Annotated in this window: 53 protein-coding genes; 5 read left to right on the top strand and 48 right to left on the bottom strand. The window is 49.1% G+C overall.

Annotated features, from left to right (window positions below; genetic code table 11):
* Nucleotides 1-12 precede the first annotated feature (12 nt).
* Nucleotides 13-1146, bottom strand: coding sequence for a stage II sporulation protein D (gene spoIID / locus ABDZ72_RS05805; RefSeq protein WP_343751737.1), 1134 nt, complete (start codon nt 1144-1146; stop codon nt 13-15).
* Between the two features lie 142 nt (nt 1147-1288).
* Between spoIID and ABDZ72_RS05800 the strand changes: the two genes are divergently transcribed.
* Nucleotides 1289-1819, top strand: coding sequence for a hypothetical protein (locus tag ABDZ72_RS05800; protein ID WP_343751736.1), 531 nt, complete (start codon nt 1289-1291; stop codon nt 1817-1819).
* A 47-nt stretch (nt 1820-1866) separates the two neighbouring features.
* On the opposite strand, the gene ABDZ72_RS05795 is transcribed toward ABDZ72_RS05800, so the two are convergent.
* Both ABDZ72_RS05795 and ABDZ72_RS05790 read right to left on the bottom strand, forming a co-directional pair.
* Nucleotides 1867-2970, bottom strand: coding sequence for a mandelate racemase/muconate lactonizing enzyme family protein (locus tag ABDZ72_RS05795; protein ID WP_343751775.1), 1104 nt, complete (start codon nt 2968-2970; stop codon nt 1867-1869).
* Between the two features lie 51 nt (nt 2971-3021).
* Nucleotides 3022-3936, bottom strand: coding sequence for a S66 peptidase family protein (locus ABDZ72_RS05790; RefSeq protein WP_343751735.1), 915 nt, complete (start codon nt 3934-3936; stop codon nt 3022-3024).
* A 285-nt stretch (nt 3937-4221) separates the two neighbouring features.
* Here ABDZ72_RS05790 and ABDZ72_RS05785 point away from each other — a divergent pair, with 285 nt between their 5' ends.
* A complete protein-coding gene (locus ABDZ72_RS05785; RefSeq protein WP_343751734.1) occupies nt 4222-4401 on the top strand; it encodes a DUF3951 domain-containing protein in 180 nt (59 codons plus the stop codon).
* A 62-nt stretch (nt 4402-4463) separates the two neighbouring features.
* On the opposite strand, the gene ABDZ72_RS05780 is transcribed toward ABDZ72_RS05785, so the two are convergent.
* From ABDZ72_RS05780 to prfA, 25 genes are all read right to left on the bottom strand, one after another.
* On the bottom strand, nt 4464-5891 hold the full coding sequence (locus tag ABDZ72_RS05780; protein WP_343751733.1) for a hypothetical protein: 1428 nt from the start codon (nt 5889-5891) through the stop codon (nt 4464-4466).
* Between the two features lie 405 nt (nt 5892-6296).
* The gene (gene murA, locus ABDZ72_RS05775) at nt 6297-7631 is read right to left on the bottom strand and encodes a UDP-N-acetylglucosamine 1-carboxyvinyltransferase (protein ID WP_343751732.1); all 1335 of its coding nucleotides are present in this window, start codon (nt 7629-7631) and stop codon (nt 6297-6299) included.
* A gap of 35 nt (nt 7632-7666) precedes the next feature.
* A complete protein-coding gene (locus ABDZ72_RS05770) occupies nt 7667-8386 on the bottom strand; it encodes a YwmB family TATA-box binding protein (protein ID WP_343751731.1) in 720 nt (239 codons plus the stop codon).
* A gap of 98 nt (nt 8387-8484) precedes the next feature.
* Entirely contained in the window at nt 8485-8721 is a 237-nt protein-coding gene (locus ABDZ72_RS05765; RefSeq protein ID WP_343751730.1) for a DUF1146 family protein, read from the bottom strand.
* 941 nt (nt 8722-9662) lie between these two features.
* Complete coding sequence (locus tag ABDZ72_RS05760; RefSeq protein ID WP_343751729.1) at nt 9663-10058, bottom strand: F0F1 ATP synthase subunit epsilon; 396 nt, start codon at nt 10056-10058, stop codon at nt 9663-9665.
* Nucleotides 10059-10166: 108 nt separating this feature from the next.
* Nucleotides 10167-11567 carry a F0F1 ATP synthase subunit beta gene (atpD, locus tag ABDZ72_RS05755; RefSeq protein ID WP_343751728.1) on the bottom strand — a complete coding sequence of 467 codons (1401 nt, stop codon included), beginning with the start codon at nt 11565-11567 and terminating at the stop codon, nt 10167-10169.
* A 102-nt stretch (nt 11568-11669) separates the two neighbouring features.
* On the bottom strand, nt 11670-12536 hold the full coding sequence (gene atpG / locus ABDZ72_RS05750; RefSeq protein WP_343751727.1) for an ATP synthase F1 subunit gamma: 867 nt from the start codon (nt 12534-12536) through the stop codon (nt 11670-11672).
* Nucleotides 12537-12637: 101 nt separating this feature from the next.
* Nucleotides 12638-14149: a F0F1 ATP synthase subunit alpha gene (gene atpA, locus ABDZ72_RS05745; RefSeq protein WP_343751726.1), complete on the bottom strand. Its 1512-nt coding sequence runs from the start codon at nt 14147-14149 to the stop codon at nt 12638-12640.
* A gap of 21 nt (nt 14150-14170) precedes the next feature.
* A complete protein-coding gene (locus tag ABDZ72_RS05740; protein WP_343751725.1) occupies nt 14171-14710 on the bottom strand; it encodes a F0F1 ATP synthase subunit delta in 540 nt (179 codons plus the stop codon).
* A complete protein-coding gene (locus tag ABDZ72_RS05735) occupies nt 14707-15234 on the bottom strand; it encodes a F0F1 ATP synthase subunit B (RefSeq protein WP_343751724.1) in 528 nt (175 codons plus the stop codon). Before ABDZ72_RS05735 ends, ABDZ72_RS05740 begins: the two co-directional genes overlap by 4 nt.
* A 121-nt stretch (nt 15235-15355) precedes the next feature.
* Complete coding sequence (gene atpE / locus ABDZ72_RS05730; protein ID WP_343751723.1) at nt 15356-15565, bottom strand: F0F1 ATP synthase subunit C; 210 nt, start codon at nt 15563-15565, stop codon at nt 15356-15358.
* 93 nt (nt 15566-15658) lie between these two features.
* Nucleotides 15659-16381 (bottom strand): F0F1 ATP synthase subunit A, encoded by a 723-nt coding sequence (gene atpB, locus ABDZ72_RS05725; RefSeq protein WP_343751722.1) that lies wholly within the window; start codon nt 16379-16381, stop codon nt 15659-15661.
* Between the two features lie 23 nt (nt 16382-16404).
* Nucleotides 16405-16773, bottom strand: coding sequence for an ATP synthase subunit I (locus ABDZ72_RS05720; protein ID WP_343751721.1), 369 nt, complete (start codon nt 16771-16773; stop codon nt 16405-16407).
* A gap of 421 nt (nt 16774-17194) precedes the next feature.
* A complete protein-coding gene (locus tag ABDZ72_RS05715; RefSeq protein ID WP_343751720.1) occupies nt 17195-19408 on the bottom strand; it encodes a S8 family serine peptidase in 2214 nt (737 codons plus the stop codon).
* A gap of 344 nt (nt 19409-19752) precedes the next feature.
* Nucleotides 19753-20868, bottom strand: coding sequence for a non-hydrolyzing UDP-N-acetylglucosamine 2-epimerase (gene wecB, locus ABDZ72_RS05710; protein ID WP_343751719.1), 1116 nt, complete (start codon nt 20866-20868; stop codon nt 19753-19755).
* A gap of 42 nt (nt 20869-20910) precedes the next feature.
* A complete protein-coding gene (gene upp, locus ABDZ72_RS05705) occupies nt 20911-21540 on the bottom strand; it encodes a uracil phosphoribosyltransferase (protein ID WP_343751718.1) in 630 nt (209 codons plus the stop codon).
* A gap of 752 nt (nt 21541-22292) precedes the next feature.
* Nucleotides 22293-23525, bottom strand: a complete 1233-nt coding sequence (locus ABDZ72_RS05700) for a serine hydroxymethyltransferase (protein WP_343751717.1) — start codon at nt 23523-23525, stop codon at nt 22293-22295.
* A 244-nt stretch (nt 23526-23769) separates the two neighbouring features.
* The gene (locus tag ABDZ72_RS05695; RefSeq protein ID WP_425542354.1) at nt 23770-24327 is read right to left on the bottom strand and encodes a TIGR01440 family protein; all 558 of its coding nucleotides are present in this window, start codon (nt 24325-24327) and stop codon (nt 23770-23772) included.
* Nucleotides 24328-24459: 132 nt separating this feature from the next.
* A complete protein-coding gene (locus tag ABDZ72_RS05690) occupies nt 24460-25011 on the bottom strand; it encodes a low molecular weight protein arginine phosphatase (RefSeq protein WP_343751716.1) in 552 nt (183 codons plus the stop codon).
* A gap of 137 nt (nt 25012-25148) precedes the next feature.
* Nucleotides 25149-25703 (bottom strand): manganese efflux pump MntP, encoded by a 555-nt coding sequence (locus tag ABDZ72_RS05685; RefSeq protein ID WP_343751715.1) that lies wholly within the window; start codon nt 25701-25703, stop codon nt 25149-25151.
* 140 nt (nt 25704-25843) lie between these two features.
* A complete protein-coding gene (locus ABDZ72_RS05680; protein WP_343751714.1) occupies nt 25844-26866 on the bottom strand; it encodes an L-threonylcarbamoyladenylate synthase in 1023 nt (340 codons plus the stop codon).
* Between the two features lie 292 nt (nt 26867-27158).
* A complete protein-coding gene (locus ABDZ72_RS05675; RefSeq protein ID WP_343751713.1) occupies nt 27159-27560 on the bottom strand; it encodes a GNAT family N-acetyltransferase in 402 nt (133 codons plus the stop codon).
* 66 nt (nt 27561-27626) lie between these two features.
* Nucleotides 27627-28265 (bottom strand): stage II sporulation protein R, encoded by a 639-nt coding sequence (gene spoIIR / locus ABDZ72_RS05670; RefSeq protein WP_343751712.1) that lies wholly within the window; start codon nt 28263-28265, stop codon nt 27627-27629.
* An 84-nt stretch (nt 28266-28349) separates the two neighbouring features.
* Nucleotides 28350-29204 (bottom strand): peptide chain release factor N(5)-glutamine methyltransferase, encoded by an 855-nt coding sequence (gene prmC / locus ABDZ72_RS05665; protein ID WP_343751711.1) that lies wholly within the window; start codon nt 29202-29204, stop codon nt 28350-28352.
* A 3-nt stretch (nt 29205-29207) separates the two neighbouring features.
* Entirely contained in the window at nt 29208-30278 is a 1071-nt protein-coding gene (gene prfA / locus ABDZ72_RS05660) for a peptide chain release factor 1 (RefSeq protein WP_343751710.1), read from the bottom strand.
* Nucleotides 30279-30369: 91 nt separating this feature from the next.
* On the opposite strand from prfA, the gene ABDZ72_RS05655 reads away from it, so the two are divergent.
* Nucleotides 30370-30564, top strand: coding sequence for a hypothetical protein (locus ABDZ72_RS05655; protein WP_343751709.1), 195 nt, complete (start codon nt 30370-30372; stop codon nt 30562-30564).
* Between the two features lie 42 nt (nt 30565-30606).
* Here the strand turns inward: ABDZ72_RS05655 and ABDZ72_RS05650 are convergent, their stop codons facing one another.
* From ABDZ72_RS05650 to ABDZ72_RS05575, 16 genes are all read right to left on the bottom strand, one after another.
* The gene (locus ABDZ72_RS05650; RefSeq protein WP_343751708.1) at nt 30607-31218 is read right to left on the bottom strand and encodes a thymidine kinase; all 612 of its coding nucleotides are present in this window, start codon (nt 31216-31218) and stop codon (nt 30607-30609) included.
* 479 nt (nt 31219-31697) lie between these two features.
* A complete protein-coding gene (locus ABDZ72_RS05645; protein WP_343751707.1) occupies nt 31698-31943 on the bottom strand; it encodes a type B 50S ribosomal protein L31 in 246 nt (81 codons plus the stop codon).
* A gap of 142 nt (nt 31944-32085) precedes the next feature.
* Entirely contained in the window at nt 32086-33366 is a 1281-nt protein-coding gene (gene rho / locus ABDZ72_RS05640; RefSeq protein WP_343751706.1) for a transcription termination factor Rho, read from the bottom strand.
* Nucleotides 33367-33877: 511 nt separating this feature from the next.
* Nucleotides 33878-34846 (bottom strand): class II fructose-bisphosphatase, encoded by a 969-nt coding sequence (glpX, locus tag ABDZ72_RS05635; RefSeq protein WP_343751705.1) that lies wholly within the window; start codon nt 34844-34846, stop codon nt 33878-33880.
* A 150-nt stretch (nt 34847-34996) separates the two neighbouring features.
* Nucleotides 34997-36283 (bottom strand): UDP-N-acetylglucosamine 1-carboxyvinyltransferase, encoded by a 1287-nt coding sequence (locus ABDZ72_RS05630; RefSeq protein ID WP_343751704.1) that lies wholly within the window; start codon nt 36281-36283, stop codon nt 34997-34999.
* 137 nt (nt 36284-36420) lie between these two features.
* Nucleotides 36421-37062, bottom strand: coding sequence for a fructose-6-phosphate aldolase (gene fsa / locus ABDZ72_RS05625; RefSeq protein WP_343751703.1), 642 nt, complete (start codon nt 37060-37062; stop codon nt 36421-36423).
* A 168-nt stretch (nt 37063-37230) separates the two neighbouring features.
* Nucleotides 37231-37602, bottom strand: coding sequence for a response regulator (locus ABDZ72_RS05620; RefSeq protein ID WP_343751702.1), 372 nt, complete (start codon nt 37600-37602; stop codon nt 37231-37233).
* A gap of 188 nt (nt 37603-37790) precedes the next feature.
* A complete protein-coding gene (gene pyrG, locus ABDZ72_RS05615; protein ID WP_343751701.1) occupies nt 37791-39395 on the bottom strand; it encodes a CTP synthase in 1605 nt (534 codons plus the stop codon).
* Between the two features lie 190 nt (nt 39396-39585).
* Nucleotides 39586-40119 carry a DNA-directed RNA polymerase subunit delta gene (gene rpoE / locus ABDZ72_RS05610; RefSeq protein WP_343751700.1) on the bottom strand — a complete coding sequence of 178 codons (534 nt, stop codon included), beginning with the start codon at nt 40117-40119 and terminating at the stop codon, nt 39586-39588.
* Nucleotides 40120-40541: 422 nt separating this feature from the next.
* Nucleotides 40542-41651, bottom strand: coding sequence for an acyl-CoA dehydrogenase family protein (locus tag ABDZ72_RS05605; protein WP_343751698.1), 1110 nt, complete (start codon nt 41649-41651; stop codon nt 40542-40544).
* Between the two features lie 27 nt (nt 41652-41678).
* On the bottom strand, nt 41679-42782 hold the full coding sequence (locus ABDZ72_RS05600) for an acyl-CoA dehydrogenase family protein (protein WP_343751697.1): 1104 nt from the start codon (nt 42780-42782) through the stop codon (nt 41679-41681).
* Between the two features lie 42 nt (nt 42783-42824).
* Nucleotides 42825-43676, bottom strand: coding sequence for a 3-hydroxybutyryl-CoA dehydrogenase (locus tag ABDZ72_RS05595; RefSeq protein WP_343751696.1), 852 nt, complete (start codon nt 43674-43676; stop codon nt 42825-42827).
* Nucleotides 43677-43793: 117 nt separating this feature from the next.
* Nucleotides 43794-44981, bottom strand: a complete 1188-nt coding sequence (locus ABDZ72_RS05590) for an acetyl-CoA C-acetyltransferase (protein ID WP_343751695.1) — start codon at nt 44979-44981, stop codon at nt 43794-43796.
* A gap of 256 nt (nt 44982-45237) precedes the next feature.
* On the bottom strand, nt 45238-47349 hold the full coding sequence (locus ABDZ72_RS05585) for a (Fe-S)-binding protein (RefSeq protein ID WP_343751694.1): 2112 nt from the start codon (nt 47347-47349) through the stop codon (nt 45238-45240).
* 490 nt (nt 47350-47839) lie between these two features.
* The gene (argS, locus tag ABDZ72_RS05580) at nt 47840-49513 is read right to left on the bottom strand and encodes an arginine--tRNA ligase (protein ID WP_343751693.1); all 1674 of its coding nucleotides are present in this window, start codon (nt 49511-49513) and stop codon (nt 47840-47842) included.
* On the bottom strand, nt 49510-49953 hold the full coding sequence (locus ABDZ72_RS05575; protein WP_343751692.1) for a YwiB family protein: 444 nt from the start codon (nt 49951-49953) through the stop codon (nt 49510-49512). Before ABDZ72_RS05575 ends, argS begins: the two co-directional genes overlap by 4 nt.
* A 434-nt stretch (nt 49954-50387) precedes the next feature.
* Between ABDZ72_RS05575 and ABDZ72_RS05570 the strand changes: the two genes are divergently transcribed.
* Nucleotides 50388-52439, top strand: coding sequence for a transglycosylase domain-containing protein (locus ABDZ72_RS05570; RefSeq protein WP_343751691.1), 2052 nt, complete (start codon nt 50388-50390; stop codon nt 52437-52439).
* 186 nt (nt 52440-52625) lie between these two features.
* On the opposite strand, the gene ABDZ72_RS05565 is transcribed toward ABDZ72_RS05570, so the two are convergent.
* From ABDZ72_RS05565 to ABDZ72_RS05555, 3 genes are all read right to left on the bottom strand, one after another.
* Entirely contained in the window at nt 52626-53150 is a 525-nt protein-coding gene (locus tag ABDZ72_RS05565) for a YwhD family protein (protein ID WP_343751689.1), read from the bottom strand.
* Between the two features lie 72 nt (nt 53151-53222).
* Nucleotides 53223-53723, bottom strand: a complete 501-nt coding sequence (locus tag ABDZ72_RS05560; protein WP_343751688.1) for a YwgA family protein — start codon at nt 53721-53723, stop codon at nt 53223-53225.
* Nucleotides 53713-55044, bottom strand: a complete 1332-nt coding sequence (locus ABDZ72_RS05555) for an HD domain-containing protein (RefSeq protein ID WP_343751687.1) — start codon at nt 55042-55044, stop codon at nt 53713-53715. The genes ABDZ72_RS05560 and ABDZ72_RS05555 overlap by 11 nt, the downstream gene beginning before the upstream one ends.
* Nucleotides 55045-55131: 87 nt before the next feature.
* On the opposite strand from ABDZ72_RS05555, the gene ABDZ72_RS05550 reads away from it, so the two are divergent.
* Entirely contained in the window at nt 55132-55983 is an 852-nt protein-coding gene (locus tag ABDZ72_RS05550; protein WP_343751686.1) for a lipoate--protein ligase family protein, read from the top strand.
* Nucleotides 55984-56267: 284 nt separating this feature from the next.
* Here the strand turns inward: ABDZ72_RS05550 and ABDZ72_RS05545 are convergent, their stop codons facing one another.
* Nucleotides 56268-56861, bottom strand: a complete 594-nt coding sequence (locus ABDZ72_RS05545) for a histidine phosphatase family protein (RefSeq protein ID WP_343751685.1) — start codon at nt 56859-56861, stop codon at nt 56268-56270.
* Nucleotides 56862-56903: the final 42 nt, after the last annotated feature.

The following is a 56903-nucleotide window of genomic DNA, read 5'->3' as shown; positions in this document are numbered from 1 at the left end:
CGTGTTTCGATCCTATTTGGCGACAAGGGCGGGAACGGCGTCGTTGACCGTGCTGATATTAACGTCTTGATAGTAATGATTAAGAATGTCTTTGTACGTTTTGCCTTCTTTGGCCATGCCGTTTGCGCCGAATTGGCTCATACCGATGCCGTGTCCGAATCCTTTCGTCGTAAAAATCAAGTGACCATTTTTCTTCTCAATGGAAAAATCACTGGACCGGAGTCCGAGCTTCTTACGAACGTCCCGCCCGGTGTAGGAGTTCTTCCCAATGGTCAATTGTTTGACACGCTTGCTCTCAGTTCTCGAGATTTTCATAGAAAGGTTCCCGATAGCTGGCAGTTCCGTTCCCAGCCGTTTTTCTATTTCCGTCATAGAGAAAATTTTCTGATCCAAAAATTTCGGTGAGTTTTTATCCCATGGGCTTTTCACACTGCGCAAGTAAGGAACTTTATTTTTCCAATAGTCTTCCGAGTTTTCCGTATACCCATTGCTCGTGGAAAAATAGGCCGGTGTAATCGGTTTGTTTTCATAGGTTAAAATTTCGTCTTTGGTTGCTTTGACGGCCTTTTTGATTTTTTTCATTTCTTTGTTATAGTTCTTTCCCATCGTTTTCCGCAGTTCTTGTTCATTATGATAAACCTGGTCATTGGTTGTGTCGCTGACATCCGGTGCATCCGGGTTTTCTTGATGCATCATGCGGTTGACGATGTATGTTCTTGCTGCGAGCGCTTGGGCCTTTAGTGCCTCCATTTCAAATTCGGCCGGAGCTTCGGAAGCAACCACACGGGAAACGTACGTCTCGAGCGGTACATTTTCCACATTATCCGCACTGGCCCGGGCCACTTCCACTGAAAACGGCGAATCCCCCATCGCGATCTCCAAGCTGGCAGCAGACTTTTCCACCACCTTATCCGGACTGCTGTCATCAGACATAAACGGAATTACTACAGCGGTCGGAACGATTAAAATGACCGTCAAGATCGTTGCGAAAAACAGGACAAGCGGATGTTTCCATAGGGCCGTTTTTCTGGTGAGCAACTGAGGCTTTTTTTGTTTAAGAAGTTGCTTCAGTTTGTCACTATTGGTCTGGAATTTTCGTGGTTTTTTTTTCTTCCAGGCTTTTGGAACGGTCGGTTTTTTCTTCATGAACAGCCTCCTTCATTGCGAAATAATGGTGTCTGATCTGGTAGCATGATATGTGGCATTCCTGCTATTAAATTTATACAGTAGAGGAGGCTAATAGAACCATAAAATAAAATGATGCGGTTGGAACGTACCGGATGGGGCAGTGTCAAACGGAGCGAGGCGGATTTCAACCGGATTCCGAATTTATCGACCGGTTCGTGGCACTTATCAACCGGATTCCGAATTTATCGACCGGTTCGTGGCACTTATCAACCAGATTCCGAATTTATCAACCGGATCGAGGCAGATATCAACCGGATTCCGGGTTTATCAACCGGAGCGAGGCACATTTCAACCGGATTCCGAATTTATCGACCGGAGCGAGGCATATATCAACCAGATTCTGAATTTATCAACCAGGTCGCGGCACATTTCAACCAGATTCCGAGTTTATCGACCGGATCGAGGCACTTATCAACCAGATTCCGAATTTATCAACCGGATCGAGGCAGATATCAACCGGATTCCGGGTTTATCAACCGGAGCGAGGCACATTTCAACCGGATTCCGAATTTATCGACCGGAGCGAGGCACTTATCAACCGGATTCCGGGTTTATCAACCGGAGCGAGGCACTTATCAACCAGATTCCGGGTTTATCAACCAGATCGAGGCACATATCAACCGCGTTCTGAATTTATCAACCGGATCGGGAGTGATTTCAACCGGGACAAGCCATGCATCAATCCTGGTGCCATTGAATGACCCGCTCGTTCAATCCGGTGATCCCCAGGCCGGGCCTATTCCCAAACGTGATATGGCTGGCGTTGTATTCGATGCCGCCGTCGATCGTGTCACCGTCCAGCATGAGCGGTGCATCCAAATCATACCACGTGACGTTCGGCTGGCTGGCGGCGACGTGCGCTGCGGCGGTGATGCCCATGCCGGTTTCCATCATACTGCCGACCATGCATGCCACTCCGTAGATGTCGGCCAATGTTGCCACCTTCAACGCTTCATGAATGCCGCCGGTCTTCATCAGCTTAATATTGATCATGTCAACGGCCCGCGCCTCCAGCACCCGTTTGGCATCGTAAGCAGAAAAAACACTTTCGTCCGCCACAATCAATGGGCTCGTATGGGCTGTTACATAGCGCAAGCCATCCAAGTCATGGCGGACGACCGGCTGCTCAACGCATTGAATATCCAGACCGAGCGTTTCCATTTTTTGAATCGTCCGGACGGCTTCTTTGGCCTGCCAGCCCTGGTTGGCATCCAGACGAATCAACGGGTCCGGTCCCACTTGCTCGCGGATGGCTTCGATACGTTTGATATCGGTTTGACTGTCATCGCGGCCGACTTTCACCTTCAACGTGGTAAACCCATCATTAATACAAGCTTGTGCGTCGTCCGCCATTTCCCCGGGATGATTGACGCTAACGGTATCATCGGTTTCAATGACCGAACGATAGCCGCCAAGAAATTGAAACAGCGGCATGCCGGCGTACTGAGCAAGACAGTCGTGCAAAGCCATATCGACCGCTGCTTTAGCGCTTGTGTTGCCGACAGCACTGCTCGACAATGCCGCGAACACGTGCTCCCGCTGTAACAACGATTGGCCGCATAACAATGGCTTGATCATCGTGTTGATCGCCTCAACAATGCTTGCCACGCTGTCACCGGTGATCACTTCGGTCGGGGGTGCTTCTCCCCAGCCGATCACACCGTTATCACACGTCACCTTCACAACGATGGTTTCAACTGTGGTCACAGTACGCAACGCTGTTTTAAACGGTGTATGCAGCGGAATGGACGCATACCCTGTTTCAATCGTCTGTATGTTCATGGAAACATTCGCTCCTTTTGTAAACCGGCTGCCCGATTCCATCAAACACCGTTATTGCACACCCGGCTCGATCGTTAATCGTTTCCTGGTCGTTGACAAAAACGCACGGGCCCCCAGCGGCACGGAAAAATGCGGGAAACAATGGCCGATCTTGAATCCGGCCATGACCGGACACGGAAGATCCGATAAATGATCGGCCAACACCTGCTCCAGAGAAAGCGATGGCTCGTGTGTCGGCTTGGCATCGGCAAAATCACCGACAATAATGCCTGCTGCCGCATCCAATTTACCGGCGAGACGCAATTGATTGAGCATCGAATCAATCCGGTACGGCGCCTCACCGATATCTTCCAGCAGCAGGAGCTTACCGTTTGTATCAATGTCATAATCCGTACCGAGCGTGCTGGCCAACACGGACACATTCCCTCCGACCAACGCTCCGTCCGCTTCCCCGGGCGCCAGCACCGTCAGCGGCGATACGTCTTCTGTGTAGTGCAGCGTCTCCGGAGCAAATAATTGCCGGAACATACGCGCCGACAATGGATCAAACGCCTCATCCGCCACGTCAGATGCCGGCATCGGCCCATGAAATGTTGTCAGTCCTGTCCATTGACGGATGGCTGTGTGCATATAGGTGATGTCACTGTACCCCCAGATGATTTTTGGATGCCGGCTGATCAACTCATAATCGATTTTGTCAGCCAACCGGGCGCTCCCGTAGCCGCCGCGTGCAAACATAATCGCCCGCACCGATGTGTCGCTTATCATATGATGAATATCCGCCACCCGTTGGTCATCCGTTCCCTCTAAATAGCCATGCCACTCATCAATCGTTGCCCCATATGTGACGTGCAGCCCCATCGCCTCGAAAAACGGGGTTGCCCGCGCCAGACGATCGCTGTCCACCGGGCCTGCCGGTGCGACGATTCCGATGGTGTCCCCTCGCTTCAATCGATATGGTTTCATATGAATGTCTCCTTCTTTCCGAGTCTCACCCCATCACGCACTAAGGGCCTTTACGACTAGTGTATTTATGTCATGGTCGGATAATCACTCATCCGCTATCATTGTGTTTGAAATTTGTGTTAAAATGGATGCAAACATGAAAACGTCATGGCAGGACGATCTGCAACGCATCATTCAGCCTGGGCCGAATTTGAACCGCCTTTATTAAGGCTAATCGGGAGGTGGATTCGCCATGTCCTTACTGAATCTACTATGGGCGCATGAAGGACGGTGGTTAAATTAGGTATGGTTATTTCGATGGGTTTTTCGGTACTTGTGTTCGTGGTTATCGTTGTGGTTATTTATAGGATGGTTTCCGGTAAAGGAACGCCCGACAACAGTTATACGCCATTCGATCATATTACCGGTCAAGCCGATACAGACTTTCATGAGGAAACAACGGACGTCGAACAAGACGACGATTAACGTATTCAACGACACCGGCCCGTATACGCACCACATGCCGTGCATGTCAGTAGTCGTGGTGTCTACCAGAATAGAAGTGCCGCAATCATTGTCATAAACAGACCGATGACAACCGGGATAACGCTTTTTCGAACCAGATCAATGACAGATATTTTGGCAAAACCTGCGATAGCGATGATGGGTGACCATGCAACAAGGGTACCACCGCCCATCCAGATGGCGCCGATTTGGCCGATGGATGCAAGGGTTGTTGGATCCATTCCTGTTGATGCGGCCAAAGCGTCTGAAAGCGACCCGATTAATGGCAACGCAGAAAACCCAGATCCATCAAGACCGGAGACCATCCCCAACACCAACACACCTAATGCCGTGAAGAAGGCGTTATCAGGAATATAAGCCCGGCCCTCCTGAACTAAGTCAAACAGGAAAGAAGGCGTCGCATCGGGCTCTGTACCGAAAATCTGCCCCGCCAGATCCCCGCTTCCGATAAAGAAAAATGCGGCCACTGGAATAACCAGCCCCATGACTTTAAAAGCAAACACGAAACCGCTCACGATATGATCGCTAACATCCTGTAACGTTTGTTTGTAATTGCGAAACAGCGACATGACAATGATTAATAGAATCGCTGTCCCGCCAACGAGCGACGAACCCGCACCGTCGTCAATTGATGGTATGACTGTCGAGAATGTAGCTGTAATCACGTATGCAACAATGATCAAAAATATAAAAGGAACAACAAAAGCAAATACGGAACTATATTTTCCTTTATTCACGTGACTGTTATCGACTCGGACGTTTAAGTCATCGTCACCGCTGTTTTCCCATTCTGTAAGGTTTTGTTGTGCAGGTTTTTTCATGGATGTGCGAACCATGACATAAGCAATGCTCAGCGAAATCGCTCCGGCAATCAACGATAATATAAACGTCTGCTCCCCAATGGCACTGGTTTCCAGAGCGCCACTGCCGGACGCGGTTAACTCTGGTGCCACCTTCAAAATAAAATCCGACGACAACGCCATCCCGTGACCAGCTAAGGAAATCGAAATAGCGGCTCCGATGGGCGATAGACCGGCTTTGATAGCCACCGGAATTAATAGGGCCCCAATGAGCGGAACAGCTGGTGCCGGCCAGAAAAATAACGATAAAAAGTACGTGACGACAGCAAGCACCCAATAAGCGGTTGTGCCGTTTTTCATGATCTTTTGAAGTGGCTGAATCATCTTCTCGTCAGCGCCAATCGACTGAATCGAACGTAAGAGTGCCGTCATAATCGCTATGATTAAAAAAATGTTAAAGAGCTCGGACGCTGCTGTTAAGTTGGAATTGAAAATAGCTTGAATGCCACCCAAAAACGACCCAGAAAACGACCATGAAACGAAAAAACTCATTATTAACGCTGGCACAACAACATTTTGCCGACATAATAACGTTAAAATAATAAGCAATGTCCCAGCCAGATACAACCAATGCGCCCATAGTAGTTCCATGACATTTCCCCTTTATTGAAAACTCCAATAATGCATGGTTATTGTATGTAGCGATTGGGCGAATGTGACAAACGGGGCGGATCGTGCGCTAATGGCGATCTCATCAGATAGGAGACTTTGAGCAGACAGTTTGGGGAATCAGTATGAAACAGGCTGTTACTGGGGATGATGATTCTGGACAATAAAAAAACAGATGCAATCGTGTCATCAAAACAACCATTGGAACGTTTCCATCTGTATGGGAATAGTGTGTTTCCGCCCATAATAATAAAACGGCCCCCTTAAGCAAACAGACGAGTGTTTCTTCTGTCTGCTTGAAGGAGGCAGCATACCCTGTTACATCTGATATTTTCTGTCTAAAACGCGGTGATATGGTGCAGAAACGATAGTGGTTCATGTCTCGAGTCACGTACTGGACAGATATTCGACAAAGTTTAATGGGCGATCGTTAACTGGAGACGATGCCTGCTCTGCATCCCTGTCTGCCTCAATGCGTTCAACCGACGCGCCGAGGCCAGCCAGTTTTTCGGCGAAATCAACATAGCCGCGGTCCAGATGTTTTAAATCGGTCACACGCGTGATCCCTTCTGAGCGCAGACCGGCCAATATAAGTGCTGCGGCTGCACGCAGATCGGTTGCAGCCACTTCAGCACCCTGCAAATCGCTGGGGCCTTCAATAATGACACTACGTCCTTCGACTTTCATCCTGGCATTCATACGCCGGAACTCTTCAACGTGCATAAACCGATTTTCAAACACAGTCTCGGTAATCACACTCGTTCCATAAGCGTTCAACATTAACGCCATCATCTGGGATTGCATATCGGTCGGGAATCCTGGATGTGGCAATGTTTTAATATCGGTTGCCAGCAGTTTATCCGGCCCCAACACACGAATACCTTCGCCTTCACTCAGAATCGTTGTCCCCATTTCTTCAAGTTTGGCAATAACGGAACGCAAATGCGCGCTTTCCGCATTTTCAATTAAAACGTTCCCACCGGTAATGGATGCGGCGACCATAAAGGTTCCTGCTTCGACCCGATCTGGAATAATGGAGTGATCGACGCCGTGCAGGCTTTCCGCTCCTTCAATGCGAATCGTTTCTGTACCGGCTCCAACCACTTTGGTCCCCATTTTGTTCAGGAAATTGGCCAAGTCGACGATTTCCGGTTCTTTGGCACAGTTTTCAATCGTGGTCGTGCCGTCAGCAAGTGATGCAGCCATCATGATGTTTTCTGTAGCTCCCACACTTGGCATATCAAGATAAACCTTAGCACCGTGCAGTCGCCCTTTTGCCTGGAGTTCAACAAACCCATTGCCCACGTGGACATCTGCTCCCATAGCCTCAAACCCTTTTAAATGGAGGTCAATCGGTCTGGACCCGATGGCACAGCCTCCGGGCATAGCGACTTTCGCATGACCGTAACGGGCTAACAGCGGACCAAGCACCAACACGGATGCCCGCATTTTACGCACATATTCCGGTGGCGCTTCGGTCATGAGTGGTTCAGATGCATCCACATGAACGGTATTGTCAGCAAATGATATATGAGCATTCATATTGCGCAGTACTTCATTAATTGTATAGACGTCGGCAAGGACAGGGACATCAGTGATGACACTTTCGCCTTCACTTGCAAGCATACTTGCTGCTATCACAGGCAATACAGCGTTTTTGGCACCTTCAACGCGCACAGTGCCCTGCAGCCTTTCCCCACCTCGTACGATGATTTCTTCCATATTCTCTTAACCCCTTATCATCCGATTTCACTATATTAGTATTCAGTAATCAGTATAGGTGTGCCTATCGTAAGTGCTGATTTACCAGTTGTTTTATTTTTCAACACCATTTGCACATTCATTGGTTTGTTCATAATCAGATCCTTATTCCATAAAGTCGAATGCCCATATACAATTTTTTTGACATTTGACGTTTTCACGTTGTCCGTCTGGGTTTGTATCATACTCAGATTCATCGTTTTTTTAAGCTTGTTAAAAAAATAAACACCATCTATATTACCATCAATGGATGCGGTAAGACAAACGAATGTTGTCGAATTCCCACTAAAATACGTATTTTTTACGTTTTTTAGTCGGGAATGATAGACTTGTTTGACTTGACTGTTCCACTGTTTCCCCTTGATCACTGCGATAAATTCCGCCTGATGAGCACGGTTTTTTGGAATCACCACTTTATACAATCCGAAAACAGGCTCTTCTTTTTGTCCGTATTCAAATGTGTATTTTACACTATTATCGCTTTCAGTACTTGAGGCATTGTAATCAGTTTTTTCCTGAAGCTGTTGGACATAACCTTTTAACGTTTTCCGATCGATCTGTTCCTTTACCGTGACCTGCCATCTATCCGCTTCAAGACCGGCTTGAGAAACCGCTGCTTCTAGTTTTTCCATTTTATTATTCGTTGACCCTGAAGCAACGCTAGTATGTAATAGAGATACGAGAATAATAGATACGATTAATGCGATTTGTTTCATAAAAAACGCCCCCTTGTTGACTATATTTATAGTATAAACAAGCGAGCATTTTTTAAACGGTCAGTTTTAATGATAAACGAATGACGTTATCCAACGATTCATTGAAATAAATACATTAAATCCTGCGACCATTGGATAAAATCGAGAAAGAAACGACTGACACCGGTGCCAATAAAAATGGCGATAAATACAATAAGGACTTTAGCTTCCGCTTCACGGCCTTTTCGGATAAGCGGATCAATATTAATGGTCGTAACCGCACGCCATGTAATATAGATGAAAATTAAATGGGAGATCATTCCGATAATCGCTGTCATACCAATAGATGAAAACATAATTCCACACCTTGCTTTAAGTATAATCACGTGACATTCGTTTAATGCATCTGTATGTTACTTTGCCATCGATAAGGCCAATTGTCAATTATTTTATCCCGTATAACTGATGGTTAGCCATAGTCACAAACATGAGGGGTCATGAAGGGCAGGAATCATCATTTCCCGGGAAATATCGACACCAACGCTTGGTGGTGATCAGGTTGATAAGCCGCTTTCGGGTTGGTCGATATCACTCACGGGATGGTCGATATATTCTTGAATGCGGTTGATATCGCGCGCGAACCGGTCGATATATCCTGAATCCGGTTGATATCCTGCGCGAACCGGTTGATATATCCTGAATGTGGTCGATATCCTGCGCGAGGCGGTCGATATATCCCTGAATCCGGTCGATATCGCTCGCGGTCCGGTTGATATATCCTGAATCCGGTTGATATCCTGCGCGAACCGGTTGATATATTCCTGAATCTGGTTGATATCCTGCGCGAACCGGTCGATATATTCCTGAATCTGGTTGATATCCTGCGCGAACCGGTTGATATATCCTGAATCCGGTTGATATCCTGCGCGAACCGGTCGATATATCCTGAATCCGGTTGATATCCTGCGCGAACCGGTTGATATATCCTGAATGTGGTCGATATCCTGCGCGAGGCGGTCGATATATCCCTGAATCCGGTCGATATCGCTCGCGGTCCGGTCGATATATCCTGAATCCGGTTGATATCCTGCGCGGTCCGGTCGATATATTCCGAATCTGGTTGATATCCTTCGCGGTCCGGTTGATATATTCTGAATCTGGTTGATATCTTCTCACCCTGGTCGATATATTCCAACCCCAGTCAAGTCTGCCTCCACAGGGCCCCTTATCAGACGGTCATTCGCTGCATACAAAAAAGAAAATCCCTTATAACGGATCGTTACAAGAGATTTTTTATTTACTGAGCGATGTCCAATCGATTCATTGCGCGTTTGAGTGCTAGTTCTGCCCGTTGATGGTCAACGTTTTCCTGCTGTTGCTCCAACCGTTGTTCAGCACGTTTTTTGGCTTCCTGTGCACGCTGAACGTCTATTTTGCCGGGTTCTTCGGCGGATTGGGCCAAAATGGTTACTTTATCCGGCCGTACTTCGAGGAACCCGCCGTTGACAGCCAGTTGCACGGAATTATCATCTTGCTTCAAACGTACGGAACTAATGGATAAAGGGGCAACCATTGGAATATGCCCTGGCAAAACGCCGAGCTCGCCATTTTCGGCTTTACAGCTGACCATGTCGAATTGATCATCGAGAACCGGGCCATCAGGAGTAACAACACTCACATCTACTGTTTTCAATGCAACGCCTCCTCAGACACTGGCATGGCCGGATGCGACAGTTGATAGATGTGCTTTCCGGTTGTTCCGGCGGCCATTATCTCTGTTCATCCAGCAATGCCTGATTGATTATTCCATTTCTTTTGCTTTTTCGTCGACATTTTCAATCCGGCCGACGAGGCGAAAAGCGTCTTCCGGCACGTCATCGTATTCGCCGTTAAGAATTCTACGGAAACCTTTGATCGTTTCTGAAATCGGTACATACGATCCCGGTTGGCCGGTGAACTGCTCGGCTACGTGGAAGTTCTGGGACAGGAAGAACTGAATACGGCGCGCGCGGGAAACCGTCAGTTTGTCCTCATCCGACAACTCATCCATGCCAAGAATCGCGATAATATCCTGCAGTTCTTTATACTTTTGTATCGTTTTCTGCACTTCATCAGCTACATTGCTGTGCTCTTCACCGACAACTTCAGGGTCAAGGGCACGGGATGTAGAAGCCAATGGATCCACCGCGGGGTAAATGCCTTGTTCCGTCAGGGAACGATCCAGGTTCGTTGTGGCATCCAAGTGAGCAAATGTCGTTGCCGGTGCCGGGTCGGTGTAGTCGTCAGCCGGGACATAAACGGCTTGAATGGACGTAACCGAACCTTTGTCCGTCGTTGTGATCCGTTCCTGCAGTTGGCCCATTTCAGTCGCCAATGTCGGCTGATAACCAACCGCTGATGGCATACGGCCCAACAATGCAGACACTTCCATGCCCGCCTGAGTAAAGCGGAAGATATTATCAATAAATAACAAAACGTCCTGGTTTTCTTCGTCACGGAAGTACTCTGCCATTGTCAGACCGGTCAATGCTACGCGCATCCGGGCTCCGGGCGGCTCATTCATCTGACCAAAAACCATGGCCGTTTTCGAGATAACCCCTGATTCCTTCATTTCATAGTAAAGGTCGTTGCCTTCGCGTGTGCGTTCACCTACACCGGCAAACACGGAAATACCGCCATGCTCCTGAGCAACGTTGTTGATCAATTCCTGAATCAAAACGGTTTTTCCTACGCCGGCACCACCGAACAGGCCAATCTTACCACCTCTTGTGTATGGTGCCAATAAGTCAATAACCTTAATGCCTGTTTCCAAAATTTCTGTATCTGTCGTTAATTCATCAAATTCCGGCGGTTGGCGATGAATCGGATCACGCCGAACATCATCCGGAACCGGTTCTTCCAAATCAATATTTTCACCAAGTACGTTAAATACACGGCTCAATGTCTGTTCCCCGACCGGGACAGAGATAGATGCGCCGGTGTTAGCGACTGGCGCATTACGTTGAAGCCCATCGGTAGAGGACATGGCAATGGTACGCACCGCACCGTCTCCAAGATGAAGCGCAACCTCCAATGTCAGGTTGTTTGCATTGTCATCGTCGGAGCCGACAATCAGTGCGTTATTAATATCCGGGATGTCTCCTTCGTCAAATGCCACGTCGACAACAGGGCCCATAACCTGTGTAATGTGTCCCTTGCTCATTGGTTTCCCTCCTATCATAACTCTCGGCAGCTCAACGTCCGTGCTGCATATGGTCACGTTTCCATGGTCACTTTTTCTATGTGGACGTCCTGAATGATTCCACTACTCCAATGCAGCCACGCCGCCGATGATTTCGTTGATTTCCTGAGTGATCGCCGCTTGACGTGCACGGTTGTACGATAATGTCAAGTCATCAATAATGTCATTGGCATTATCCGTTGCATTGCGCATAGCGTTCATACGTGCAGCATGTTCACTTGCTTTACTGTCAAGCAATGCACCGTAAATCAGACTTTCAGCATATTGCGGCAGGAGTACTTTTAAAATCTCGTCTTGATTTGGCTCGTACTCGTATTGCCCCATGCCGGACGTCGTTGCTTCTTGAGCAATATCTGTGAGCGGCAATAATTTTTTAGACGTCACCTCTTGGGATATGGCGCTTTTGAAATGATTGTAGACCACTTTCAGCTCATCGATATCCTCATCAATAAACAATTGCACCGCTTCAGAAGCCAGTTGCCGAACGTCTTCAAAATTGGGCTGATCCGCCATGCCAATGACCTCTTTGGTTACCGGCATGTTTCGTTTTTTGAAAAAGTCATAACCGACACGACCAATCACAATGACGGTGTACTCATCGGTCGATTGATGGTTTTTCTGAATGGTTTCATACGTTTTTTTCAGAACGTTGCTGTTAAAGGCACCAGCCAAACCACGGTCCGATGTAATGACGAAATAAGCCGTTTTTTTGACCTCACGTTTCTCAAGCATCGGGTGTGTCGCATCCATCGTTCCACCGGCGATATTGGCGACCACTTCCTGAATTTTCTCGCTGTACGGTTTAAATTGTTTGGCGTTCATTTCCGCCTTGTTTAACTTGGAAGCGGAAACCATCTCCATGGCTTTGGTGATCTTTTTTGTTTTTGATGTTGAATTTATCCGTTTTTGTAAATCTCTGAGGGATGCCAAGCTTTGTTCACCACCCTTCCTTAACAGAGGCCGGGCGTCGGGAAAGGTGAGGCCGGACCACAGCAGCCGGGCCTCTCACCTATTCCATTACCGGACCATTATTACGTTTCCGTCGGAGCAAACACTTTCTTGAATGCTTCAACGGCTTCACTCATCTCATCACCCTCGGTCAGTTTACCGGTTTCGCGGAGGGTGTTAAGCAATTCTTTCCGATTTTCATCAAGCCAGATATGGAATTCTTTTTCAAAGCGTGTCACATCATTGACCGGAATATCGTCAAGGAAGCCTTTCGTCAATGCGTAAATGATCATCACTTGTTTTTCGACATCAATCGGTTCATGCAATCCTTGTTTCAATACTTCAACCGTACGGGCACCACGATCAAGTTTGGCCTGGGTTGATTTATCAAGGTCCGATCCGAACTGGGCAAATGCTTCGAGTTCACGGAAGGACGCAAGATCCAAACGCAGGGTTCCGGCGACTTTCTTCATCGCTTTTAATTGAGCGGAACCGCCGACACGGGAAACAGACAGACCTGCGTTGATTGCCGGGCGAACGCCGGAGAAGAACAAGTCGGACTGCAAAAAGATTTGTCCGTCGGTGATGGAAATAACGTTCGTCGGAATATAGGCACCGATATCGCCAGCCTGTGTCTCAACAAACGGCAGGGCAGTGAGCGATCCGCCACCTTTATCGTCGTTCAGTTTCGCAGCACGTTCCAACAAACGTGAATGTAAGTAGAATACGTCTCCCGGAAATGCTTCACGGCCTGGCGGGCGGCGCAGCAACAGGGACAGTTCACGATAGGCCGCTGCCTGCTTGGTCAAGTCATCATAGACGACAACGACATGTTTTCCGTTATACATGAAGTCCTCACCCATGGATACACCTGCATATGGTGCGAGATACAACAATGGTGCAGGTTCCGATGCACCGGCGGAAACAACAATCGTCTTATCAAGCACACCATAACGGCGGAATGTCTCTACGGTTGACCGGACGGTGGAATCTTTCTGACCGATGGCTACGTAAATGCAGAGCATGTCCTCATTCTTCTGGTTCAGAATGGTATCCACAGCAACCGTCGTTTTTCCTGTTTGCCGGTCGCCGATGATCAGTTCACGTTGTCCGCGACCGATCGGAACCAATGCGTCAATCGCTTTAATACCCGTTTGCAGCGGTTCTTCAACTGATTGACGATCCATAATGGATGGTGCCGGAGATTCAATTTCGCGGTTTTTCGATGTTTCCACCGGACCTTTGCCGTCGATTGGCTGTCCCAGTGGATTGACAACGCGTCCGAGCAGCTCTTCTCCAACGGGTACTTGCATAACCCGGCCGGTGCGACGGACTTCATCGCCTTCTTTAATATCTGCAAATGGGCCTAAAATGACGATACCAACATTGTTTTCTTCCAAGTTTTGCGCCATGCCCATGACGCCATTCGAAAATTCAAGGAGCTCACCAGCCATGGCATTGTCAAGGCCATGAGCACGTGCAATACCGTCACCGACTTCAATAACTGTGCCAACATCGTTTACTTCGATATCGCCGTCAAAATCTTCAATTTGCTGTTTAATCAGTGAGCTAATTTCGTCAGCTTTAATGCTCATACCATTTCACCCCTATCTCCATTAGTTTACCGCTCCAATATTCCGTTGGATCCGATTCAATTTGCCTTGGATGGATCCATCATAAATCGTATTACCTATCCGCAGTTTAATGCCGCCGATAACTGATGGATCGACGACAGAGGTGAGCTTGATCGCCTGTTTACCAAAACGTTTGGCAAACGTCTGTTCAAGCCGCTCTTTTTCTCCCTGTGACAGTGCCCGAACGGAATATACGGTTCCCTCTTCTATTCCTTTCGCATCATTCACCAACCGGATAAAATGGTCAATAACCAACGGCACAATGTCCAAACGGTGACGCGTCGCCAAGAGGTGCAGCGTCGTGACGATGTCCTCCGAGAACGACCGGAACACGTCATTGATAAATTGTTCCTTTTGTTCTAAAGAAATGCGTGGATGCTTCAGGAATGGCATCAACGTGTCATTGTCGTCAATGATGGTTTTCAGGACAAGCAATTCATCGGCCCATTGATCCATTGTTCCTTTTTCATTGCTCAGCTGGAAAAGCGCGTCTGCGTAACGTTTTGAAACGGCTTCACTCATCGTTTTTCGCCTGCTTCCTTGATATACTCATCAATGAGTTTGTCCTGATCCTGTTCGCTAATTTCTTTTTCAATCACTTTGCTGGCAATTTGTACAGATAAGGAACCTACTTGATCCTGAAGGGCCTGGATCGCTTTTTCTTTTTCGTTTTCAATTTCATTCTGCGCTGCTTGTTTGATTTGCTCGGCTTCCCGGCGGGCATTATCAATAATTTCCTGCTCCTGCTTCGAGCCGGCATTTCGTGCATCCTCAATAATCTTTTGCGCTTCCTGTTTCGTCTGCTTCAACTGTTCTGCCGCTTCGTTCTGAGCTTTTTCCGCTTCCGCCCGGCTCTGTTCAGCCGATTCGATTTCACTGGCCACATGTTCTTCCCGCTGTTGCATGACATTCATCAAAGGGCCCCAGGCAAATTTACGGAGCAGTATGATTAACACAAGGAAGAAAAACAGCTGAGTCAGCATCGTTCCGACTTGGAGACCGGCAAGGGAGGCATAAATCGTCGTAAATCCAGTGAGTGCCTGCACAGAATTCACTCCTTTCGCATAACCAATTGTCGTTTGCCATTCGTGTTCAGGTGTTGGCGTATTGGCGAAAGATCCATCAGGAACGGATCTTTCGCCATAATCGTATTTATTTCGTCTTGTATTACATAACCATTAGTGCGATAACAACCGCGATGATCGGTACAGCCTCAACAAGACCGACACCAATGAACATCGTTGTCTGCAATTGACCGCGCAACTCCGGCTGACGGGCAATCCCTTCGACCGTACGACTGACAATCAATCCGTTACCTACACCGGCACCTAATGCCGCCAAACCTACTGCAATTGCTGCTGCTAATGCTCCAGACATAATATGAATCCTCCTCAAAATTTTTTATGTGTTCACCATCCTGCCTCAGCGTGGTTATCGCTAAAACAGGGATATTCCTAATTTAAACAATACTTAGTGATCACTGGACACTTTATGTGACATGTATACCAGCGTCAGTATTGTGAAAATAAACGCTTGGATCGTGCCTATGAATAAACTAAATCCTTGCCATGCAAGCATAGGAATGGCACCGCCAAGGAATCCCCAAACAGTTGTTGACGTGAGTCCGGCTAAAAGTCCCAACAGAACTTCACCGGCATAAATGTTTCCAAATAAACGAAGACCAAGTGTCAGCGTATTGGAAAACTCCTCAATAATGTTGATCGGGAAGAATACCCAATGCGGACGGAAGAAATCTTTCCCGTATTCTTTGCCTCCGCGTACTTTAATGCCATAGTAATGGGTAAGCACGATGACCATTGTCGACAATGTCAATGTCAATCCAGGGTCGGCTGTCGGTGATTTCCACCATAGTTCGTTGCCGAATGTGATCAGGGTTATGACACCAAGTATGTTACTTACTAAAATATACGTAATCAGTGTCAGTCCCAACGGCAGAAAAACCCGCCCTGTTTTCCAGTCCATGGTGTCACTGATCATTCCTTTGACAAAATCAACGACCCATTCCATGAAATTTTGCGCGCCGGATGGCTTCATTTGCAGTTTTCTGGTGGCCAGAACACACAAAACGAATACAATAAGTGTGGAAATAGCTGTCATAACTACGACAGACAGGTTAAAATCAAGCCAAGGTATATCCAGCACATCATGCGCTATTGGCGCTTCATGATCCATCTTTTTCACCCCTTTTCCAAGCATTACTTTTTAGATTTGGACATAAAAAAATCTATCACAATGACCAGATAGGATGTCATTAATCCAACTAACACGGAAATCACATCAATGGACGCATCAAACCGAAGTGCGATCAGGACAGCCAATGCAGCCGCCGCAATGCGTGACATGCTGCCGAGTGAGCCTGCAGACGTCTGACTCGCCACGGATGCCGCAAACGTATTAATTTTACGCTGAAGCAGCCACAGGTTGTACAAACTGACGGAACCGCCCAAGATAAGCCCAAGGAAAATGTGTGAATAAGGTGTGAAACCTGCTCCCAGCACGAATAGTGCTAGAAGATAAATCATCCACTTGCGCTGCCTGCCGGCCATGTAGCCATAATATGACATGATTTGACTCTTCTCCCGGGGAATTGATGTGACAGGATGCTGCCGCTCAAGGCAGGCAATCGTATTGCCAGTAAAACGGTGCACCGACGATAGAATTATGTAAGGTTCAAGCATGCAAATGCAAAAATTCCTTACTATTCCACACTATGCTAGTTTACATTAGCGACTACCTATTGTCAATCGATGACGACGTTAAAAAAACGGGTGTGCGCCTTGATGGGATCACCATGCACAACCCCTGCCCTGCCGACTATGACATGTCTTTTAAGGCCTGATCCGTCCACCTTATTATAACGAATAAACGGCTTCATTTATATGAACATTATGTGACAACTTTTTTGACATATCGAAAATGTTGAATACAGATTGTTATACGCAACGGAGGGTCGTCGCCAAGCCCCGGCTGATTCATTCATCCCGGTCACTGAGACGGATACGGAATATGCAGTCGTGTCTGAAAACTGGATGTTTCACCGCTTTTAAACGTCACCGTAACGACAGCCCGGTAGTCGCCTGGTTTTCCGAGCTCATCCGCTGGCAAGGTGCCTTTATTCAAACCGTCCTGAACGTTGTCTGATTCCAAAAGCATCCGATCATGCACTAGCGTATCCAGGCTGTACAGGTTCACTTCCATATGCTTTGCCGGCTTGGTTAAGTAGAGTTGAAAGGCATAAGTATCCTTGGAAAACGGCTTCAACGACAAGGTGAAGCCCATCGCTTTCGGATAATCAGCGGTCTTATTGACAAAGACATATGGCATGTCATATTGGTTGTCCCCTTGGTTGAGCATCAGCCACCCTTGATGGATACCGTTTTTAGCCATGTTGCTATTGAGGCTTAATTCGAGTGTCAATGGTTTTGACTCCCCAGGTTTTAATGTGAACGATTCCGGCAGATGCCAGTTCACACCTTTTTTCGTTGCCGGCACGGACAGCGAATAGGTGTGTTTGGATGATGAAGTGTTGGTAACCGTGATTGTCTGCTTTTGAGCCGCACGAAATCCCGTGACCTTGCCAAATGACAATAAGGGCTGATTGATGATGGTTTCAGTACGGATGGCTTGTTTCGGCTGGATTTCACCGGCCCCCTGGATAACCGGGGCAAAAGGATTTCCATCGGTATCGGTTAGGCGTTTGGCCGTTGTTTTTACGGCGCCAGTCAACTTGCCGATGTCCCAGTCCGGATGGGCTTCCATCATAAGCGCCATAACACCGGTGACATGCGGTGCCGCCATGCTTGTCCCCTGCAAATGACGGTATCCCCCCGGGACGGTACTTAAAATGTTCGTTCCCGGTGCACTGACGCCCGGTTTCAGGTCCCAGTTGACGGTGACAGGACCCCGTGAGCTGAAAGGTGCCATCGTTTTCGGTGTCTGTTGATACCTGGTTTCCACATATAAGCTGTCGTTGGTCGTTTTTTCCACGAGCCATTGGCCATCACTTTGGCTGATGGAGGCGACCGGGATGGTGACCGGGTCATCGGACGGATGCACTTTTCCGCGAAACGAACCGGCTTCATGATTGTATATCAGCACAGCTTTAGCGCCTGCTTCCTCCGCCTTTTTAGCTTTTTTATAAAACGGATCATCACCACGCTTGACCAGAGCTATTTTGCCGCGGACATCACCGGCTTCAGGTGATTCAATGGCATAATCTTTTGTTAATCGCCACGCGGGGGATCCATCCATATGTTGGAGGCTGATGGTTTTATTGAAACGTTTTCCCTCCAGAAAAGGTTTGGTTTTCGGATAAGCCGCCGCTCCGACAGACAGTCCGTCAGCAGCCGTTGCCGGTGAGCCAATGGTCCATCGACCCGGTCCAGAATTGCCGCCTGCAACCACCACCGGCACTCCACGATCAGCAGCGCGATTGACCGCTATACTCGTCGGAAAGTCAGGTCCATTGATCGCATTGCCGAGAGAAAGATTGATCACGTCCGCGCCGTCTTCCACCGCCTGTTCCAATGCGGCAATGACTTGAACGGACGTGCCGCTTCCGCCCGATCCGAGCGCACGATAGGCATGCAGCTCCGCATCCGGGGCAACACCTTGAAGCGCTCCATCAGCAGCGATGATTCCGGCGACGTGGGACCCGTGCATGGTTGGCATGCCTTGCTTTACCGTCGTTTCCATCGGGTCGTTATCAAGATCGACCAGATCATAGCCACCGGCAAAATTATCCGCCAAGTCCGGATGGGTGTAGTCAATGCCGGTATCCACCACGGCTACCTGCACCCCCTGGCCGGTATAGTCGGTATTATTCAGGGCGGCAGGTTTCACACTGTCGTTGGTTGCATTTTTCGGGCTCTTCAACGCTTGTTGGGTCGATTCAGCCTGGGCTTCGTATGTCGTTACCTGGTGGACAGCCGTTATGAAGTCGACGTTATCCAATTTTTTCAGCTGTCTTGGTTTTGCTTTTAACGCGAGTCCGTTAAATAGTTTGTCATAGACGGCAACGATATCGATAAATGGACGGTGCGTTTGCAAATACGACTGTCGCTCTTTCGGACTACCCTTCACTTCAACGATGACGGATGTTTCGTTGTCGACGCTACGGCTGGATGGGTCGTCTCGAGCAGCAGCAGACATGGGTAGCGTGATGATAATGGCTATGAACAAAAGCAGAACATACCGCATACAGGAATCCCCTTTTACAGCGTGATGTCCATTAGCATTTGAAAATCAAGGGGCATTCATGCATACGAATGGGTATGGGATTGCGATGGAGAAAGTAATGTACAAAAAAGGGGCTGGGACAAAAGACGTTTAGGCAAATAAAAATCCGAACTATGATTCGCAAAAAATTTGAATCAGTTCGGATTTTTCGTTTAGCGTAGGAAAAACACGGAGACTCCTGCGGGATGAAAAGCCTAGATGAGACCCCGCAGTGCGATAAGCACGAGGAGGCTCATCAGCGCCCGCGGAAAGCGTAGTGTTTTTCCGGAGCGGTGACTACTTCTTTAATATATTGTTCGTATTTATTAAATGCTAAAATAAGCCGCGATGGCGTCGGCAATCCGGACTGATGCGTCGCCGTCTCCATACGGATTGGCTGCTTTGGCCATGTGTTCATAGACGTCTCCGTCACGCAGCAGCTCATCCGCCATTTGAAAAATTGCGTCCTCATCGGTGCCGGCCAATTTTAACGTGCCGGCTTCCAGACCTTCCGGGCGTTCGGTCGTGTTGCGCAGGACAAGAACCGGCACACCAAGAGATGGCGCCTCTTCCTGCACGCCGCCCGAATCGGTCATAATCACGTGCGATTTCGCCGCGAAGTTATGGAAGTCGACCACATCGAGCGGCTCCATCAGCTTAATCCGGTCGTCATCACCGAGAATGCTGGCCGCTGTTTCCTGAACAACCGGATTCAAATGCACAGGGTAAACGACATGAATGTCAGCGTGCGTATCCACGAGTCGTTTGATCGCCCGGAACATCTGCTCCATATGGCGGCCGAGGTTTTCCCGGCGGTGGGCGGTCACGAGAACAAGCCGCCTGCCGTCCGTTTCGTCCATGACAGGGCTGGTATAATCAGGATCAACCGTTGTTTTCAAAGCGTCAATCGCCGTGTTTCCGGTAACGACGATGCTATCGGCCGGTTTGTTTTCATCGAGCAGATTCTGTTTGGACGTATCGGTCGGCGAAAAATGCAAATCAGCCATGACGCCGGTCAGCTGCCGGTTCATCTCTTCCGGATACGGGGAATATTTATCCCACGTACGCAAGCCGGCCTCGACGTGACCGAGGGCAATCTGATTATAATAGGCGGCCAGTGACGCAGCAAATGTCGTTGTCGTATCCCCATGCACCAGCACCATATCCGGCTCGGTCTCCTTCATAACAGTGTCAAGGCCTTCCAGCGCACGCGTTGTCATCTGCGCAAGCGTTTGGTTCGCTGACATAATATTCAAGTCAACGTCCGGTGTGATGCCGAATATATCGAGCACTTGATCGAGCATTTCGCGGTGTTGCGCCGTTACAGCCACGATAGGATCAAATACATCGTCCCGTTTTTTCAGTTCGAGAACAAGCGGGGCCATTTTGATCGCTTCCGGCCTCGTCCCAAAAATGGTCATCACTTTTATCCGTCTCGTCATTATGTTTCCCCTCCATCCTTATGACGTCCGCGAGTGCATGCGCTATTTCGTTCCATATAACCGGTCGCCCGCATCACCAAGTCCGGGAACGATGAACCCATCATCGTTCAGTCGTTCATCCAGTGCTGCAAGGAAAATATCGACGTCCGGATGCTCGTTCTGAATGACCTCCACGCCTTCAGGGGCGCCGACGAGACACATGAGACGAATTTGTCTGGCTCCGCGCTTTTTAAGCGAGTAGATCGCGTCATTGGCTGATCCGCCGGTTGCAAGCATCGGATCGAGCACAATCAGCTCGCGTTCTTCTATATCAGACGGCAATTTTACGTAATATTCGTGTGGCGTCAATGTTTCCGGATCACGGTACATTCCGACATGACCGACACGTGCGGCGGGAATGAGATTCAGCATCCCGTCGACCATGCCAAGCCCGGCACGGAGAATCGGAATCAGACCGACTTTTTTACCGGCAAGGACATTCGTTGTTGCTTCCATCATCGGTGTCTCCGTTGTTTTTTCCTGCAGCGGAAAATTCCGTGTGATTTCAAACGCCATCAGCGCGGCGACCTCGTCCACCAGCTCACGGAATTCTTTCGTCCCCGTATGTTTGTCACGTATGTACGTCAATTTATGCTGAATCAGCGGATGATCCAGTACATGTACGTTTCCCATTGTTGCCGACACTCCTTCTTATAAATGGCATCTTTCAAATTGTACTGAAAAACGGACTAGGATGCAAGGAACCTTCGAGCAACGATCAGGCGTTAGCGAGACTGGGCAGTCGATGATCATATGGAGGGGCGGATATCAACCGGATTCAGAATTTATCGACCGGAGCGTGCGGGATATCAACCAGATTCGGAATTTATCAACCGGAGCGCGCAGGATATCAACCAGATTCGGAATTTATCAACCGGATCACGCGGGATATCAACCAGATTCTGAATTTATCGACCGGAGCGTGCGGGATATCAACCAGATTCGGAATTTATCAACCGGAGCGCGCGAGATATCAACCGGATTCTGAATTTATCGACCGGAGCGCGCAGGATATCAACCAGATTCTGGATTTATCGACCGGAGCGCGCGGGATTTCAACCAGATTCGGAATTAATCGACCGGAGCGCGGAGGATATCAACCAGATTCAGAATTTATCGACCGGAGCGCGCGGGATTTCAACCAGATTCTGAATTTATCAACCGGAGCGCGCAGGATATCAACCAGATTCTGAATTTATCAACCGGAGCGCGCAAGATATCAACCGGATTCTTGATTTATCGACCGGATCACGCGGGATATCAACCAGATTCAGAATTTATCGACCAGGGCGCGCACATATCAACCGGATCGCCTCGCAACATGGAATCTCTTTCTATGATTCCATACAAAAAGGATGCTCCCCTTTAAGGAACATCCTCATACGTTATTTGTAGATTGGAAATTGATTGGTGAGGCTTTGCACGCGGTCTTTGGCCTCCCGCAATACTTGCTCATCCTCATGATGTTTCAGAACAGTGGCGATGATTGATGCCACTTCTTTCATTTCCGCTTCTTTAAAGCCGCGTGTCGTCACGGCTGCGCTTCCCACGCGAAGACCGCTTGTGACAGATGGCTTTTCCTGATCGAAGGGAATAGTATTTTTGTTGGCCGTGATACCGATCTCGTCAAGCGCTTTTTCAGCGATGTCGCCCGTCAGCTCCAATGGGGTCACATCAATCAACACAATGTGATTATCGGTTCCGTCTGAGACGATGCGTGCTCCTTCTTGTTTCAAAGCATCGCTTAACGTCTGCGCGTTGCGAATAATTTGTTCCGAATATGTTTTGAAGTCATCGGACAATGCTTCTTTTAACGATACAGCTTTGGAGGCGATGATATGCATAAGCGGTCCGCCCTGCATGCGGGGGAAAACAGCTTTATCAATCGCTTTGGCGTACTTCTCTTTACACAAAATCATACCGCCACGGGGGCCGCGCAATGTTTTATGTGTGGTCGTTGTGACAAAATCGGCATACGGCACCGGATTGGAATGGAGCCCAGCTGCAATAAGCCCGGCAGGATGGGCTATGTCAGCCATCAAGTACGCACCGACCTCGTCAGCAATCTCCCGGAATTTGGCAAAATCAATCTCGCGCGGATAGGCACTGGCACCGGCTATAATCAATTTCGGCTGCACCTCTTTGGCACGTTCGAGCACCGCGTCATAGTCCAGCTTCTCCGTTTCGGGATCCACGCCATAGTCAACTACATGATACAGTTTTCCGCTGAAATTAACGGGGCTGCCGTGTGTCAGATGGCCGCCATGATTCAAATTCATGCCCAGTATCGTATCACCCGGGTCGAGCACGGAAAAATAAACAGCCATATTAGCTTGGGCACCCGAGTGCGGCTGGACGTTGGCATGATCGGCTCCGAACAATTCTTTTGCCCGATCGCGCGCCAAATTTTCCGCGACGTCGACATGTTCACACCCGCCGTAGTAGCGTTTACCTGGATAGCCTTCCGCGTATTTGTTCGTCAGCACCGATCCCATGGCTTCCATAACCGCTCCGGATACAAAATTTTCTGATGCAATCAATTCAATTTTATCGTGTTGACGATCCTTTTCTGCCTGTACAGCTTCAAACAGTTCCTTATCTTCTTTCAAATGGTCCATCGGTGGTTCCTCCTTTGGAATGTGGTCTGCTTTCATGGATGCTTCATCGCCCGTGAAGGGGCTGGGACAAAACGAACAAATCACTTCTGAATACGAACGATGTATTTAAAACGTTTCCTCCCGCTGGAATACCTGCCCCCGCGCTCATGTCATTAAGCAAATAATCCGAAACCATTCACAGACTAATGATACATTATCGTTCGTATCTTATTTAACGAAACGTCTTTTATCCCAGTCCCACTGGTTATTGAGATGGTGGATATGCCGCCCGTTTGCCCCCGACCAGCTTAGGTCGTGTGCGTGCTGCATTAACTCTGGCATGCCCGGCCGAACGATGATTGAACCGGAGCGGAATGGCCACTGGGCGCAGGTGCATGCCGATCATAGTTTCCCCGATATCGAGGCCGTGATCCGCGGTAATCGACTCGGCCAGAACGGCTTTGTCCATTTGCTGAAATGCAAGCGATGCTAACGAACCACCTGCTTCAGGGACCGGAATGGCCGTCACTTGTCGCAGTTGCCGCTCGTTCAATGTTTCTTTATCGACGACCAATGCGCGATTCAAATGTTCACAGCATTGAAAAGCGAGGGTGATGCCGGTTTTTTCCTTCAGTGATGTCAGTGCTTGAAAAATAATCGACGCCAGTTCTCCGCTTCCGGATGTGCCGATACGCTCACCGGCTACCTCGCTCGTGGAACAGCCGATGACAACCAGATCACCCTGCTGGAGATGGCCACTTGCTATCCATTCGTTGACGATTTGATCCATGTCCTGTTTGAGCTGTTGTTGGTCTTGTTCCATATCCGTCATCTAGCAACCCTCCAGAAAATATGTGATGTCTATCGATACTGCAGCTGCTTGCCTGTCATGCCTGCACGCACGTCAGGCAAGCACGCGTCTTTGTCATAAACGTTCCCGAGACCGGCCGGCTCCTCACTGCTGGTCCCTAATATTTTTCACCAATTCATCCACGTATGTTTCCAATTCATTCAGCGTTTCTTGATAAACGGCCAAGTCTCCGCCGAACGGATCGGAAATATCGTAATGAATAAGCCGTTTTTCCAAGCGTTCCATTTCTGCCCGCTCGTCCTGTGTCCCGGCTTTGCTGTTCAATTCATAGTCGGTATACCGTTGCTTCAGCTCATCCCATACGGCTTGATCCGACTGGGCGACGTATTCCTTCAACGTGTAGTATTTTTCCTGATAATCGGGATAGTCCAAAATCAATGATTGCTTATGCCGGGTCGTCATCGTGAGCACCACGTCCGCCCAGTTGAGCAAGTCGTCCGTCACCGGCTGGGATGTCGTATTTATGGTCAGACCCTTTTGCTTCAGCGCCTCAAGGGCCATATCATTCGGACTCTGGTTGTCAGGGGCAAATATACCTGCTGACTGCACCGTCGCATGAGGCAGACGATGTTTGGCCAGTGCTTCCGCCATCGGGCTGCGGCACGTATTACCGGTACATACAAACAATAGTTTCATGGATGAGCCTCCGATTGGTGTACTTTCTATCTAAATTATACCATAAAAATGGTCGTATTGTCAGAAAAAAGAGCAACCGATCAACGGCGAAATGTGGAAATTAAAAAGACTCTCCGCCATTACCGGCAGAAAGCCTGTCACCCGAACAAAATATACAGTCCAAATCCGCATAATATGCTTCCACCGAGAATTTCACTGTACACGCCGAGCAGCCCGTGCACTTTCCTGCCCAAAATCAGACCGATCCATGTGAGTACCATGCTGGTCGTTCCGAACGCCAGAAGTGTGACCACGGTGCGCACGTTGGACAAACCGAGACTGAGACCGACGGAAAAGCTGTCCAGACTGACACTGAGTGCAAAAAATAAAAGGCCAATACCCACTGGCTGGGCTAATTGTGGTGTTTCATGATTAAACGCGGAAAAAACCATTTGGGCCCCGATGCCGAACAGCAGCAATCCCCCGGCAAGTACCGTGTAGTCGCCAATTTGGCTCGAAATGGCTTGTCCCAGTAAAATACCGATAAATGGCATAAGGACATGAAAAAACCCAATAATGATTCCAATCAAAGCAATGCGCTTCAGCCTGAGTTTTTGCATTCCCAAACCAAGGCTGACGGAAAATGCATCCATCCCAAGCGCCATCGCCATAAGCATGAGGGATACCAACTCCCCCGCATAATAGGCTGTCATTTCCAATCCTCTCCCCGGACAAGCTAATTCAGCCTATGCAGGAGAGGACGCATATATGCCTAATACCGAGAAAATGGGCGCTTTTATGGAGAAGTCATTGCCAGAACGGTTGGTGACACCATTCGCTTCCAGACTTGCCGTTAAGGGGAGATATAATCGGATGCTGCTTTTTGCAAGCGATTCATAACGGCCTGTCCAATGTTTGTTTTCGGAAACGTCTCACATAAAATAACATCGATATCCTCGTATTTGAACAGGCGCAGGGCGTCATAAATGCTGGCAGCCACTTCGGACAGGTCCGACCCGAGTGGAATGACGTTATCCGCCTTCAGTCTCGCCGCCATTTGTGTCTGCGCCATGACGCCGACGCGTTTGTTGTGCCGGTGCTGGCGGTCAATCACCGCTTGTATGGCGGCAGCTGACCCGTCCACCAGCCACATCGGAACGTCCGGTGCATAGTGGGTGTACTTCATGCCGGGTGCTTTCGGTTTCTCGCCGGTGGTTGCGAGTGCTGGGTCGACCATAACGGTGCCACATACTGTTTCCAGTTGCTCTTTTGTGATGCCGCCCGGGCGCAAAATAACCGGTATGTCCTGGGTACAGTCGATCACCGTTGATTCCACACCAACCCCGGTCGGTCCCGCATCCACAAGGCCGGCTATTTTTCCGTGCAGATCCGCCCACACGTGTTCGGCTATTGTCGGACTTGGTTTGCCGGATAGATTGGCACTTGGCGCGGCAATCGGGGTATCGCATGCTTCTAGCAATGCCTGGGCCACCGGGTGATCCGGAATGCGCACACCGATTGTGGATAACCCGGCTGTCACGTTACGGGCGCACGTGCCATTTTCCGGAAGCACTAACGTTATCGGTCCAGGCATGAACGCGTTGATCAGCTGCTCAGCCACTGGGGAAGGTTCATCCGTCAATCGACGCAGCTGCTGTTTGGTGGCGACATGTGCAATGAGCGGGTTATCTTCCGGCCGTTCTTTGGCCCGGAAGATACCTGAGACGGCTGCTTCATTCGTTGCATCGGCCCCCAGTCCATATACCGTTTCAGTCGGAAATGCAACCGTCCATCCGTTCCGCAACAGCCCGGAGGCGTCGTTGATCGCTTGTTGATCCATGTCATCGTGATGAATGGTCCATCGTTTCGTTTCCATCGTCACTGTCCTCCATTTCCAACCTACATTGTAGACGATGGCGGAATGATACGCAAAGACTGTTTTTCCTCCATCATGCCATGACTGGAATCACATTCTAGAAGCCTATCATTTGTCATCCACAAGTGCATCCACAACTGATTTCCAGAACCCATCTGTTTGGTCATTCTAGTTCCGGACATGCAACGAAAACAGTATGCGTTTATCAACACCATGTGTATAAAATTTTCAACTTATACACAAATACCCACATGTTATCAACAGAAATCAGTGGATAAGTGGTGAGTTTTCCTCAAGAAACGTTGTACATCCACCAATTTCCGGTTTCAATTGGTTGATCCTGCACCCATTTGTTTTCTTTTTGTGGATAAAACTGCAATGCCTCGAGCAACACATCGACCATTGGCTGGTGACTGTGGACAAATATGTGTTTTGCTTGTTTTTCCTTGGCTAACGTCAGAATGGTTTCCAAAAGGACTGGTAACGATTCAGCGGCGTTTTTCGTGACATAGAGTTGCTTCAGCCAGTAGATTCCCTCTTCCACAGTGTCCAAAACAAAACAGCCTTCAATCGCTCCCTCTATTTCAACAACATAGCCTTTATTCAGCAGTAGATTCCCTTGGACGTCGTCATTGTTTTCCAGAAAGGTTTCCAGTTTGTCAGTTGGTGCGCGATTCGCTGCGATCAATTCCATTTTCTTCACCTCGGCGATTAATAGTTATGTTTCTATCATGATATGCCGAAACTAGATAACCTATGACTAGTCGAACCATTTAAAGAGAAAAAACTCCACGTTGGCCTCGTCTTTCGCCTGTTTGTCGTCATCGGATTCGTCGGTTTCGTCGTCACCCTTGCTCTCAGCCTGCGCCGCGCTCGTTCCATTGGAAAAATCCAAAAAACACAATGGAGGAAACAACACACACCACCAATTCGACCCGTTTCCTTCACCAAGCGTGATCAGCACGGCTTCGTATTCACCGGCAGGATACAACAATGATCCGTACAACTTAGCGGGGAACGTGATATTTTCCCCATATTCTACCTCCGCTGCCGTTTCAACGTTCTCTTCCTCCAATACATCGTCAACGATTTGTCGGATATCAGGCATACGGTTTTCAATCATTGACCGCGCCTTGTTAATGCTGGTTATGTCTTCAACCCAGTCCGTAATGGCAGCATTTACCGCATCACGGACTTTCCGCTTCACTTCTTGGTCGTCCGGTTTGTCGCTGTTAGCTAAAATACGCAGCCGAATGGCCTCATCCGGTATGACCTTTATATCGGATTCGTCATTGGATTGGTCATTGGAATCTATTTCATCACTTGCACTCGTAAAAGGCATCGAAAATAATAGAATAAAAAATATAAAGACCGCAAATAGAATCTTAATCTGCCTCATTTGAAAAATCCCCTCTCCAACCTGTTTAGCAACAGTCTGGACAAGGGAAGCCAAAAACATACGGGTCATTGAGCAGTTATTTACTCATTGAGCAGCGTGGATGATGCGGTTGTGTTGATTGATGTCCTGTATGGTATGAATCGCACTATCCGGCATGGCCTGTTGGAGCAGGGTTGAGACAGACTCGCTCTGTTCATAGCCGATTTCCAAAAATACGTGTCCCGGCTTACGCAGGATTTTGGGCACGTCAGCTATGATGGCTTTATACGCGTCCAAGCCGTCATCTCCTGCAAACAACGCCAATGCCGGGTCAAAATCTTTAACTGTGTCGGCAAGATCGGGTTTGGCGTGTTCAGCTACATAAGGCGGATTGGACACGATGATGTCCGGCCGGATGGTGTTGCTGATCAGGGGCGCGAGGTAATCACCGTGCAGAAACCGCACATCCGCACCGAGCATGATGGCATTAGTCCCGGCCATGTCAAGCGCCTCTTGTGACACGTCCGTTGCATAGACCGTGGCTCGCGGCAATTCCAGGGCCAGTGTTACGGCAATTACACCGCTCCCGGTACCGATATCAGCAATCGTCAACGGCCCCCGCGGAACGGTGCGGATCACCTTTTCAACCAGTTCTTCCGTTTCCGGTCGTGGAATGAGGGTGTGCCGATTCACGTGAAATTCCCGCCCGTAAAAGGATGCCTTTCCCGTGAGATGCTCCAGCGGCACACCAGATGTTACATGCTGGTGGATACCGTTCCAAAATCGCTCGGCAACTGCCTCAGGGACCGATTCGCGCAACATCGTGAGCATCTCGGTTCGTGAGACGCCCAGACAGTCCAGCAGCAGCCATTCAGCTAAGGCAGGCTCCCGTCCATTTTCTTGTAAAAAAAGAGACGCCCGGCGTAGGACGTCATGCAGCTTCTCCACATTGGTTGCCATTATTTATTCACCAATTTCCTCCAGTTTTTTCGTTTGCTCTTCCAAAAGCAAGGCATCGATAAACTCATCCAACTTGCCCTCCATGACTTGGTCGAGCTTTTGCAAGGTAAGCCCGATGCGATGATCGGTGACGCGTGTCTGCGGAAAGTTGTACGTACGGATGCGCTCCGATCGGTCACCGGTACCCACTGCGGATTTGCGGTTTTCATCAATCTCCGCCTGGGCTTCCTGTTGGTACTTGTCATAAATGCGCGCACGCAGTACTTTCATCGCTTTTTCCCTGTTTTTAATCTGGGATTTTTCATCCTGACAGGAAACGACGATACCGGTCGGATCATGGGTCAAGCGCACCGCTGACATCGTCGTGTTGACGCTTTGCCCGCCGGGTCCACTGGATGCGAACGTGTCCACGCGGATGTCTTTATCATTGAGTTCCACTTCCACATCTTCCGCTTCCGGCAAAACAGCTACCGTGGCCGTTGACGTATGAATGCGACCGCCGGATTCAGTGTCAGGGACACGCTGTACGCGGTGGGCGCCGTTTTCGTATTTCAGCTTGGAATAGGCTCCGGTCCCATTCACCATAAAGATAATCTCCTTATAACCGCCCACTCCGGTCGTCGTCGCCTCAACAACGTCGATTTTCCAGCCATGATGTTCGGCGTATTTGACATACATCCGGTACAAATCACCGGCAAACAAAGCGGCTTCGTCACCGCCTGCTGCCGCGCGCACCTCCATAAAGACGTTCTTATCATCGTTGGGGTCTTTCGGCAAAAGCAGAAGCCGCAACCGTTCTTCCAGCTGCTCCTTGTCAGTGGTGAGTTGTTCGATTTCCGACTTGGCCATATCCTTCATGTCGTCATCCGACTCTTCAGCTAACATGTCTTTCGCCTCGTCCAGCTGCTGCGTCACGTCTTGATATTTCCGATAGGCCTGGACCACTTCTTCAAGGTCGGATTGTTCCTTGGAATATTCGCGCAATTTACTGGTATCATTGATGATTTCCGGATCACTGAGCAGTTCATTTAACGTGTCATACCGTTCTTCAAGCGATTGCAATCGTTCTAACACAACGGTCACCTCTTTTCGATTAACAGTATAATTATAATATACGGGGGCAGGGAGGTCAAAATGAAACGGCGATGTGGGTCCACAGACTTGGTTGGTTCTGGCAATACGGCTGGTCGAATCAGGTACAACGAGAGCGGATGGTACGACGAGGTCGGCCGTTATTGCGGGTGATTCGGTTGGTTTACAGGACATTTCAGCCGCACGGGGCGATGATTCGGTCAGTTTTGGGCTCAGATTCGGTCGGTTTCCGCATGAATTCGGTCAAATGACACGGGAATTCAGTTAGTTATCCCACAAAAAAAGAGCGCCGGAGCACTCTTTCTTTTACTTAATTAACTGCCGCTGCTGTCACGGTTCTAGGTTTGTCCGGGACATCATGATGGTGACGGCACCTTGGTTCATACGACTCCGATGCGCCGACCATAATGACCGGATCATGATACGAGGCGGGATGGCCATTAATTAGTCGCTGGGTGCGGCTTGCGGGAGATCCACAAATCGGACAAATGGCATTCAGTTTGGAGACCGATTCGCTTCGTGCCATCAATGTCGGCATTGGACCAAACGATTCACCGCGGAAGTCCGTATCCAAGCCGGCTGCCAACACACAAGTCCCTCTATTCGCTAATGTCTCGACAGCAGCAACAATACCGTCGTCAAAAAACTGCACCTCGTCCACACCGACAACATCTAAATGGCGGTTGCGGACACTATCCAGCAAATCCGCCGCATCGCGTACCGGGTGTGCCATAATCGAGGTTCCATTATGTGACACGACGGAATCCTCGGCAAACCGATCATCGATAGACGGTTTAAACATTTGTACAGTTAAATGACCATAGGCAGCACGACGCACTCGTCGGATGAGTTCTTCCGATTTTCCGGAGAACATGCTGCCGCAAATGACTTCCACCCACCCGTTTTGGTTCATAACGTGCATGACAGGATCTCCCTTCCAGAAACACCTTTACTATGTAGTCTGTGGATAATGACTTTGACATATCCCGGCCGTAAAAGTGAAAAACAGGCAAAATGGATGCTTTGCCTGTTTTTCAACCAGCATTCAAGCCAGTTTTACCGGGAATAACCGGTTTCCATTTTTTGTCTCAGCTAAGATGAACCGACTAACAGCTATGTCGCCGTTGACCGAGCCCGTTCATCTTTCTGCCTAATCCAGTTCCGTGTGCTAGCGGCTCGTGTCGTAAGTAATAAACCCTCCGAACGGGAAAATCGCCGTTCTGCGGTTTTCTTACTTACGCATGTCGCCGCTGACCGAGCACACTCCACTTTTTAACCAATCCAGATTCGACTCCTAGAAGCTGCCGTCATAAGCAATGGCCTTCCAAACGCCAAAAACCAGGCGTTTTACAGCCCCTTGCTTATGAGTCCGCTTCTGATCAGTCGTCTCAGCTTTTTGTCTTACTTCATGTTATATTTGCGTTTGAATCGGTCGACGCGTCCGCCGGCTTTGTCTGCTTTTTGCTGACCGGTATAGAACGGGTGTGACGCTGAGCTGATTTCAACGCGGATTAACGGATACGTGTTGCCGTCTTCCCATTCGATGGTTTCATCGGATGAGGCTGTGGATCCGCTCATGAATTTAACTTCCGAGCTTGTGTCCAAAAACACGACGTTTCTGTATTCCGGATGGATATCCTGTTTCATAATTTTTCCACTCCTTTTTGCCCTGTAACCTATGGAAACAGAGTAATTGCAACATCCAGACAGGTACTGACGATACCCTAAAACTCACATAAAAAGATTATAACAGCGCACCGTTATGATTGCAATAGCCGTCAGTCATCCGTCACGTTTTTGTCTTCTTCCGCTTCATTTCCTCATCCATTTTCTGTAAGAATTCCTCGTTATTTTTCGTGGCGCGCATGCGTTTTAAAAACCGGTCCAGGAATTGCTGGGAATCCTGCATCGTTTTACGGATCGTCCAGTTTTTATCAAGATGATCTTTGGAAACGAGCAATTCTTCTTTCCGCGTGCCTGATTTCAGAATATCGATGGAAGGGAAAATCCTGCGTTCGGCCAGGCTGCGATCCAAGTGGAGCTCCATGTTACCTGTTCCTTTAAATTCTTCATAGATGACATCATCCATCCGTGACCCTGTATCGATGAGTGTCGTTGCCAGCGCTGTGAAACTTCCGCCTTCTTCAATATTTCGCGCTGCTCCGAAAAATCGCTTCGGTCGGTGAAATGCCGCCGGATCAATACCACCGGAAAGTGTTCGGCCGCTCGGTGGAATGACCAGGTTATAAGCACGGGTAAGTCGTGTAATGCTGTCCATTAAAACAACGACGTCGTGCTTTTGTTCCACCAGACGCATGGCACGCTCGAGCACCAGTTCCGAGACTTTAATATGGCTTTCGGGAACCTCATCAAATGTCGAGCTGACAACATCCACATCGGAATGGACCGATCGTTCAATATCCGTCACTTCTTCCGGACGTTCATCCACCAGTAAAATAATCAGTTTCGCACTCGGATGGTTGGTCGAAATGCTGTTGGCTATTTCTTTCAACAGCATGGTCTTTCCGGCTTTTGGCGGTGCGACGATCAGGCCGCGTTGTCCAAATCCAACCGGTGTCATTAAATCAATAATGCGGGTGGATAGATTTTTTGACTGCCGTTCCAACGGCATGAATCTATCGGGATATAATGCCGTCAGTGCTGGAAAGTGGACGCGTTCCTTAGCGGTCTCCGGGTCTTCCTCGTTGACCGCATCAACGTGCAAAATCCCGTAATAGCGTTCATTCTCTTTTGGCGGGCGAACTTTCCCTGATACTTTATCACCGTTGCGTAAATCAAACCGACGAATTTGTGACGCGGAAATGTAAATGTCTTCTGTACTCGGGGAATAGTTGATGGGTCGGAGAAAGCCGAATCCTTCTGATGGAATAATTTCCAAGATTCCGTCCATAAACAAAAAGCCGTCTTTTTCCGCCTGTGCTTTTAATATGGCAAAAATCAGTTCCCGCTTTGTCATTTTTGCATAATACGATACTTTATATTCCCTGGCCAGAGCATAGATGTCTTTTAAAGTCAATGTCTCCAGATGGGAAATGCTTAATGATGCCATTCAATCACCACACTTATTCATTTTGCATACGATTAATGAAACCAATCGTTGACGGCTGTATGAAGCACGTCACCGCTGTTCAATGTTTCTTTTTGTATTACTGATTGGCAGGTTTCAGGCGTGTACACGCTGCTGAGTGGCAGGCTTGTCCAGAATGACACGTGGACGGCTTATCCTATTCCGTTTGCCTGAACATATCAAAGAAATGGAAGAGTAACCGGAAGCTAGAATAGAAGTTCGTCTATCATTATAGTTTGACCGTTCACCTCAATAAATAAACATATACCATGATAACCTGTTACGCGTCAATAATCAACTCTATTGTTTTATTTTTTTGGATAGTAATGAGGAATTTTATTGCTGGTGACAAGGAATAAACACCCACGTTTGGATCCTTCCTTGCCTGTCGTGGTTATCGTGAATCCGATTGGGAAATGGTTAAAATGAAGAAGAAAGCCGGACATGCAGCTTTCTTCCTAAGATCATTCGATATCTCGATGTCGGCCATGGGTTACGGCTGAATAACGAGATTCGGTTTTTTATCCAGGCTGTGTTCACCGTCAATGAAGCGGATGGTCCCGCTTTTGGCACGCATAACAACCGTTTGGGTCGTTGCCTTCGCTCCTTTGAACTGAACGCCCTGTAATAGTTCGCCATCGGTTACACCGGTTGCGGCAAAAATCGCATCATCACCGCCGCAAAAGTCATTCATATAATATACTTTTTCCAAGTCCGCGATGCCCATTCGGTTGCAACGGGCAACGTCGTCATCGTTGGCCGGCATCAGTTTCCCCTGTATTTCACCGCCGAGGCATTTCAGCGCAACCGCACTCAGGACGCCCTCGGGAGCACCGCCAATGCCCATTAAAATATCGACGCCCGTGTCATCGAATGCCGTATTCATGGCCGCAGCCACATCGCCATCTGGAATCAATTTAATGCGCGCGCCGGCCGATCGGATGTCCTCAATCAATTCCGCATGACGCGGCCGGTCAAGAACGATGGCAACCAAGTCTTCCATGGCTTTATTCCGTGCTTTGGCAACAGCTTCGAGATTGTCTTTCACCGATGCGTTAATGTCAATTTTGCCAACGGATTCTGACCCGACAGCAATTTTTTTCATATGCATGTCCGGAGCATGCAGCAGATTTTTTGCATCAGCAATTGCTATGACCGACAAGGCGTTCCATGTCCCTTGAGCAACGATGTTTGTCCCTTCCAACGGGTCGACCGCAACATCCACTTTTGGCCCCGAGCCTGTGCCGAGATTTTCCCCAATATAAAGCATGGGCGCTTCATCTTTTTCCCCTTCACCGATGACGACGGTTCCCTGCATGGGAATGGTGTCAAATACATCGCGCATGGCTGACGTTGCCGCGTCATCCGCCTCATTTTTTTTGCCGCGCCCCATCCAGCGTGCTGATGATTGTGCGGCCGCTTCTGTCACGCGAACCAGTTCCATGGTTAAGCTTCGTTCCATTTTTCCCTCTCCTTTTTCATGAAAATATCCTCATCCCAAAAGGACGTCTATACGGAGGGTTCTCATGTTTTTATCGTGTGATGTATAGCAATGTTCCAGTCTTCAGCGGCTGGCTCCGTACCTCACTATGCGGTCGCTCTCGAGCTTTTGTCAGGAATTTTGAAATTGTTCGATTTCCTGTTCATTCATTTCTTCTCGCCATACGTTGGCACCGAGGCTGTTCAGTTTCTCAGTCAATTGTTCATAACCCCGGTCAATGTGTTCAATACCTGAGATTTCGGTGACACCTTTTGCCATCAAACCGGCAATGACCAGTGAGGCACCTGCACGCAGATCACTGGCTGTGACACGAGCACCTTCCAGTTGAGTGGGACCCGACACAATGGCTGAGCCGCCCTCGACTTTTATCGATGCATTCATTCGCCGCAATTCATCAATGTGTTTTAAACGTGCAGAGTAAATGGTATCGGTGACGACGCCAGTGTTGTTGGCTTTAGTCAGCAGGGTCGTAAACGGCTGCTGCAGATCGGTCGGAAATCCGGGGTATACCAATGTTTTGACATCAACACTGTTTAGCGGTTTTTTCGGAGCAATCAATAGTCGCTCATCACCTTCGTCGATCCGTACACCCATCTCCCGCAGTTTGGCCAGGACGGGTTCCAGGTGTTGTGAGATGACATTATCAATAATGACTTCATCACCTTGTGCCGCTGCGGTGATCGCGTAGGTGCCGGCTTCAATCCGGTCCGGGATAATGACATGCTGACACCCATTCAACGACGGCACCCCTTCAATGCGAATGACATCCGTTCCGACCCCTTTGATCTTGGCTCCCATATTCGTCAGAAGGGTCGCCACATCGATAATTTCCGGTTCTTTTGCGGCATTTTCAATAATCGTTTTTCCTTTTGCCTTGACAGCGGCAAGCATGATATTAATGGTTGCTCCGACGCTGACGACATCAAGATAAATTCTGGCACCGCGAAGTTCATTGGCACGGAGGTAAATGGCGCCCTGCTCATTGGTAACTGTGGCACCAAGCGCTTCAAACCCTTTAATGTGCTGATCAATTGGGCGCGGACCTAGATGACAGCCGCCGGGAAGGCCAATCACAGCTTGATTGAATTTGCCCAGCATCGCACCCATGAAATAGTACGAGGCACGGAGCTTTTTCACTTTTCCATTCGGGAGCGGCATCGAGACGATATTGGCGGGATCAATATGGACTGTCCGACCGTCCCAGTTAACATGACCGCCAATTTCCTCGAGTAAGTCACCCAAATCATAAACATCGGATATGTTCGGCAATCCTTCAATCGCGACGTGGGAGTCAGCCAATAATGCCGCCGGAAGCAGCGCCACAGCACTGTTTTTAGCACCATGAACCTGGACATTTCCATTTAGTAAATGGCCACCTTCAATCAGTATCTTTTGCAATGGTGAGCACCTCTCTTAACAAACGCTAAGATGTGAGCGAATGCTCCAGTGGCAAACGTCCGACTGGAAAAGGCTGCAACCAGCGGCCGGCATTCGCTTGTCACTTTATCATGTACGTTTTTTCCAGTTTTATGCACTTAATTTGATTTATTCCAGTCGGCCAAAAATTTCTCAATCCCCTGATCGGTCAATGGGTGTTTCACAAGCTGATCGAACACTTTATACGGAATCGTCGCGATGTGCGCACCATGTTTGGCTGCATTCGTTACATGCAATGGATGCCTGATCGATGCCGCGATAATTTCCGTTCCAATATCGTGCAGGTCAAATATCTCCCTAATCGATTCAATCAATGCCATGCTGTCATGACCAATGTCATCCAGACGGCCTAAAAACGGTGAAACGTATGATGCACCGGCGCGAGCAGCCAGCAATGCCTGGTTGGCACTGAACACTAAGGTGACATTCGTTTTTATGTTCATATCGCTGAATGCTTTGACAGCTTTCAAGCCTTCCAGTGTCATCGGGACTTTTACCGTGATATTCGGCGCGATGGATGCCAACTCTTTGCCCTCGGTAATCATACCCTGCGCATCTTCGGAGACGACTTCAGCGCTGACAGAGCCAGATACTTCATTGGTGATTTCCTTCAAGCGTTCATGAAAGGAGACCCCTTCCTTGGACACAAGACTTGGGTTGGTCGTTACTCCGGCCAAAACACCAAGTTCGTTAGCTGACCGGACTTCATCAATATTGGCAGTATCCACGAAAAATTTCATTAATCTATCCCTCTCTTTCAATAACTACACACATGTCCATATGCATCATAAACCAATATCCGAAAAAAACTGTAATATAAGAATACCAATTTGAACGGTCCATGGCAAGCAGAAATCAAAATGTGCGGCCATCGTTTACCATGACCGCACATCTTTTCATAATAATAATCAATTCGTCCCCAATAGACCTTTGGTGGATGTGCAAACGTTTTCCACATCGAACGGTTTGCCGATCACTTCTTTGACCATGCTGAATTGTTCCGACACTTTCTCGATGTCCTCGATCATACCGCTCATGATAATGGACGGAATGTGCATCCGATCCCGTTCCAGTTGCTCCAACACTTGCACACCGTCAACCACAGGAAGCTTGTAATCCAGCATAAGCAAATCAAACGACCTTGCATAAAGAGAATCAAGTGCTTCTTTCCCGGTTTCCGCGGTTGTCACACAATATCCTTCATTTGTAAACATTTCCTTGAGCAGCAGTCGCACACCTGGCTGGTCATCCACCACAAGTATATCCTTGGATTCCATCATTAACGTCATCCCCTAAGTTTAAGACGGTTAGCAATCGTTACATTTTATTCCTTGTATTGGTTTTATATTCTTCATAAATGGCTTAAAATCCTGTTATTTATGAACCAAAATAACCAAAATGAACCTTTTTGCCTACCAACCATCATAAGAGAGATGCGATTTCTATTCATTAACCAAGGACTTTTAAATTACGATGACGAATGAGTGGCGGCGCTGATAAACCCTTCAAACAGTGATTGCGGACGTGTTGGACGCGATTTGAATTCCGGATGAAACTGGCAAGCGACAAACCAAGGGTGATCCGTAAGTTCCATCGTTTCCACGAGTCGGCCGTCCGGACTGGTTCCGGAAACCATCATACCGTTTCGCTGCAAATCATCGCGGTAATCGTTATTCAATTCGTACCGGTGACGGTGACGTTCATGGACCAGATCCGCTTCACCATACGCTTGTGCCGTTTTCGTATCAGCGATCAGTTGACACGGATAAACACCCAGTCGCAACGTTCCACCCAGTTCGGAAATATTTTTCTGTTCCGGCAACAGGTCAATGACCGGATGAGGGGTGGCAGGGTCAATTTCGGCTGAATGGGCCCCTTCCAGACCGAGCACATTTCGAGCGTATTCGACAGTGGCTAATTGCATACCGAGACAGATACCCAAAAACGGGATACGATTTTCCCGGGCATAGCGGATAGCCTCTATCTTTCCATCAATACCGCGATCGCCAAAGCCGCCGGGAACTAAAATGCCGTCCATGGTGGCCAGCTCCTGTTTGATCGTTTCCTTATCGCATTTTTCCGAGTTAATCCATTTGACGGTGACATCCGTATCATAGGAAAACCCGGCATGCTTCAAGGCTTCCACAACAGACAAATACGCATCCGGCAGTTCGACATACTTGCCGACAAGCGCAATTTCCGTTGTTCTGGACAAATGGCGCACCCGATAAAGAAGTTGATTCCATTCGTGCATCTCCGGCTCCTCGCATTGCAATCCGAGGTGATCACAGACCAGCCGATCAAACTGCTGATTTTGCAAAGCGATCGGTACCTGGTATAGCGTATCCGCATCGCGCATTTCAATCACCGCGTTTTTATCCGTATCGCAAAAGAGTGCAATTTTCTCTTTCATGTCGTCACTGATCGCTAGCTCGGACCGCAGAACAATGGAATCAGGCTGAATACCGAGCGAGCGCAATTCTTTAACACTGTGCTGGGTCGGTTTGGTTTTCACTTCGCCCGCAGCTTTAATGTATGGAACAAGGGTACAGTGAATATACATAACATGGTCTTTGCCAATGTCATTTTTGATTTGACGGATCGCTTCAAGAAACGGCAATGATTCAATATCTCCGACCGTTCCGCCAATCTCGGTGATCACAACATCCGCCTCGGTTGCCTGACCCGCGCGGAATACCTGTTCCTTAATTTCATTGGTGATATGGGGGATAACCTGTACCGTCCCGCCCAAATAATCGCCACGGCGTTCTTTTTTGATGACACTCGAATACACTTTTCCAGTCGTAATATTGCTGTATTTATTTAAATTAATGTCGATAAACCGTTCATAATGCCCGAGATCCAAATCCGTTTCCGCACCATCGTCGGTGACAAACACTTCCCCGTGCTGATACGGACTCATTGTACCCGGGTCGACATTGATATACGGGTCAAATTTTTGAATCGTCACTTTCAATCCGCGATTTTTCAACAGTCGGCCCAGGGAAGCGGCTGTTATTCCTTTGCCGAGTGATGAAACGACACCGCCGGTCACAAAAATATACTTTGTCACGAGTTATCCCTCTTCTTTCCGTGTAAAAATTACCCAATCAAACGATGCTGCTATTAGGTTGTGTCATATCGTTGTTGTTATCAAATAAAAAAGCGCCACCCCCGACAGTCAGGGGTAGCGCTTATACGCAACAATCAGCGAGCCCAATAAAAATTGTAATCACACGCGTTTGAAAAGTCAAGCCGCTTAATTAATTTGTATCGTTATCGTTGTCCTTCGTATCATCATCGTTTTCCTCTGTGTCCTCGTCGCCGTCAAATTCCTGATCAATGCCTTCCCCGGCACTGTCAATATCAACATCATCCATATCCAGATCATCCACGTCATCATCAAGCAAGTTATCATCAATCATTAAGTCCTCATCGTTTTCCTGCTTTTCAGGTTCTTTCTTTTTGGGCTGCTTCGTCTGCTGCTTTTCCTTCTTGGATGATTTTTTCTTCGGTGTTGACGTCACTTCTTCATCCATTTGCTCAACGGGGTACCAGCGTTTCAACCCCCATGCGCCGGAGCCAGCTGTCAGGAATCGGCCATCAACGGTCAAATCGGTGTAAAATTGCGCAATGAATTCCTGCTTATTCTCGTCCGTAAACCCTTTTATGTCGGCTATTCTGTCATACAATTCATTAAAGTCCATGACTTTCTGTTCATTCGATAGAATATCATTTGCCAGTTCAAGCATTGACGTTGCTTCCAGTTCTTCGCGGCTGTATTGATCCAAGCTCACGATACCGCACTCCCTTTTTCATATATTTCATTCACAAAACTAAACGATGGCATGATCCTGCCCATATGCCTACATATCATACCATTCATTATAAACAATTCGCAAAGGAATATGCCAGCGGAATCTTTTTGGAATTGACATAGGCGGCAATACTGGCCTTTTACGTCGTATAAGGCAGTCGCCATCGAGCCGGGACTGCCCACCGGGAATGGTTATTCGTCAACGGGTTCCTTGTTTGTCGCGCGAGTTTGGGGTGGAGCTGCACAAGTTCTGAGCGGAGTTGCGCGACCTTTGGAGAGAACCGCGCGAGTTGAGTGGTTATTGCGCAACGTTTGCCCTGAGTTGCGCGAGCTTGCCGTTTACTGCGCGACTTTCTCCTCGAGTGGCGCAAATTCATCCTATTGTCGCGCGACCGTCTTATATCAGCATTCGTCCGATGGGCTAAAAAACGTTTGAGTGATGGTCGCATCGCGCATGTATCGTTCGACCGGGTAATCTTTCGTGTAACCATAGCCGCCGAATACTTGCACGGCGTCTGTCGTAATCCGGATTGCGGCGTCACCGGCAACGAATTTGGACATAGCTGACGCTTCTCTGTACGGCTGCCCTTCTGATGCGAGCCAGGACGCCTGATAGGTTAATAGACGAGACGCTTCCACATCCGTAGCCATATCGGCGAGTTTAAACGAAATAGCTTGATTGGCTGCGATCGGCTTGCCGAACTGCTCCCGCTTTTTCGCGTAATCCACCGCGGCATCCAGCGCGCCCTGGGCAATGCCAACAGCCTGGGCGGCCATGCTGGTGCGCCCGCTATCTTGGGTAGCCATGGCAATCGTCAAACCTTGTCCTTCCGCTCCGAGCAGGTTGTCTTTCGGAACACGACAATGGTCGAACACGAGCTCGGTTGTTGGAGACGAACGAACACCGAGTTTCTTTTCCGTTTTGCCGAACGTGAAACCTTTCGTCCCCTTTTCAACAATGAATGCACTGATACTCCCGTCGCCGGCGTCCGGATCGGTCGTGGCAAACACGATGTAAAGGTCGGCCGCACCGCCATTCATAGTCCATACTTGGTTCCCATTTAATATATAATCATCGCCGTCTTTGTTGGCAACGGTTGTTATCGCAGCGGTGTCCCTGCTGGATACGGATTCGGACACGGCATACGCACCGAGAGCTTCTCCAGTTGCTAGTCGGTGAAGGAATGTCCGCTTTTGTTCGTCGGTTCCATACTGATAAATGGGCCAGCTGGCAAGTGCCACATGTGTTGACAGCGTCATACCTGTGGATGCACAGACACGTGAGAGTTCTTCCACGGCGATGCAATAGCTGAGGACGTCCGCCCCTATGCCACCATATGCTTCGGGCCATGGAATCCCTGTCAAACCAAGGTTAGCCATGTTATCAAACATTTCCCGGTCAAAACGCTCCTCGGCATCCCGTTCAGCAGCCGTCGGTTCCACATCGTTTTTGGCAAAATCACAAACCATCGTCCGCAGCATTTCCTGTTCGTCGGTTAATTGAAAGTCCATAGAGCATGATCCCCCTTCCTCATCGGACTAGTGCAACACGTTTTTCGCGATGACTTTATGTTGGATTTCATTGGTTCCTTCATATATTTCGGTGACTTTTGCATCACGAAAAAAACGCTCCACTGGGGAGTCCTCTGTGCAAGCGTACCTGCCGCACACACGAAGTGCTTCTGTTGCTGCTTTGCGCGCGGTTTTGGCCGCATAGACCTTCGCCATCGATGCTTCTTTGTTGCAAGGAACACCGCGCTGTACGAACGATGCAGCTTGGTGAGTCAAGAGGTTGGCCGCCTCCACCTCTGCCGCCGTCTCGGCAAGTTGGGAGGAGGCCCTGTCACGGGCATAGGCGGACGTGTGCTCCAACGCTGCCTCGGCAATGCCCAGCGCTTGTGCAGCAATACCGATACGGCCGACATTTAAGTTTGCCATGGCAATGTTGAATCCATCACCTTCTGCACCAAGCAGCTGATCCCGGGAAATACGACAATGGTCAAAGCCAACCTGGACAGTGCTAGATCCGTGCAACCCCATTTTTCGCTCCGATTTGCCAATGAAAAGGCCTGGTGCATCCTTTTCCACAATAAACGCACTGATCCCTTTGGACCGGCCCTCTCCGCTTGTTCGGGCAAACGTGATAAAGGTATCCGCCTCCCTGCCATTGGTGGTGAACATTTTCTCGCCATTCAGCACATAATCATCCCCGTCCAAGACAGCTATTGTCCGCATGCTGGCGGCGTCTGACCCTGCTTCGGATTCCGTCAGGGCAAACGCACCGAGATAGGTGCCGGATGCAAGCTTCGGTAAATAATGACTCTTTTGCTGCTCCGTACCAAATCGGACGATCGGATTGGTACCGACCGATGTATGGACGGATAAAATAACGCCGAGAGCCGCACTCACCTTTGACAGCTCAATGATGGCCGAGATGTACGATATGTAATCCATGCCGCTGCCGCCATACGCTGTCGGAATAGGAATCCCCATCAGGCCAATGTTGCCCATTTTTTTCACCAATTCGGACGGAAATCGGCCCTCCTGTTCCATGCGTTCAACGAGCGGGGAGACATCCGTTTGGGCAAAATCACGCATCACGCCCCGAATTCTTTCCTGTTCGTCCGTTAATCGAAAATTCATGGTTGCCCCTCCAGCATTCATCCCTTTTTGTCGTGGTCCGGATTAATCATACTGGTAAAAACCTCGTCCGGCTTTTTTGCCAAGCCATCCGGCATGCACATATTTTTTCAGTAGCGGGCACGGGCGATATTTGCTGTCGTTATAGCCGTCATAGAGCACTTCCATAATGTAAAGACACGTGTCGAGTCCGATGAAATCAGCGAGTGTCATCGGCCCCATTGGATGGTTCATGCCCAGTGTCATCACCGTATCCACATCCTCAACCGATGCCACGCCTTCATGGACGGCAAAAATGGCTTCATTGATCATCGGCATTAGAATACGGTTGGCAGCAAACGCTGGGGCGTCATCAACTTCCACCGGACTTTTTGACAAATCGGTTGCCATTGCTTCCACAGCCTGATATGTGGCATCACTTGTCTGCAGGCCGCGGATGACTTCCACCAGTTTCATAACAGGCACTGGATTCATAAAATGCATGCCGATGAACTGCTCGGGCCGATTGGTTGCCGCAGCCATTTCGGTAATCGGCAGCGATGATGTATTCGTCGCTAAAATGGCATGATCGGGGGCACGGGCATCCAGCTCGTTGAAAAGACTCGTTTTGGCATCAAGGTTTTCCACGATGGCTTCAATCGCCAAGTCACATTCCCGCACGGAATCGATATCGGTTACTGGCTGAAGAAGATCCATCGTATTTTGCTTTTCATGCTCAGAAATACGTGTTTTTTCCACTGCCTTCGTTAAACGTTTTCTCACCCCTTCCATTCCTTTATCAAGTGCGTTTTTGTTGGCATCATACAGATAAACATGGTAGCCGGATTGAGCGCATACCTGGGCGATTCCTGATCCCATTTGCCCAGAGCCGACCACCATCATGTGGTTGATTGCCATGAAAAAGCCTCCCTTTGCCTGATTGGTTTCGTTGGTTTATATAAGATGAAAACAGCCGTCCGCTCAGTGGATCCGTTCATTCATTCGATAGTCGGATGAAATAAAACAGCGGTGCGCTTATTCCCCCGGTACTTCCAAAAGCACAGCATCACCCTGGCCGCCGCCGCTGCAAATCGCCGCGATGCCAAGGCCGCCGCCCCGGCGCTTCAGTTCGTGAATCAGCGTCAGAATAATGCGGGCACCGCTCGCTCCGATTGGGTGGCCCAGCGCAACGGCACCACCGTTGACGTTGATTTTTTCCGGATCGATATCAGCTATTTGTCCGCTTGCCAGCGATACAGCTGCAAACGCCTCGTTAATTTCGTACAATGAGATATCCTGTTCAGTGTAACCGGTCTTTTTCAATAATTTGTTAATAACAAGTCCGGGCGTCTTTGGAAAATCTTCCGACGCGACGGCGACTTCCTCATGACCAAGGATGTGGGCCATCGGCGTCTTGCCGAGCTGATTCGCCTGTTCATCCGACATAATGACAAAGGCACCGGCACCATCATTGACCCCTGGTGCGTTCCCGGCGGTAATGGTGCCATCTTTATCAAAAGCCGGACGCAATTTAGCCAGTTTGGCTGAATCCGTGTCGCGGCGCGGTGTTTCATCTGTGTCGACGGTAATCGGATCCTTTTTTCGTTGCGGCACATCAACCGGGACGATCTCCGAGGCAAATGCGCCGGAGTCAATCGCCTTTACAGCCCGCTGATGACTGCGGTAAGCCCATTCATCCTGCGCCTCTCTCGTCAAGCCATATTCCTCGGCTGTTCTGTTGCCGTAACTGCCCATGTGAACACCGCCAAAAGAACACGTGAGTCCGTCGTGAACCATCATATCGACGACCTGTTTATCACCCATGCGGTGTCCCCAGCGGGCATCGGGCAAAATGTACGGCGCATTGCTCATGCTTTCCATGCCACCGGCCACGAGTATGTCTTCATCCCCGGCCCGGATGAGCTGATCAGCAAGCGTGACACTGCGCAAGCCGGATGCGCACACTTTATTGATGGTTTCGGTTTTGACGTCCCACGGAATGCCTGCATAACGCGCAGCCTGCCGTGATGGAATCTGTCCCTGGCCGCCCTGAAGAACGTTTCCCATAATGACTTCGTCGACGCGCTCACCATCCAGCCCCGCCCGGTTCAGCGCTCCGCGGATAGCTGCACCGCCGAGCTGCGAGGCTGTCATTGGCTGCAAACTGCCTCCAAAATTGCCGAATGGCGTGCGTGCACCAGAGGCTATGACACTTTTTTTCATATTGCCAACGTCCTTTCCTGAGTTTGTTTAGACCGAACGCTCGCTCGACAAAGAAGGGAGATCCAGTCGTGCGCGTTTCAGGGCAGCCGCGCGAGTTGCGCGATCCTCTCCTGATGTTGCGCGACTTTACCCTGATCTGTGCGAGTTTCAGGCCGAGTTGCGCGACTTTACCTCATCATTGCACGAGCTGCGTCCTGAATGGCGCGACATGACCCCATTCTCGCGCGAGTCCGTTCCGAGCTGCGCGGCTTTACCTTTAGGCTGTCTGCTCTTCGTCCTCCGTCAATACGGACAGTGCGAGGATTTCAGCCACATCCATGGTGCCGATATCTTCGTCCACTTCTTTTGCCTTCGTTCCGTCACTGAGCATTGTGAGGCAGAATGGGCATGCACTGGAGATCATCGTTGATTCGGTTTCCAGCGCCTGTTCGGTACGGGCGACGTTAATATGGTTGCCGGTTGTATCTTCCGTCCACATCAAACCGCCCCCGGCACCGCAGCACATGCCATTTTCCCTGCTGCGATTCATTTCGATTAAATCAAGTCCCGGTATTGCATTTAAAATTTCCCTCGGCGGATCGTATACGCCGTTATACCGGCCCAAATAGCAAGAGTCATGATACGTGAGCCGCTGGTTAATCGGCCGTTGCGGCTTTAATTTTCCATTCATCACCAGGTCGTACAGCATCTGTGTATGATGATAGACTTCCGCTTCAAAACCAAAGTCGGGGTATTCGTTTTTGAAAATATTATACGCATGTGGATCAATCGTCACGATTTTCGTTACATTGTTTTTTTCAAATTCGCTTATGTTTTTCTCAGCGATTTCCTGGAATAAAAATTCATTTCCTATGCGTCGTGCCGTGTCACCGGAATTCTGCTCCTTATTGCCAAGGATAGCAAAATTAATGCCGGCCTGATTCATCAGTTTGGCAAAGGCCAGAGCAATCTTTTGACTGCGATTGTCAAACGATCCCATCGAACTGACCCAAAAGAGATACTCAAAATCTTTATCTTCTTTTTTCAGTTCTTTAATCGTCGGGATATACGCATCGTCATCCTGCTCACGCCATTTGATGCGGTCTTTCTTGGACAAGCCCCATGGATTGCCTTGGCGTTCGATGTTCATAACAGCGCGCTGGGCACCCTGGTCCATTTTCCCTTCTGTCATAACGAGATAGCGGCGCATGTCGATAATCGCCCCGACGTGCTCATTCATAACCGGACATGCGTCTTCACACGCGCGGCATGTGGTGCATCCGGACAGTTCCTCTTCGGTAATAACGTCCCCGATAAGGCTGACATCCGCCATGCCCGCCGCTGCTTCATTGGCTCCTTCACCGGCCAACTGATTGCCTTTCGTTCCGGAAAACGCATACGACGGCACCCACGGCGATTTGCCCGTCACGGCCGCTCCTTTTTCCGTAAGATGATCGCGTGCTTTAACCATAATATCCATCGGCGACAGCATTTTACCGGTGCCTGATGCCGGACAGACATCGGTGCAGCGCCCACACTCCACACACGCATAAAAATCAATCAACTGGCGCTGGTCGAAATCTTCCACCTTGCCGACGCCGAATGACATCTCACTTTCATCAGTGGCGTCATCCATATTATCAAAGTCAATTTTTTCCAGTTTGCCAGGCTCCCGTTTGCTTAAAAACACATTAATAGGCGCAGCAATTAAATGCGCATGCTTGGACTGTGGTACATAAATGAGGAAGGCCAGTATCGTCATCGTATGAATCCACCAGAACACATAGAATGCCACCAACGCAGCCGTTTCGCCCATCCAGCCAAATGCAAGAGCGATCACACTCGCCACTGGCTCCGACCACGATGCAGCTTCCCCGTGCCAAATGATGTTCATCCCGTTTCCGAGTAATACGGACATCATCAATGTGGCAATAAACAGTAGCACAAGACCCGCTTTAAACCCACGTTTGAGACGAACAATTTTCTCAATATAACGCCGATAAAACGCCCACACGACGGCCACCAATATCATTAATGTTACCAGTTCCTGAAAAAATGTAAATCCCGGATACAGAGCGCCGAACGGCAAGTGACTCCCCGGTGCGAGTCCTCTTACGAACATATCAATGGCTCCGAACTGAACAAGGATAAATCCGTAGAACATCATCACGTGAATCGTCCCGGATTTTTTATCTTTCAACAGCTTGGACTGACCAAAAACAATGGTGCCAACACGCCGGAAGCGTTCTTTAAAATCTCGGTCAAAGTTGGATTCTTTGCCAAGTTTTATGTAAGAAACCCGTGTCGCCACCACTTTGACAAATAAATATACACCATAAATAACAATAGCTGCAAAGGCCAGCCAATTAATCGTCAAAAATATATCCATCGTGCTCCTCCCCCTTTAAAATACAGTATAACGCATAATGACAACGATTGCATTCTTTTGATTAAGAAAATTCAGTTGGTTTAGTCACTACTCTATACGATGAATGATTATTCAGTCAACCTGATTCAGAGAATCACCATAAAGTTGCGGAATTCTAAATCCGGTTGATAATTCTACCAATCCGGTTGATATATCAGTCGATACGGTCGATATATTCTAAATTTGGTTGATAAATCTGCCAATCTGGTTGATATATCCTGAATCCGGTTGATAAACCCGCCATCCGGCCAAGCAAGGGTAGGCAGCCAGCTCGTATCATCTTGGCAAGGTTATGACAATGATGGACAAGGTGACAAACGACCGGGTAAGACTAACAATCCATTGAGCATCCTTGATGGCTTTTATCAAAAAGTCATTAAAAAATTAGACTGATAGCATGGTTCAGTCTAAAAAAAACTTGCAGAAAGGCGGTGCCTCTGCAAGTTTTTTATTACATTGATTCGGGTGCGGTAATACCGATCAGACGAAGGCCGTTTGCGAGCGTGGTGCGGACGGCTTCCATAAGGGCTATTCGGGCTTTGGTGCGTTCCGGATGATCCGGGTCGAGCACTTTTTCCGCATTGTAAAAGCTGTGCAGCTGCGACGCCAGTTCGAATACATACTGCGGTACTTTATGTGGTGCGCGTTTTTCGGCAGCATCCGCGATCGTTTGCGGGAATGCGCCCAGCTTTTTCAACAAGTCTGTTTCTTTCTCGGCAGTCAGAAGATTGGCATCAAACGCCTCACTTCCGGCAAATCCTTTCGCTTCGGCCTGTTTCAGCATCGTGCAGATCCGAGCATGGGCATATTGTACATAATACACCGGATTGTCGTTGGATTGGGAACGGGCGAGATCCAAATCAAAGTCGAATTGCGTGTCGTTGGACCGCATGACAAAGAAGTAACGTGTCGCATCAATGCCGACATCTTCCATCAAATCCCGCAGTGCCACCGCATTGCCGGTGCGCTTGCTCATGCGCAGTTTTTCTCCGCCTTCGTACAGGTTAACGATCTGGATAATTTTAACAACCAGCTTGTCCGCCGGATACCCAAGCGCCTGAATGGCCGCTTCCATCCGCGCGATATAGCCGTGATGATCGGACCCCCATACATTAATCATCTCCTGGAATCCGCGCTCCAGTTTATCCTTATGGTAGGCGATGTCCGGTGTCAGATACGTATAGCTGCCGTCCTGCTTGATCAAAACGCGGTCCTTGTCATCACCGAAATCGGTCGAACGGAACCAGACAGCCCCGTCCTGTTCATAGACATAGCCGCCATCCCGCAATGTCTGAACGGCTTCTTCCACCTTCTTGTCAGCGTATAGCGACTGTTCGGAAAACCAGTGGTCAAAATGCACTCCGAAGTCGGCGAGGTCTTTTTTTATCTGGTTGAGCGACGACTGCAGCCCGTACTCCCGGCAAAAGGAAAGCCGCTCCGATGTGTCGGCGTCCACCCATTTTTCACCGTACTCAGCTGCCATGTCCCGGCCGATAGCAGCAACATCGTCCCCACGGTAGCCGTCTTCCGGCATTTTAGCGTCTCGGCCGAGCGCCTGCATGTACCGGGTTTCCACCGATGTCGCCAATTTGTCAATCTGGCTGCCAGCATCGTTAATGTAATATTCCCGTTCCACGTTGTAGCCCGCCGCTTCCAGTACATTGGAAAACACGTCGCCATAAGCTGCACCGCGGGCATGGCCAAGATGCAAATCACCGGTCGGGTTGACGGAAACAAATTCCACCTGCACCTTCTCGCCCTTGCCGGCATCGCTCCGGCCGTATGTATCTCCAGCTTCCAGAATTGCCGGGATCAAATCGCCGAGAAAATCATTTTTCATGAAAAAATTGATGAAACCGGGACCGGCTACCTCCACTTTGTCGACATGCGCTTTGGCCGTATCCAGATGAGTGGTAATATCCTCAGCAATCTGTTTGGGAGCTTTTTTAGCAATGCGTGCGAGCTGCATGGCAATATTTGTTGCAAAATCACCATGCGCTTTTTCTTTCGGTTTTTCCAAAATCACTTCCGGCCGCTCCTCATCAGTCGCCAGTTCGGCCTGAACTACTGCGGCAGCAATTTCCTGTTTCAAAATATCTTCCGTCTGTTGCAACACATTGGTCATGAGCCTTCCTCCTTATGATGGACATTCAACGCTAATTGATGGTTTCGTTCAAGCTGCCCGTTCAGTTTGACCGTATAGGCCAAGGTCAAATAGCCCGCCTTTCCCGGATCAGGGCGGCGATAGTCCATGTGTGTCGTATACGTTTGCATATCTATCGTACCGTACGGGTGCTGGTAAACATTTTCGGTCGACCGATGCGGCTGAAACTGTTGATGCATAACGACCGGCCCGTTGCGCTTAATACTCACTCTGTCCTTATGAATGGTAATCATATTGTTAAGGCGCGCCCCGTCGTCAAGGGTTTCGCGAAAGGTGAGCACATCCATATTGTTTTTTTGATAAAAATAACCTGTCTCTCTTACTGTATTGTACTCTATGTCACCATCGTCATCAATCGACGTATGGAGCTCAATGGCAACCTGTTTCGCATCGTGTGTCATTTTTTGAACGCTCCTGATGAATATAATAACCTATTGTATCTATGAATGCCTTTCCATTGCAAACGCGACACAAAACAACATTGACTTTTCCCCTGCTCCGCCTCGCGCTAATTGTAAGCCATAACGCTCAAACCGGGCAACGCCACCGGAACGGCGCGAGTTTGGGGTGGAGCCGCGCAACCTCCGTTATAACTGCGCGACATTTGGAGGGAGCTGCGCGAGTTGCAACACGAACTGCGCAACCTTCACCCCGAGCTGCGCGACCTGCTCGGATTACTGCGCGAGTTTCTCCTGAATGGCGCGACCCCACCCATTATTGCGCGACTTTCCACTCTATCCAATCCCGCTCGACGATTTTTGCAGGCAGGCGGGTTTAATTCCGTTTGTTCTTTTCCATAATGGGAGTAACATCTGTCGAAAATGGAGTATCTCATATGCGGAAATTATTACGGCTGAACGCATTCAAAAAACGATTGATATACATGATACCACTTGCGATGGCTGCAGCAGCGATACTATTCATCGCCGGCGTTTATGCGGTCAGTTTTCTGCTTGGGCCGCCACCGCTCACCAACGATCAAAACACGGTTTATTACGGCATCGATGGAAACGTTATCGGGGAGGAACAAGGTGCCCAAAATCGCCGCTGGGTTAGCCTTGATGACATATCGCCCAAGCTCATTCAAGCAACACTCGCTGTTGAGGATACCCGTTTTTACGAACACAATGGCTTTGATGTGAAACGGATTGCCGGTGCCTTGCTTACCGATTTGAAAAGTCTTTCTCTGAAGGAAGGGGCAAGTACCCTCACCCAACAATATGCACGGAATTTGTATTTATCGCATGAGAAGACGTGGATGCGGAAGCTGAAGGAAGCATTTTATACCGTACGGCTAGAGATGCACTATTCCAAAAAGGAAATCTTGGAAGGCTACCTTAACACGATTTATTACGGCCACGGTAAATATGGTGTGGAAACGGCAAGCCGACATTTTTTTGATCAGTCAGCAGCCGATTTGTCGTTGCCGGAAGCGGCGATGATGTCTGCCATTCCGAAAGGGCCGGCGTATTATTCCCCATTTAATGATAGGGAAAATGCCAAACGCCGGCAGCGACGCATTCTTGATTTGATGCTTGATAATGGTGACATTACCGAGCGACAGCATTTTCTCGCAACCCGTAAACATCTCGCCTTTACCGAGGCGGACGAACGGAATAACGTGCCGCTCGCCCCATATTTTCAGGATGCCGTTTTGAACGAAGCAGCATCCATTTTGGAGATGGATACAGAAACCATTCGTTCTGGCGGCTACAATATTCATACCACGCTTAACAAAACGATGCAGAAAACGTTGAGACAAAGCGCGTCCAATGTCATTCAGTCAAGCAGCGATATTCAGCTCGGTGCGATGGCCATGAACCCTGCGAGTGGGGGCATTCGTGCGCTTATCGGCGGAAGGGATTATACCGACAGCCAGTTTAACCGAGCGATGCAGGCGAAGCGAATGCCGGGGTCCGCTTTCAAACCATTTCTTTACTACGCCGCCCTGGAAAACGGCTATACGCCGACCACCATGCTGCAGAGCAAACCGACAGCATTCCGACTGGAAAATGGTAATGTTTATCAACCGAGCAACTATAACGGCTACTATGCCAATAAACCCATATCACTCGCCCAAGCACTCGCCTTATCCGATAATGTGTATGCGGTCAAAACCAATTTGTATCTCGGCCCGGAGACGTTGGTGAGCACCGCCCGTCAATTTGGATTTGACGGGGAGTTGCCCGCGGTTCCTTCCCTTGCGCTCGGAACATCGGCTGTGACCGTGGAAAATATGGTGACCGGATACAGCATGATCGCCAATGGTGGAAAGCAGGTGGAGGGACACACCATTACCAAAATCACAAACCGAAATGGTCGCACCGTTTTTGAACGGGCGGATCAGCAGGAGAAACGCGTGCTGGATCCGCAAACAACATTCGTTTTAACGCAACTGATGACTGGCATGTTTGATCGATCACTTGACGGCTACATGCCCGTGACCGGGTCCAGCATCGCTGATACACTGGAGAGAACCTATGCCGGAAAATCAGGCACCACCGATGCAGACAACTGGATGATCGGATACAGTCCAATGCTCGCGACAGGGGTCTGGACGGGATTTGACGATAACCGGAAAATTTTCGGCCGAACCGAGCATCGCTACGCCAAACAAATCTGGGCCAATTTTATGAACAAGACCCATCAAAACGGCAGCCGTTCATCATTTGATGCGCCGTCCGGCGTCACCAGTATCCGTATTGATCCCGAAAGCGGCAAACGGGCCACCACCTACTGTGACACAAGCCGTCTCATGTATTTTAAAAAAGGGACCGCGCCACAGAAATACTGCACCATGCACATGCCAGACGATGAGCCGAATGCGGATGACGAGAAGAAGGATGAGCCGGGCATGCTGGAAAAAGTTATGGACTTCCTATTCTGATGACGCAAGTACCCATTTCCAGGCCCGTACACAGGGCATATAAAAAGAGCTGACTCCCCATAGGCAGTCAGCTCTTTTTGTGTCCTAGTAATCCATGTTTCCGTCCATGTATACATATTTTACAAATTTCCATCCAAAAGCACAAGCCGAAAACCGACAATTCACTGATCGGTCACAAAATGTTCATTAATTCGGAAGCGCGTTTTTCAATTCATCGGTCGAATTTTTCCACATGTCGCCGCCTTCAAAGTTAGCCAAAAAGTCTTTCAACAACTTTTTGGAATGCTCATCCATGTGTTCCACCCGGATCTTGCCCTTCAAGGAATCTTCCATATGTTTGACATGCTCCGGCATGGATTTGTAAGCACGTTTGATGGAACGGTCGACAACGAGTTCACTGCCGCCCACACCGGCAAAGTACGGACCGTTTTCGCCTTTTTCAACCGTAACCCAGACGACCCAATACACCAGGCCATTAGGAACCGCATCCCTGTCCGACTGAAACTTGACACGACGCTCGACGGCACTGCGAGCATGCATCGCTTCCATGTCAACAAACGCTTGGTCCTCATTCGGGTCGATGATGACCGATGACATATTTTCCAGACTGATGGAGCCAATACCGTAGCCTTCGTGACCATCATTCGGGTCATCTTTTATAATCGTAAATTGATTCGTTTTCTTTTGGTTGGACGATTGATCGGAACTCATTTCAAAACCCTCCTAAATCGGTATGGTGCTTTCCATTGTAGCATACGCTTCCGATGCTGTTCATCCGGATGCTCATTGCACCGGATGCATTGCTTGAATCAGCCGGTGTGCCTCATCCAGCTCCAGATCGGTGTACTGTTGCTTCGGTTTAACCGTATGTACTTTCTCATTGACGTCATCACGGCTCAACCCGTCAAAGTAAAGCATCGTCGCTACAAGCTCAAGAAACCGGGAGCTTTTTTCCTGCAGCAGAGCTATCGGTTCGGTCATATCGGGCATCGTCATCCCGAATTGCTGCAAGAAGTCTCTTCCCGATCCGGTTATATGGTAATGATACTGAACATAATTGCTTTTGTTTTCTTTCTCCTCGGCCAAGAATCCGAGATTGCACAGCTCTTCCACCCGTAAGGACAATTCCTCCGAATATGGTCCGTAAAAATGAAATTGATACTTCTCTTCAAACGGGAAGTTCCATTTTTGCAGGATATATATCATTTTCTGCAACTTTTTCCGTCCGCTCACTTCTTCCGCGTCGGAAAAAAACCGCATTAATTTGGCATGATCAGTCAGCATGGTTATTCGCTCCTTTGTAAGGTTGCTTCAAATGCAGGAGTTCTGCTATTCGTCGTTTGGCCGGATGGTCGTCCGACAGCTTTTTCACCAGATCCGCCGGGTAATAAAGCTTATGGTCCGTACGTTTTTTACCGGAAATGGCCTCGACGATATCCGAATGCCGGGACAGCTCCACTAAGCTCGCATCCGGCATCAGCAAGTGAATGGGCAGGCGCTCTTCCTCTTCGCCCGGCCGGTAAAAATCATACGGCAAATCAGACGACGAGTCGACTTCCAAGTAGTAATCCGGATCCATACCCGCCTCGCGGAACAGCTGCGTGAGTTCATTCCACTCGTTCATCTGCTCGTTCGGATTAAATTCGATGTATTTAAACAGATGCCGGTTCACAAATCGCTCGCACAAGTCACTCAGAATTGGATCATCCTCTTCCTGCCAAAGTTGGAAATAATACATGACCACCGTCTCATCCAACTTCAAATAGTCGCGGAGACCAACTGATTCATTGAAAAAGGAAACGAAATGGATCGGCTTCAACTTAAAGGTATAATCATTTTCGTACAAATATTTGGCGCGATGCAGGATTTTGGACAAAATCACTTCCGCACTGCGGGTGACCGGGTGAAAATAGACTTGCCAATACATTTGATAGCGGCTCATAATATAATCCTCAACCGCATGCATCCCGGTCGATTTGATCACGACCTGGTCCTCCAGCGGCCGCATGAGACGTAAAATCCGTTCCATATCGAAGTGCCCGTAGCTGACCCCGGTGAAATACGCATCGCGCTGCAAGTAATCCATCCGGTCAGCATCGATCTGGCTGGAAATAAGGCTGACAACGAGCTTGTCCTCATATGTTTTGTCGATCACATCGGCCACCTTTTGGGAAAAGCCTGGCTCGACCTGTTCCAAAATATGGTGCACGTCTGTATCGCCGAGAATAATCGCTTGTGTAAACTGCTCATGATCCAATTTGAACACTTTTTCAAACGAATGGGAAAATGGCCCATGCCCCAGATCATGAAGCAAAGCGGCACACAGCGAGACCAATCGTTCCCCTGGATCCCAGCGTGGACTGTCCGCGAAATTTTCCAAGATGCGCCGTATGATTTCATACACACCAAGCGAATGATGGAACCGGCTGTGTTCAGCGCCGTGAAACGTCAAATACGTCGTCCCGAGCTGCTTAATCCGTCGCAGCCGCTGAAATTCCGGTGTGGCAATCAAATCCCAGATGACCCGGTCATTGACATGGACATAACGGTGCACCGGATCTTTAAAAACTTTTTCCTCATGCAATTTTTCATCTTTGTATGGCATGGATTCACCTGTTTCTTTTCGACAATGTTATAGTATATTATAGGATAGTTTCGTGAAAGTTAAAAGGATGGAATAAAGGAGAACACTATGAAACATTGGAAAGACGTCGTGCACCACACGGCATTTCGCTATTTGGATCATACTGAAAAAAATATTTTCCACGGGCGGGCATATACCGCACTAACGTCGTTTGCCGTTGATGACGTACTCGCTCTGTCCGCTGCCGGTGCAGACACGGAGGCGGCCGTGCGGCTTTGGGTGCATTCGGATACCGTCGTCCTCGGCATTCCCGACACACGTCTGCCGCATCTGAAAGAGGGAATCCGGCTGGTGTCGGAGCGCGGCTATCACGCGATCGTCCGCAATTCCGGTGGGCTCGCTGTCCCCCTTGATGCAGGTGTCCTGAATCTGTCCCTCGTCCTTCCCAGTGTCAGAGGTATTTCCATTCACGACTGCTATGACGCGATGGTCGGATTCATTCAACATGTGCTGCGCGACCTCACCGATGGTATCGAGGCGTATGAAATTGTCGGTTCCTACTGTCCGGGCGACTACGACTTGAGCATCAGCGGGCGAAAATTTGCTGGCATCTCACAGCGCCGGGTCAAAAACGGAGCGGCCATCCAGATTTATTTGGATGTGAATGGTCGGGGACAGGAGCGCGCGGAACTGATTCGGGATTTTTATGAAGCGGCACGAAAAGGCGAAGCAACATCATTTGATTATCCGGATATTGAACCGAGCGTGATGGCGTCACTATCAGAATTGCTCGGCATGGAATTGACGGTGGATGATTTGAAATCACGCGTTTGGGAAGCAATCAACGCCGTCAGCGACCGGATGCGCACCAGTGACTTTTCCGACGACGAATGGGAGCAGTTCACGAAGCGATACGCGCAGATGGTGAAACGGAACGAGAACGTAGCCGCCATGCAGTGAAGGGTGCGCAGGGGGTGGGCTGCGCTGTGCGCGTTTTGGCTCGAGCTGTGCGAGTTTTGGCTCTAGCTGCGCGACCTCGTTCGATTATTGCGCGAGTTGCGGCCTTAGCCGCGCGACCTTACCCCATGATGGCGCGACTCCCCGCTTGAACTGCGCGAGTTGCCCCATAACCGCGTGACTTTTGGCGTGAATTGCGCGACCTTACCCCATGACTGCGCGCGTTGTGGCTCGAGTCGCGCGACCTCACCTCATGATAGCGCGCGTCGTTCAAAACCGTTTTCCGTTCAGGATTCACTTTGCATGGGTTCGAGGTGTTTTGTACAATTCAGTAATTCAAGCGTCCAGCCGTTCTCTCCGGAAGCGATGCAGCTTACGGACGTGTTGCCAAGCAATGTTTGGGCGTCTATTTCCGGTGAAAGATGGGTTAATAGCTGTTTGATAAAGGTGCCGTGGCTCACAATTAAAATATGGTCGCCTTCGTGTGTGGCGGATACTTCATTGAGAAATGACATTCCGCGTTCGACCATGCTTTCAGCCGTTTCCTGACCCAAGTCGAGTGACCGCCAGTTATATCCCCAAGTTGCGGTGCGTTCAGCTTCGTTCATTCCTTCAATTTGGCCGCAATCGCGCTCCCGGAGCCTTTTATCCCGATGAAGATCCATCCCTCCCATGGCACGTGCAATGGCCTCGGCCGTATCGTTGGCCCGGCTTAAGTCGCTGGTATAAATGACATCCCAATGATCCGTGCACAAGCGTTCGGCCACCTTTTCAGCTTCCTGGCGCCCTTGTGCATCCAGTGGCACATCGGAGCTGCCCTGCGCCCGGCCCTCCTTATTCCAGAGCGTCGTGCCGTGCCGGACAAACCCTACTTTCGTCATACTGCTTCACCCCAAAATCGTTTTTGCTATCATTAGTATAAC

Source organism: Lentibacillus halophilus (assembly GCF_039522485.1).
Lineage (GTDB): Bacteria > Bacillota > Bacilli > Bacillales > Amphibacillaceae > Lentibacillus > Lentibacillus halophilus.
The sequence above is the reverse complement of the archived record's forward strand: the minus strand, read 5'-3'. Positions and strand labels throughout refer to the sequence as shown.

Coding starts and splice junctions, on each gene's coding strand:
- spoIID (WP_343751737.1), bottom strand. CDS start 1,146: ATGAAGAAAAAACCGACCGTTCCAAAAGCCTGGAAGAAAAAAAAACCA.
- ABDZ72_RS05795 (WP_343751775.1), bottom strand. CDS start 2,970: ATGAACATACAGACGATTGAAACAGGGTATGCGTCCATTCCGCTGCAT.
- ABDZ72_RS05790 (WP_343751735.1), bottom strand. CDS start 3,936: ATGAAACCATATCGATTGAAGCGAGGGGACACCATCGGAATCGTCGCA.
- ABDZ72_RS05785 (WP_343751734.1), top strand. CDS start 4,222: ATGGTTATTTCGATGGGTTTTTCGGTACTTGTGTTCGTGGTTATCGTT.
- ABDZ72_RS05780 (WP_343751733.1), bottom strand. CDS start 5,891: ATGGAACTACTATGGGCGCATTGGTTGTATCTGGCTGGGACATTGCTT.
- murA (WP_343751732.1), bottom strand. CDS start 7,631: ATGGAAGAAATCATCGTACGAGGTGGGGAAAGGCTGCAGGGCACTGTG.
- ABDZ72_RS05770 (WP_343751731.1), bottom strand. CDS start 8,386: ATGAAACAAATCGCATTAATCGTATCTATTATTCTCGTATCTCTATTA.
- ABDZ72_RS05765 (WP_343751730.1), bottom strand. CDS start 8,721: ATGTTTTCATCTATTGGTATGACAGCGATTATCGGAATGATCTCCCAT.
- atpD (WP_343751728.1), bottom strand. CDS start 11,567: ATGAGCAAGGGACACATTACACAGGTTATGGGCCCTGTTGTCGACGTG.
- atpA (WP_343751726.1), bottom strand. CDS start 14,149: ATGAGCATTAAAGCTGACGAAATTAGCTCACTGATTAAACAGCAAATT.
- ABDZ72_RS05740 (WP_343751725.1), bottom strand. CDS start 14,710: ATGAGTGAAGCCGTTTCAAAACGTTACGCAGACGCGCTTTTCCAGCTG.
- atpE (WP_343751723.1), bottom strand. CDS start 15,565: ATGTCTGGAGCATTAGCAGCAGCAATTGCAGTAGGTTTGGCGGCATTA.
- atpB (WP_343751722.1), bottom strand. CDS start 16,381: ATGGATCATGAAGCGCCAATAGCGCATGATGTGCTGGATATACCTTGG.
- ABDZ72_RS05720 (WP_343751721.1), bottom strand. CDS start 16,773: ATGTCATATTATGGCTACATGGCCGGCAGGCAGCGCAAGTGGATGATT.
- ABDZ72_RS05715 (WP_343751720.1), bottom strand. CDS start 19,408: ATGCGGTATGTTCTGCTTTTGTTCATAGCCATTATCATCACGCTACCC.
- wecB (WP_343751719.1), bottom strand. CDS start 20,868: ATGACGAGACGGATAAAAGTGATGACCATTTTTGGGACGAGGCCGGAA.
- upp (WP_343751718.1), bottom strand. CDS start 21,540: ATGGGAAACGTACATGTACTGGATCATCCGCTGATTCAGCATAAATTG.
- ABDZ72_RS05700 (WP_343751717.1), bottom strand. CDS start 23,525: ATGGACCATTTGAAAGAAGATAAGGAACTGTTTGAAGCTGTACAGGCA.
- ABDZ72_RS05695 (WP_425542354.1), bottom strand. CDS start 24,327: ATGGAACAAGACCAACAACAGCTCAAACAGGACATGGATCAAATCGTC.
- ABDZ72_RS05690 (WP_343751716.1), bottom strand. CDS start 25,011: ATGAAACTATTGTTTGTATGTACCGGTAATACGTGCCGCAGCCCGATG.
- ABDZ72_RS05685 (WP_343751715.1), bottom strand. CDS start 25,703: ATGACAGCCTATTATGCGGGGGAGTTGGTATCCCTCATGCTTATGGCG.
- ABDZ72_RS05680 (WP_343751714.1), bottom strand. CDS start 26,866: ATGGAAACGAAACGATGGACCATTCATCACGATGACATGGATCAACAA.
- ABDZ72_RS05675 (WP_343751713.1), bottom strand. CDS start 27,560: ATGGAATTGATCGCAGCGAATCGCGCACCAACTGACAAACTGGAAACC.
- spoIIR (WP_343751712.1), bottom strand. CDS start 28,265: ATGAGGCAGATTAAGATTCTATTTGCGGTCTTTATATTTTTTATTCTA.
- prmC (WP_343751711.1), bottom strand. CDS start 29,204: ATGGCAACCAATGTGGAGAAGCTGCATGACGTCCTACGCCGGGCGTCT.
- ABDZ72_RS05650 (WP_343751708.1), bottom strand. CDS start 31,218: ATGCACGTTATGAACCAAAACGGGTGGGTGGAAGTCATTTGCGGCAGC.
- ABDZ72_RS05645 (WP_343751707.1), bottom strand. CDS start 31,943: ATGAAACAGGATATCCATCCGGAATACAGAAACGTCGTGTTTTTGGAC.
- rho (WP_343751706.1), bottom strand. CDS start 33,366: ATGGCATCATTAAGCATTTCCCATCTGGAGACATTGACTTTAAAAGAC.
- glpX (WP_343751705.1), bottom strand. CDS start 34,846: ATGGAACGAAGCTTAACCATGGAACTGGTTCGCGTGACAGAAGCGGCC.
- fsa (WP_343751703.1), bottom strand. CDS start 37,062: ATGAAATTTTTCGTGGATACTGCCAATATTGATGAAGTCCGGTCAGCT.
- ABDZ72_RS05620 (WP_343751702.1), bottom strand. CDS start 37,602: ATGATGGAATCCAAGGATATACTTGTGGTGGATGACCAGCCAGGTGTG.
- ABDZ72_RS05605 (WP_343751698.1), bottom strand. CDS start 41,651: ATGGACTTTCAATTAACCGACGAACAGGAAATGCTGCGGACGATGGTT.
- ABDZ72_RS05600 (WP_343751697.1), bottom strand. CDS start 42,782: ATGAATTTTCGATTAACGGACGAACAGGAAAGAATTCGGGGCGTGATG.
- ABDZ72_RS05595 (WP_343751696.1), bottom strand. CDS start 43,676: ATGGCAATCAACCACATGATGGTGGTCGGCTCTGGGCAAATGGGATCA.
- ABDZ72_RS05590 (WP_343751695.1), bottom strand. CDS start 44,981: ATGAAAAAAAGTGTCATAGCCTCTGGTGCACGCACGCCATTCGGCAAT.
- ABDZ72_RS05585 (WP_343751694.1), bottom strand. CDS start 47,349: ATGGATATATTTTTGACGATTAATTGGCTGGCCTTTGCAGCTATTGTT.
- argS (WP_343751693.1), bottom strand. CDS start 49,513: ATGACCAATGTGTTGCAACAGACGGAAGATATTTTGAAACAGGAAATT.
- ABDZ72_RS05575 (WP_343751692.1), bottom strand. CDS start 49,953: ATGACACACGATGCGAAACAGGTTGCCATTGAGCTCCATACGTCGATT.
- ABDZ72_RS05570 (WP_343751691.1), top strand. CDS start 50,388: ATGCGGAAATTATTACGGCTGAACGCATTCAAAAAACGATTGATATAC.
- ABDZ72_RS05565 (WP_343751689.1), bottom strand. CDS start 53,150: ATGAGTTCCGATCAATCGTCCAACCAAAAGAAAACGAATCAATTTACG.
- ABDZ72_RS05560 (WP_343751688.1), bottom strand. CDS start 53,723: ATGCTGACTGATCATGCCAAATTAATGCGGTTTTTTTCCGACGCGGAA.
- ABDZ72_RS05555 (WP_343751687.1), bottom strand. CDS start 55,044: ATGCCATACAAAGATGAAAAATTGCATGAGGAAAAAGTTTTTAAAGAT.
- ABDZ72_RS05550 (WP_343751686.1), top strand. CDS start 55,132: ATGAAACATTGGAAAGACGTCGTGCACCACACGGCATTTCGCTATTTG.
- ABDZ72_RS05545 (WP_343751685.1), bottom strand. CDS start 56,861: ATGACGAAAGTAGGGTTTGTCCGGCACGGCACGACGCTCTGGAATAAG.